50 protein-coding genes are annotated in these 57,020 nt (G+C 64.6%); 16 read left to right on the top strand and 34 right to left on the bottom strand.

Annotated elements, in window-relative coordinates:
- Positions 1 to 258: 258 nt before the first annotated feature.
- The 11 genes from ACWGS9_RS13040 to ACWGS9_RS12990 all read right to left on the bottom strand — a co-directional run bounded on the left by ACWGS9_RS13040 (position 259) and on the right by ACWGS9_RS12990 (position 10,981).
- Positions 259 to 573: a hypothetical protein gene (locus ACWGS9_RS13040; protein WP_454505635.1), complete on the bottom strand. Its 315-nt coding sequence runs from the start codon at positions 571 to 573 to the stop codon at positions 259 to 261.
- Between the two features lie 43 nt (positions 574 to 616).
- Positions 617 to 979, bottom strand: coding sequence for a nuclear transport factor 2 family protein (locus tag ACWGS9_RS13035; protein ID WP_320308772.1), 363 nt, complete (start codon positions 977 to 979; stop codon positions 617 to 619).
- 80 nt (positions 980 to 1,059) lie between these two features.
- The gene (locus ACWGS9_RS13030; RefSeq protein WP_454505634.1) at positions 1,060 to 1,533 is read right to left on the bottom strand and encodes a carboxymuconolactone decarboxylase family protein; all 474 of its coding nucleotides are present in this window, start codon (positions 1,531 to 1,533) and stop codon (positions 1,060 to 1,062) included.
- Positions 1,534 to 1,641: 108 nt separating this feature from the next.
- Positions 1,642 to 3,195: an alpha/beta fold hydrolase gene (locus tag ACWGS9_RS13025; protein WP_454505633.1), complete on the bottom strand. Its 1,554-nt coding sequence runs from the start codon at positions 3,193 to 3,195 to the stop codon at positions 1,642 to 1,644.
- Between the two features lie 125 nt (positions 3,196 to 3,320).
- Positions 3,321 to 3,635, bottom strand: a complete 315-nt coding sequence (locus tag ACWGS9_RS13020; protein WP_454505632.1) for a formate dehydrogenase subunit delta — start codon at positions 3,633 to 3,635, stop codon at positions 3,321 to 3,323.
- On the bottom strand, positions 3,625 to 4,455 hold the full coding sequence (fdhD, locus tag ACWGS9_RS13015) for a formate dehydrogenase accessory sulfurtransferase FdhD (RefSeq protein WP_454505631.1): 831 nt from the start codon (positions 4,453 to 4,455) through the stop codon (positions 3,625 to 3,627). The genes ACWGS9_RS13020 and fdhD overlap by 11 nt, the downstream gene beginning before the upstream one ends.
- Before the next feature lie 2 nt (positions 4,456 to 4,457).
- Complete coding sequence (gene fdhF / locus ACWGS9_RS13010; protein WP_454505630.1) at positions 4,458 to 7,370, bottom strand: formate dehydrogenase subunit alpha; 2,913 nt, start codon at positions 7,368 to 7,370, stop codon at positions 4,458 to 4,460.
- Between the two features lie 10 nt (positions 7,371 to 7,380).
- On the bottom strand, positions 7,381 to 8,937 hold the full coding sequence (locus ACWGS9_RS13005; RefSeq protein WP_454505629.1) for a formate dehydrogenase beta subunit: 1,557 nt from the start codon (positions 8,935 to 8,937) through the stop codon (positions 7,381 to 7,383).
- Entirely contained in the window at positions 8,934 to 9,413 is a 480-nt protein-coding gene (locus ACWGS9_RS13000) for a formate dehydrogenase subunit gamma (RefSeq protein WP_454505628.1), read from the bottom strand. Before ACWGS9_RS13000 ends, ACWGS9_RS13005 begins: the two co-directional genes overlap by 4 nt.
- 192 nt (positions 9,414 to 9,605) lie before the next feature.
- Positions 9,606 to 10,505 (bottom strand): LysR family transcriptional regulator, encoded by a 900-nt coding sequence (locus ACWGS9_RS12995; protein ID WP_320215100.1) that lies wholly within the window; start codon positions 10,503 to 10,505, stop codon positions 9,606 to 9,608.
- A gap of 98 nt (positions 10,506 to 10,603) precedes the next feature.
- On the bottom strand, positions 10,604 to 10,981 hold the full coding sequence (locus ACWGS9_RS12990) for a VOC family protein (RefSeq protein WP_454505627.1): 378 nt from the start codon (positions 10,979 to 10,981) through the stop codon (positions 10,604 to 10,606).
- A gap of 217 nt (positions 10,982 to 11,198) precedes the next feature.
- Here ACWGS9_RS12990 and ACWGS9_RS12985 point away from each other — a divergent pair, with 217 nt between their 5' ends.
- Entirely contained in the window at positions 11,199 to 12,374 is a 1,176-nt protein-coding gene (locus ACWGS9_RS12985) for an Mrp/NBP35 family ATP-binding protein (RefSeq protein ID WP_454505626.1), read from the top strand.
- 16 nt (positions 12,375 to 12,390) lie between these two features.
- On the opposite strand, the gene ACWGS9_RS12980 is transcribed toward ACWGS9_RS12985, so the two are convergent.
- Positions 12,391 to 12,840 carry an SRPBCC family protein gene (locus ACWGS9_RS12980; RefSeq protein ID WP_454505625.1) on the bottom strand — a complete coding sequence of 150 codons (450 nt, stop codon included), beginning with the start codon at positions 12,838 to 12,840 and terminating at the stop codon, positions 12,391 to 12,393.
- A 149-nt stretch (positions 12,841 to 12,989) separates the two neighbouring features.
- Here ACWGS9_RS12980 and ACWGS9_RS12975 point away from each other — a divergent pair, with 149 nt between their 5' ends.
- Together ACWGS9_RS12975 and ACWGS9_RS12970 are read left to right on the top strand one after the other, a co-directional pair.
- Complete coding sequence (locus ACWGS9_RS12975; RefSeq protein ID WP_454505624.1) at positions 12,990 to 14,795, top strand: IlvD/Edd family dehydratase; 1,806 nt, start codon at positions 12,990 to 12,992, stop codon at positions 14,793 to 14,795.
- Positions 14,796 to 14,925: 130 nt separating this feature from the next.
- Entirely contained in the window at positions 14,926 to 15,324 is a 399-nt protein-coding gene (locus tag ACWGS9_RS12970) for a hypothetical protein (protein WP_454505623.1), read from the top strand.
- A 4-nt stretch (positions 15,325 to 15,328) separates the two neighbouring features.
- Here the strand turns inward: ACWGS9_RS12970 and ACWGS9_RS12965 are convergent, their stop codons facing one another.
- Positions 15,329 to 16,918 (bottom strand): trimethylamine methyltransferase family protein, encoded by a 1,590-nt coding sequence (locus ACWGS9_RS12965; RefSeq protein WP_454505622.1) that lies wholly within the window; start codon positions 16,916 to 16,918, stop codon positions 15,329 to 15,331.
- 222 nt (positions 16,919 to 17,140) lie between these two features.
- On the bottom strand, positions 17,141 to 18,634 hold the full coding sequence (gene pdxR / locus ACWGS9_RS12960) for a MocR-like pyridoxine biosynthesis transcription factor PdxR (protein ID WP_140647084.1): 1,494 nt from the start codon (positions 18,632 to 18,634) through the stop codon (positions 17,141 to 17,143).
- Between the two features lie 600 nt (positions 18,635 to 19,234).
- Here pdxR and pgi point away from each other — a divergent pair.
- On the top strand, positions 19,235 to 20,878 hold the full coding sequence (gene pgi, locus ACWGS9_RS12955; RefSeq protein WP_454505621.1) for a glucose-6-phosphate isomerase: 1,644 nt from the start codon (positions 19,235 to 19,237) through the stop codon (positions 20,876 to 20,878).
- 5 nt (positions 20,879 to 20,883) lie between these two features.
- Positions 20,884 to 21,609, top strand: a complete 726-nt coding sequence (locus tag ACWGS9_RS12950) for an HAD family hydrolase (RefSeq protein WP_454505620.1) — start codon at positions 20,884 to 20,886, stop codon at positions 21,607 to 21,609.
- On the opposite strand, the gene ACWGS9_RS12945 is transcribed toward ACWGS9_RS12950, so the two are convergent.
- Together ACWGS9_RS12945 and ACWGS9_RS12940 are read right to left on the bottom strand one after the other, a co-directional pair.
- On the bottom strand, positions 21,606 to 22,238 hold the full coding sequence (locus ACWGS9_RS12945; protein WP_454505777.1) for a class I SAM-dependent methyltransferase: 633 nt from the start codon (positions 22,236 to 22,238) through the stop codon (positions 21,606 to 21,608). The genes ACWGS9_RS12950 and ACWGS9_RS12945 overlap by 4 nt on opposite strands.
- Before the next feature lie 76 nt (positions 22,239 to 22,314).
- Positions 22,315 to 24,267: a long-chain fatty acid--CoA ligase gene (locus ACWGS9_RS12940; protein WP_454505619.1), complete on the bottom strand. Its 1,953-nt coding sequence runs from the start codon at positions 24,265 to 24,267 to the stop codon at positions 22,315 to 22,317.
- 460 nt (positions 24,268 to 24,727) lie between these two features.
- Between ACWGS9_RS12940 and ACWGS9_RS12935 the strand changes: the two genes are divergently transcribed.
- Genes ACWGS9_RS12935 through ACWGS9_RS12915 form a run of 5 tightly spaced genes read left to right on the top strand, consistent with a single transcriptional unit; the run spans position 24,728 to position 29,968 of the window.
- A complete protein-coding gene (locus tag ACWGS9_RS12935; RefSeq protein ID WP_454505618.1) occupies positions 24,728 to 26,326 on the top strand; it encodes an ABC transporter substrate-binding protein in 1,599 nt (532 codons plus the stop codon).
- A gap of 50 nt (positions 26,327 to 26,376) precedes the next feature.
- Positions 26,377 to 27,384: an ABC transporter permease subunit gene (locus ACWGS9_RS12930; protein WP_320215118.1), complete on the top strand. Its 1,008-nt coding sequence runs from the start codon at positions 26,377 to 26,379 to the stop codon at positions 27,382 to 27,384.
- Positions 27,385 to 28,293 carry an ABC transporter permease subunit gene (locus ACWGS9_RS12925; RefSeq protein WP_454505617.1) on the top strand — a complete coding sequence of 303 codons (909 nt, stop codon included), beginning with the start codon at positions 27,385 to 27,387 and terminating at the stop codon, positions 28,291 to 28,293.
- A complete protein-coding gene (locus tag ACWGS9_RS12920; protein WP_454505616.1) occupies positions 28,293 to 29,144 on the top strand; it encodes an ABC transporter ATP-binding protein in 852 nt (283 codons plus the stop codon). The genes ACWGS9_RS12925 and ACWGS9_RS12920 overlap by 1 nt, the downstream gene beginning before the upstream one ends.
- Positions 29,141 to 29,968, top strand: a complete 828-nt coding sequence (locus tag ACWGS9_RS12915) for a dipeptide ABC transporter ATP-binding protein (RefSeq protein WP_454505615.1) — start codon at positions 29,141 to 29,143, stop codon at positions 29,966 to 29,968. The genes ACWGS9_RS12920 and ACWGS9_RS12915 overlap by 4 nt, the downstream gene beginning before the upstream one ends.
- 148 nt (positions 29,969 to 30,116) lie before the next feature.
- On the opposite strand, the gene ACWGS9_RS12910 is transcribed toward ACWGS9_RS12915, so the two are convergent.
- From ACWGS9_RS12910 to ACWGS9_RS12890, 5 genes are all read right to left on the bottom strand, one after another.
- Positions 30,117 to 31,406 (bottom strand): cysteine desulfurase-like protein, encoded by a 1,290-nt coding sequence (locus ACWGS9_RS12910; protein ID WP_454505614.1) that lies wholly within the window; start codon positions 31,404 to 31,406, stop codon positions 30,117 to 30,119.
- Between the two features lie 51 nt (positions 31,407 to 31,457).
- On the bottom strand, positions 31,458 to 32,132 hold the full coding sequence (locus ACWGS9_RS12905; protein WP_320217176.1) for an amino acid ABC transporter permease: 675 nt from the start codon (positions 32,130 to 32,132) through the stop codon (positions 31,458 to 31,460).
- A gap of 162 nt (positions 32,133 to 32,294) precedes the next feature.
- On the bottom strand, positions 32,295 to 33,092 hold the full coding sequence (locus ACWGS9_RS12900) for an ABC transporter substrate-binding protein (protein ID WP_454505613.1): 798 nt from the start codon (positions 33,090 to 33,092) through the stop codon (positions 32,295 to 32,297).
- A gap of 73 nt (positions 33,093 to 33,165) precedes the next feature.
- Positions 33,166 to 34,365: a pyridoxal phosphate-dependent aminotransferase gene (locus ACWGS9_RS12895; RefSeq protein WP_454505612.1), complete on the bottom strand. Its 1,200-nt coding sequence runs from the start codon at positions 34,363 to 34,365 to the stop codon at positions 33,166 to 33,168.
- A 166-nt stretch (positions 34,366 to 34,531) separates the two neighbouring features.
- Positions 34,532 to 35,293, bottom strand: coding sequence for an HpcH/HpaI aldolase family protein (locus ACWGS9_RS12890; protein WP_454505611.1), 762 nt, complete (start codon positions 35,291 to 35,293; stop codon positions 34,532 to 34,534).
- Positions 35,294 to 35,417: 124 nt separating this feature from the next.
- Between ACWGS9_RS12890 and ACWGS9_RS12885 the strand changes: the two genes are divergently transcribed.
- Positions 35,418 to 36,509 carry an LLM class flavin-dependent oxidoreductase gene (locus ACWGS9_RS12885; protein ID WP_454505610.1) on the top strand — a complete coding sequence of 364 codons (1,092 nt, stop codon included), beginning with the start codon at positions 35,418 to 35,420 and terminating at the stop codon, positions 36,507 to 36,509.
- An 8-nt stretch (positions 36,510 to 36,517) separates the two neighbouring features.
- Here ACWGS9_RS12885 and ACWGS9_RS12880 read toward each other — a convergent pair whose 3' ends face one another.
- From ACWGS9_RS12880 to ACWGS9_RS12825, 12 genes are all read right to left on the bottom strand, one after another.
- Positions 36,518 to 36,913 carry a RidA family protein gene (locus tag ACWGS9_RS12880; protein WP_454505609.1) on the bottom strand — a complete coding sequence of 132 codons (396 nt, stop codon included), beginning with the start codon at positions 36,911 to 36,913 and terminating at the stop codon, positions 36,518 to 36,520.
- Between the two features lie 46 nt (positions 36,914 to 36,959).
- The gene (locus ACWGS9_RS12875; RefSeq protein WP_454505608.1) at positions 36,960 to 38,108 is read right to left on the bottom strand and encodes an acyl-CoA dehydrogenase family protein; all 1,149 of its coding nucleotides are present in this window, start codon (positions 38,106 to 38,108) and stop codon (positions 36,960 to 36,962) included.
- 210 nt (positions 38,109 to 38,318) lie between these two features.
- Positions 38,319 to 39,131, bottom strand: coding sequence for an enoyl-CoA hydratase family protein (locus ACWGS9_RS12870; protein WP_454505607.1), 813 nt, complete (start codon positions 39,129 to 39,131; stop codon positions 38,319 to 38,321).
- Positions 39,128 to 39,592 (bottom strand): MarR family winged helix-turn-helix transcriptional regulator, encoded by a 465-nt coding sequence (locus ACWGS9_RS12865; protein ID WP_454505606.1) that lies wholly within the window; start codon positions 39,590 to 39,592, stop codon positions 39,128 to 39,130. Before ACWGS9_RS12865 ends, ACWGS9_RS12870 begins: the two co-directional genes overlap by 4 nt.
- On the bottom strand, positions 39,586 to 40,359 hold the full coding sequence (locus ACWGS9_RS12860; protein WP_454505605.1) for an SDR family NAD(P)-dependent oxidoreductase: 774 nt from the start codon (positions 40,357 to 40,359) through the stop codon (positions 39,586 to 39,588). Before ACWGS9_RS12860 ends, ACWGS9_RS12865 begins: the two co-directional genes overlap by 7 nt.
- The gene (locus ACWGS9_RS12855) at positions 40,356 to 42,650 is read right to left on the bottom strand and encodes a bifunctional salicylyl-CoA 5-hydroxylase/oxidoreductase (RefSeq protein WP_454505604.1); all 2,295 of its coding nucleotides are present in this window, start codon (positions 42,648 to 42,650) and stop codon (positions 40,356 to 40,358) included. Before ACWGS9_RS12855 ends, ACWGS9_RS12860 begins: the two co-directional genes overlap by 4 nt.
- A gap of 123 nt (positions 42,651 to 42,773) precedes the next feature.
- Entirely contained in the window at positions 42,774 to 43,610 is an 837-nt protein-coding gene (locus ACWGS9_RS12850) for an ATP-binding cassette domain-containing protein (RefSeq protein ID WP_454505603.1), read from the bottom strand.
- Positions 43,603 to 44,481 (bottom strand): ABC transporter ATP-binding protein, encoded by an 879-nt coding sequence (locus ACWGS9_RS12845; protein ID WP_454505602.1) that lies wholly within the window; start codon positions 44,479 to 44,481, stop codon positions 43,603 to 43,605. The genes ACWGS9_RS12850 and ACWGS9_RS12845 overlap by 8 nt, the downstream gene beginning before the upstream one ends.
- A complete protein-coding gene (locus ACWGS9_RS12840; protein ID WP_454505601.1) occupies positions 44,478 to 45,326 on the bottom strand; it encodes an ABC transporter permease in 849 nt (282 codons plus the stop codon). Before ACWGS9_RS12840 ends, ACWGS9_RS12845 begins: the two co-directional genes overlap by 4 nt.
- Entirely contained in the window at positions 45,319 to 46,326 is a 1,008-nt protein-coding gene (locus tag ACWGS9_RS12835) for an ABC transporter permease (protein ID WP_454505600.1), read from the bottom strand. Before ACWGS9_RS12835 ends, ACWGS9_RS12840 begins: the two co-directional genes overlap by 8 nt.
- Before the next feature lie 70 nt (positions 46,327 to 46,396).
- Complete coding sequence (locus tag ACWGS9_RS12830) at positions 46,397 to 47,923, bottom strand: ABC transporter substrate-binding protein (RefSeq protein ID WP_454505599.1); 1,527 nt, start codon at positions 47,921 to 47,923, stop codon at positions 46,397 to 46,399.
- Positions 47,924 to 48,007: 84 nt separating this feature from the next.
- Positions 48,008 to 49,582, bottom strand: coding sequence for a phytoene desaturase family protein (locus tag ACWGS9_RS12825; RefSeq protein WP_454505598.1), 1,575 nt, complete (start codon positions 49,580 to 49,582; stop codon positions 48,008 to 48,010).
- A gap of 121 nt (positions 49,583 to 49,703) precedes the next feature.
- On the opposite strand from ACWGS9_RS12825, the gene ACWGS9_RS12820 reads away from it, so the two are divergent.
- From ACWGS9_RS12820 to ACWGS9_RS12800, 5 genes are read left to right on the top strand one after another with little or no spacing between them, the layout of a single operon-like run.
- Positions 49,704 to 50,495 carry a cyclase family protein gene (locus ACWGS9_RS12820; protein ID WP_454505597.1) on the top strand — a complete coding sequence of 264 codons (792 nt, stop codon included), beginning with the start codon at positions 49,704 to 49,706 and terminating at the stop codon, positions 50,493 to 50,495.
- Positions 50,496 to 50,511: 16 nt separating this feature from the next.
- A complete protein-coding gene (locus ACWGS9_RS12815; RefSeq protein ID WP_454505596.1) occupies positions 50,512 to 52,083 on the top strand; it encodes a phytoene desaturase family protein in 1,572 nt (523 codons plus the stop codon).
- The gene (locus tag ACWGS9_RS12810) at positions 52,083 to 52,565 is read left to right on the top strand and encodes a MarR family winged helix-turn-helix transcriptional regulator (protein ID WP_320217158.1); all 483 of its coding nucleotides are present in this window, start codon (positions 52,083 to 52,085) and stop codon (positions 52,563 to 52,565) included. The genes ACWGS9_RS12815 and ACWGS9_RS12810 overlap by 1 nt, the downstream gene beginning before the upstream one ends.
- A gap of 54 nt (positions 52,566 to 52,619) precedes the next feature.
- A complete protein-coding gene (locus ACWGS9_RS12805) occupies positions 52,620 to 54,773 on the top strand; it encodes a thiamine pyrophosphate-dependent enzyme (protein WP_454505595.1) in 2,154 nt (717 codons plus the stop codon).
- On the top strand, positions 54,766 to 56,352 hold the full coding sequence (locus ACWGS9_RS12800) for an indolepyruvate oxidoreductase subunit beta family protein (protein WP_454505594.1): 1,587 nt from the start codon (positions 54,766 to 54,768) through the stop codon (positions 56,350 to 56,352). The genes ACWGS9_RS12805 and ACWGS9_RS12800 overlap by 8 nt, the downstream gene beginning before the upstream one ends.
- Positions 56,353 to 56,378: 26 nt before the next feature.
- Here the strand turns inward: ACWGS9_RS12800 and ACWGS9_RS12795 are convergent, their stop codons facing one another.
- The gene (locus ACWGS9_RS12795) at positions 56,379 to 56,825 is read right to left on the bottom strand and encodes a pyridoxamine 5'-phosphate oxidase family protein (protein WP_454505593.1); all 447 of its coding nucleotides are present in this window, start codon (positions 56,823 to 56,825) and stop codon (positions 56,379 to 56,381) included.
- Between the last annotated feature and the right edge of the window lie 195 nt (positions 56,826 to 57,020).

Below are 57,020 nucleotides of genomic sequence, written 5' to 3'. Positions count from 1 at the left end.
AGGCGGGTGCGTTGGATGGTGCAGGAAGAGCACATTGCACCAATCCGATCCTTGCCGCTTCGCCCGAAAGGACCAGCGAGGCATGGCCCAGGAGAGCCATGCCGCGGCAGCCAGGGCGGCCGCCGGGACAGGCCGTACCGGGTGTTCGGTCCCTGGCCTTGGGTCGATCGGGTGATGACGAGCGGCCGCCCGGGTCGCGGCCACTCGTGCCTTTCGTGTTCGCCGCCGCCTCTCGGCCCCGACTCTTCGACGATGCAGCTATTCCACGATCCGGAAGATCTGCCAGAGGCTGGTGCCCGACACCACATAGGGCTCCAATTCCTTGCCCCATTTGGCATGCGCGTCGATCTTGGCGATCTTGGCGAAGAGTTCCTCCAACTGGGCCAGGCTCTCGACCTCGTGATGGGACTCGATCGTCGCTTCGCGTGCGCCGATCGAGCCCGTCATGAGCCGGAATTTCAAGTCGGCGAGCCCGACCTGCGAGCCGATCTCGCGCTCCCATTTCCGCATCAGCTCAAGTGCGGTCTGCTTGTGCCCAAACTTGGCGTCGATCTGCCATCTGGCGCTGAACATGTCGGTTCTCCCTCACGATTGTGTTGATTTGTCCGTGGCTGATCTATTCGTCCCAGGCCTGCACCACGGTTTGCCGCGCGATGAGGCCGTTCTTCAACTCCAGCATCGCCGCGCACACCACCTTCGTGCCGTCCGGATAGGCGCAGGCTTGCATGAAGGCGAGGTTGTCGCCCTCGGCGATCGTGGTATCGACCTTGTGGGTCATCGCCCGGCTGCAGATGTCGTCCCAGAACGTGCTGATCGCCGCGCGGCCGCGGATCTCGCGCGGCTTGCTCGGCGGGTTGTTACGGTCGACGACGCGCACGAGCGCATCGTCGGTGTAGAAGCTCGACAGCAGCTTGCCGTCACGACCCTCGATCGCCTTCTTGATCGCCGCGCCGTCCACTGTCTTTGTCTTGGTCAACATTTCTTCTCTCCATGGCCCGTCTGACCGGGCGTTCGACTGCTGGGAACGCAGCACGGCACGATCGCCGGGCTGCGGGTTTTTCACTGCGACTTGGCCTTGACTGCCGCGAACAGGTCGTCGGTCTGCTTCTTGAAGGTGGCAAGGTCGACCTGGCTGCCGTTGAGCATCGTCGACCAGTGGCGCACGATCGCCGCCATCGCGATGGTCTCCTTGATCTCCTCGTCGCTCGCGCCGTTCGCCTTGGCCGCCAGCGTGTGGAAATAGATGCAGTACTGGCAGGGGATCTGCGAGGCGACCGCGAGCCCCAGCAACTCCTTGGTCTTGCCGTTGAGAGCGGTGTTCGGATTGAGCTGCACGCCTTTGATTTCGGCCCAGGCGCCGGCGACCGCGACGTCCGGCAGCGTCTTGAACATGTCGGGCACTGTGCCGAGCGTGGCTTGGATGTCCTTGTAGGCGGCGACGGCCGAAGCGTCTTCGGCCCGCGCGGCGGTGATGGCCAGCAATGTGCCCGCGGCAAATGCCAGCAATCCGATCTTGCTAGTCAGTTTCAGCATTTCATCCTCCATTCGCAGTGCCTTCGTGGCTGCATCGCGTGGCCTGCATGGGGAGAATTGATACCTCCTACGGCGCCCCGACCGCTTCGCCCGAAAGCGCCATGGCTCTCATGGCCCGTCCGGGCCAGCGTGTCTGGCCGAGAATGCCGCTGCCGCCGCCCGCGACGGAAGGTCGAGCTTGAGCAATATGTTGGCGACATGGCGCTTGACGGTGTGCTCGCTGAGGCTGAGTTCGGCGGCGATCGCGGCATTGCTCTTGCCGTCGGCGATCAGGCTCACCACCTCGCTTTCGCGAGCCGTCAGTGCTGTCGGCTCGGCCGGCTTAGGCTTGGGGCGGCAGGCCGGCTCAAGATGCTGTTCGGCCGTCACCTGCACCAGCGCCAGCGGCTCGTCCAGTTCGTCGAGGCTGATGCGCCCGGCGTCGGTGAAATGCAGCCCGGAACCCGCAGCCAGGTCGGCGACCAGCCGTGAGCAGAGGATGTGGCCACGTTCGGCATGGGCGGCAAGCTGCATTGTCACACGCGCCGTCAGCCCCGTCGGCGGCCCGCGCACTTCGACCTCGCCGACATGCGTCCCTTGCGCGCTTGCCACACCGATTTCCTGGGCCGCCTCGCGCAGCAGCGCCGCGCAGCGCACGGCGCGGGCCGGGCCGTCGAAGCGCGAGATCATCAGTTCGCCATGCGTTCCGGCGACACGCCCGCCATGGCGACCGACCAGCAATCGCCAGTTCTCCTGGAAGCGCAGGCTGCGTTCGCTCCACAAGCGATCGCCAAGCCTCGTGGTGTCATAGATGCGTGTCACCAGCAGCGCGGCGAGCACCCGTTCTACATCGGCTACCGCTGGCTCTCCGGTCAGGAATTCCTCGATCAGATCGGCCACGCGGTCGACGTCGCCGGTCCAGATCGGGTGGTCGCGACCCGAAATCTCGACCAGGCGGGCGCCGGCGATCTTCCTGGCCAGGAAGCGGCTGGCGTCGGGGTCGACGCGGGCGTCGTTACGGCGATGGATCAGGAATGTCGGCACGCTGATCGTCCCGAGTATATTGCGGACGTCGATATCGGCGTTCATGCGTGCAAGTGCTGCCGCGGCCGTCGGGCTGGCCGACAGCCGCTCGAAGCGGGCCCACCATTGCAAAAAATGCGTATCGTCGACCCGGCCCGGAGCGAAATTGGGCAAAGTGGCGCCGGTACCCCAGGATGTTTCCGCCGTCTCGATGAACGCTTCCAGCCGTTCCGGCGGCATTACCCATTTGTGGAAGTTCGCGTAGCCACCATAGAGCACGAGCGCCCGCGTCCGCTCCGGATAGGCGGCGGCGAACAGCATCGCCATCGGCGCGCCTTCCGAGGCGCCGAGGATCGCCGCGCGGCCGCTGCCGGCGGCGTCCATCACCGCGCGCACGTCGTCCATGCGCGTTTCGAGGCTGGGCAGGTGGTGGGCGTCGACGCGGTCCGAGAGACCTGTGCCGCGCTTGTCGAACAGGATGAGCCGCGAGAAGGCGGACAGCCGCTTCAAGAGGCGGCTGTAGCCCTCGTCTTCCCAGTGCAGGTCGAGATTGGAGATGAAGCCCGGCACGAAGACCAGATCGAACGAGCCCTGGCCGACCACCTGATAGGCGATCCGCACATCCCCGCTGCGGGCGTATCTGGTCTCGATCGGCCTCACGCAAACTACCCCGCCGGCCAGACGATTTCCTGTCGCCGACCATAGCAGAGGCTGGCCGTTTGCGGCAGCCAAACTTTAGGGAGCGGAAATGTAAGACCTTTGGTGGCCGAAAACCGCCTGCCGGGCTACTTCTGCGGAGCGGCGTTCTCGGCCTGCACAGGTCTGGTGTAGCCGATGCTCGTGTCGGCTTGTTCCGGTGTCGGCGGCCGCTTGATCTTGGCCGAGGCGGCGATCACCAGCTCGTCGAAATTCTCGGTGCCGGCGTCCAGCATCTCGAAGAACTGGCGCCGCATCCGCGGCTCCCAGAACTTGTTGATATGCTCGGCAATGCCGGCAATGCCTTCCTCGCGCGGCTTCGAATGGAAGAAGGTCGCGATCTGGTTGGCCATGCGCACCAGCTTTTCCCTGGTGCTGGTGATGTGGTCTTCGTCATGCGACATGCTTGGCAACTCCGGAAGCCACCCGATCGGGGTGGGTGAAAATATCGAAATCGTCGCCGCGCACCAGTGCCACCAGCGTCATGCCGGCGGTCTCTGCCGTGCGGATGGCAAGCGCGGTCGGCGCCGAAACCGCCATGATGATCGCGGCACCGATGGCAGCCGTCTTCTGCACCATCTCGACCGAAACGCGCGAGGTCACGACCACCGCGCCGCTCGAACCGTCGACGCCGGCCTTGGCCAGCGCGCCGGCGAGCTTGTCCAGCGCGTTGTGGCGGCCGACATCCTCACGCGCCATCACGATGCCCTTGCCGGGAACATAGAAGCCGGCCGCGTGCACCGCGCCGGTCGCCGCGTGCAGCTTTTGCACCTTCGACAGCAGGCGGACGGCACTTGCAATATCCTCCGCCTGAAGCGTAAGCCGTGACGCACTAACCGCGTCGACCGAGCGCATTGCCTCCTCGATGGATTCGATGCCGCACAGACCGCAGCCGACCGGCCCGGCCAGCCTGCGCCGCCGCGCCTGGAAACGCGTGTTGGCCTTGTCCTTCAGCCGGATCTGGATATCGATGCCGGCGCCGAGATCCTCGACTTCGATCGCCTCGATCTCGTTTGCGTCGGCGATAATGCCTTCGGTCAGCGAGAAGCCGAGCGCGAAATCCTCGAAATCGGCGGGGCTCGCCATCATCACCGCATGCGTGGTGCCGGCAAAGGAGAACGCCACCGGCGTCTCTTCCGGCACCATCCGGCTCGCGGCGGCGGTGCCACCGGCGCGATGCGCCAGCCGCGAGATTTGCGTCGTGGCTTTGCGCCGCGCGGTCAAGACTACTCCGCCGCCGCCAGCGGAGCGATACGACGGCTCTGCTGCGCCTGCTCGTTATAGTCCTTCTGCCAGTCGGTCGGGCCGTTGGACGGCGCCACCTGCACGGCGGTGACCTTGTATTCCGGACAGTTGGTCGCCCAGTCCGAGAAGTCGGTGGTGATCACGTTGGCCTGCGTGTCCGGGTGGTGGAAGGTCGTATAGACGACGCCCGGCGAGACGCGGTCGGTGATCAGCGCACGCAGCGTGGTTTCGCCCGAACGGCTCGCCAGCCGCACCCAGTCGCCTTCGCGGACGCCACGGACTTCGGCGTCGTGCGGATGGATCTCCAGCCGGTCCTCGGCATGCCACATGACGTTCTCGGTGCGCCTGGTTTGCGCGCCGACATTGTACTGCGACAGAATCCGGCCGGTGGTGAGCAGCAGCGGGAAGCGCGGCCCGGTCCGCTCGTCGGTCGCCACATATTCGGTGCGGATGAACTTGCCTTTGCCGCGCACGAAGCCGTCGACATGCATGATCGGCGTGCCGAGCGGCGCCTTTTCGTTGCACGGCCATTGCACCGATCCGACACGGTCGAGCAGATCGAAGGAGACATTGGCGAAGCTCGGCGTGGTCTTGGCGATCTCGTCCATGATCTGCGACGGATGCGTATAGTTCCAGTCGAGCCCGATGGCGCGGGCAAGCTCCTGCGTCGCTTCCCAGTCGGCGTAGCGCGCCTTCGGCTCAATGACCTTGCGCACCATGTTGATGCGGCGCTCGGCATTGGTGAAGGTGCCGTCCTTCTCTAGAAAGGTCGAACCCGGCAGGAAGACATGCGCGTAGTTCGCCGTCTCGTTGAGGAAGAGGTCGTGCACGACCACGCATTCCATCGCGGCGAGGCCGCCGGCGACATGCTTGGTGTCGGGATCGGACTGCAGAATGTCCTCGCCCTGGATGTAGATGCCCTTGAACGAGCCGTCGACGGCGGCATCCAGCATGTTGGGGATGCGCAGGCCCGGCTCATCGTCCAGCTTCACGCCCCACAGGCTCTCATAGATGTCGCGCACCGCTTCGCCCGAGATATGGCGATAGCCCGGCAGCTCATGCGGGAAGGAGCCCATGTCGCAGGAGCCCTGCACATTGTTCTGGCCGCGCAGCGGGTTCACGCCGACGCCTTGCCGGCCGATATTGCCGGTGGCCATGGCAAGGTTGGCGATCGCGATCACCGTGGTCGAGCCCTGGCTGTGCTCGGTGACGCCGAGACCGTAATAGATCGCGCCATTGCCGCCCTTGGCGTACATGCGCGCAGCACCCCGGATCAGCTCGGGATCGACGCCGGACAGCTTGCCGACAACCTCCGGGCTGTTTTCCTGCAGGGCGACAAAGGACGCCCAGTCCTGGAATTCCGCCCAGTCACAGCGTTCGCGGATGAAAGCTTCGTCGAACAGGCCCTCGGTGACGATGACATGCGCCAGCGCCGTCAGCACGGCAACGTTTGTACCGGGCTTCAGCGGCAGGTGATAGTCGGCTTCGACATGCGCCGACTTGACCATCTCGGTGCGGCGCGGATCGAGCACGATCAGCTTGGCGCCCTGGCGCAGCCGCTTCTTCAGCCGCGAGGCGAACACCGGGTGGGCCGAAGCCGGATTGGCGCCGATGATGACGGCAACGTCGGTGAACTCGACCGAATCGAAATCCTGCGTGCCGGCTGAAGTGCCGTAGGTCTGGCCGAGCCCGTAGCCGGTCGGCGAATGGCAGACGCGGGCGCATGTATCGACATTGTTGTTGCGGAAGCCCTGCCGCACCAGCTTCTGGACGAGGTAGGTCTCCTCGTTCGTGCAGCGCGAGGAGGTGATGCCGCCGATCGCGGTGCGTCCGTACTGGTACTGGATGCGGCGGAATTCCTTCGCCGTATGGGCGATCGCCTCTTCCCAGGTCACTTCGCGCCACGGATCGGTGATCTTCTCGCGAACCATCGGCGACAGGATGCGGTCCTTGTGCGTGGCGTAGCCATAGGCGAACCTGCCCTTGACGCAGGAATGGCCATGGTTAGCCATGCCATCCTTGTAGGGCATCATGCGGATGACTTCGTCATCCTTCACCTCGGCCTTGAACGAGCAGCCGACGCCGCAATAGGCGCAGGTGGTGACGGCCGAGCGCTCCGGCATGCCCTTTTCGAGCACGGTCTTCTCGCGCAGCGCATCGGTCGGGCAGGCCTGCACGCAGGCGCCGCAGGACACGCATTCGGAAGCGATGAAATCCTCGTGCATGCCGGCCACCATGCGCGACTCGAAGCCGCGGCCCTCGATGGTCAAGGCGAAGGTGCCCTGTACTTCCTCGCAGGCACGCACGCAGCGCGAGCAGACGATGCACTGCGCCGGGTCGTAGGTGAAATAGGGGTTCGATTCGTCGCGGGCGATATAGTCGACGGCCAGCGAGCCATGGCCGGGCGCGACACCGCCTTGTTCCTTGACGTGGTTGCGGCCTTCGACGCCGTAACGGTTTTCGGAGAGACCGACCGACCTCGCCACCACGTCGAACTCGCTGGCGCCGGTTCCGGCCTTCTCGTGCCAGCCGGTCGGATGGTCGGAGACGTAAAGCTCCATGACGCCGCGGCGGATGGCGTCAAGCCGCTCGGACTGCGTGCGCACCACCATGCCTTCGCCGACCGGCGTCGTGCAGGAGGCCGGCGTGCCGCCACGCCCTTCGATCTCGACCAGGCAGACGCGGCAGGAGCCGAAGGAGTCCAGCATGTCGGTCGCGCAGAGTTTCGGGATCTCGACCCCGCCTTCCATCGCCGCGCGCATGATCGACGTGCCTTCCGGCACGGTGATGCTCTGCCCGTCGACGGTCAGCGTGACCTGCTTTGTCGCTTTCGACTCCGGCGTTCCGTAGTCGATCTCTTCGATGAGTGTCGGGAAGTCGGCCTTGATGTTCATCTGCCAGCTCCTATTCAGCCGCCACGCGCGCCGGCGCGGGCTTGAAGTCGTCGGGGAAATGCGTGATCGAACTCATCACCGGGTAGGGCGTGAAGCCGCCCAGCGCGCACAGCGATCCGAACTTCATGGTGTTGCAGAGGTCGCCCACCAGCGCGAGGTTCTTTTCCACCTCGATGCCTGCGGCGACCTTGTCGAGAACCTCCATGCCGCGCGTCGAGCCGATGCGGCAGGGCGTGCACTTCCCGCAGCTTTCGATGGCGCAGAACTCCATTGCAAAACGCGCCTGCTTCAGCATGTCGGCAGTGTCGTCGAACACTGTGATGCCGGCATGGCCGATCAATCCATCACGCTTGGCGAATTCTTCATAGTCGAAGGGCGTGTCGAACAAGGCGCGCGGGAAATAGGCGCCGAGCGGGCCGCCGACCTGCACCGCCTTCACCGGACGCCCCGAAGCCGTGCCGCCGCCGATGTCGTCGACGATTTCGCCGAGCGTCAGGCCGAAGGCCGTCTCGAACAGGCCGCCATTCCTGACGTTGCCGGCGATCTGGATCGGGATCGTGCCGCGCGAGCGGCCCATGCCGAAATCCTTGTAGTAGGCGGCGCCCTTGTCCATGATGATCGGCACCGAGGCCAGGCTGATCACATTGTTGATCACCGTCGGCTTGCCGAACAGGCCTTGGATGGCCGGCAGCGGCGGCTTGGCGCGCACCACGCCGCGCTTGCCCTCGAGGCTGTTCAAGAGCGAGGTTTCCTCGCCGCAGACATAGGCGCCGGCGCCGACGCGGATTTCCATGTCGAAGGCGTTGGGTGAGCCCAGCACGTTGACGCCGAGCACGCCCGCCTTGCGCGCGATCGCGACGGCCTTGTTCATCGTCGCCACCGCATGCGGGTATTCCGAGCGGACATAGACGAAACCCTTGGTCGCGCCGGTCGCGATGCCGGCTATCGCCATGCCTTCGATCAGCACGAAGGGATCGCCTTCCATGATCATCCGGTCTGCGAAAGTGGCGCTATCGCCCTCGTCGGCATTGCAGACGATGTATTTCTGCTCGGAAGTCGTATCCAGCACCGTCTTCCACTTGATGCCGGTCGGGAAGCCGGCGCCGCCGCGGCCGCGCAGGCCGGATTCGGTAACTTGGCTGACGACATCGGCCGGCGCCATCGCAACCGCGTTCTGCAGGCCGCGCAAGCCGCCGTGAGCCTTGTAGGCATCGAGCGACAGCGGGTCGTTGATGCCGCAGCGCGCGAAGGTCAGTCGCGTCTGTTTGGCGAAGAAGGGGATCTTGTCGGGGGCGCCCAGCCAGCGCTTGTGATGACCGCCGGTGAGGAAGCCGCTGTCGAACAGGCTCTTGACGTCGGACGGCTTCACCGGCCCGTAGGCGACGCGGCCCTCGGCCGTCGCCACCTCGACCATCGGCTCGAGGAAATAGGCGCCGCGCGAGCCGTTGCGCACGATCTTGGCCTCGACGCCGCGCTCCCTGAGCTCCGCCTCGATCGCCCTGGCGACCTTCTCGGCGCCGAGCGCCAGCGCGCCGGAGTCTGCCGGAATGTAGATGCGCGGGATCATGAACGCACCTCCGCAACGATCTCTTCGATCTTTTCGTCATCGAGCCGGCCGATCACTTCGCCGTCGAGCATCGCCGACGGCGAGCAGGCGCAAAGCCCGAGGCAGTAGACAGGCTCCAGTGTAACCGATCCGTCGCGGGTGGTCTCGTGGAAATCGATGCCGAGCAGTTGCTTGACCTTGGCCGCGACGGCATCCGAACCCATCGACTGGCAGGCTTCAGCCTGGCAGAGCTTGAGCACATGCCGGCCGGCGGGCTTGGCGCGGAAATCGTGATAGAAGCTGACCACGCCGTGCACCTCGGACCGCGAGAGGTTCAGCCCATCGGCGATCACCGGCAGCGCGTCCTTCGGAACGTGCCCAAACTCTTCCTGTATGCTGTGCAGGATCGGCAGCAGCGGGCCTTCGAGGCCCTTCATCTCGTCAATGATCGCCGCCGTGCGCGACATGATCTCGGTACTTGCGGCCTGCATGGTCACGCAGCGCCCTCCCTTGGTCGTGGCATCCAATCATATGTCGCCCAATTCTGTAGCGGTTTTGGGGCAACGACATGCATAGACGCAATATCGCTAAGTCCTTACGAAATCAGAGGAAACCTCCGAAATCAATAAAGCGCTTCCGTTGCTTGATAGAAATTTTCTATCGAAACTCGGCAACTCGCAGTGTCTAGCCTAGCGATGGGCGCGGAAATCGTCCGCCAGCGCCATCGCCTCGTCCAGCAGCGCCTGCACCAAAGGCGTGTGCGGCTCGCGTGGCGCCGCCACCAGCCCGACGGTGTGGCTGGCATCCGGCTCGACGATCGGGATCGCCCGGATCGGTTCGGAAAAGCCGAACGTTTCCGCAAGGTTGAGCGGCATGATCGACGACCATTTGCCGGTCCTTATATGCGAGAACAGGACGATCATCGAATTGGATTCCAGTGTCGGGCGCACCTGCACTCCGGCTTCCGCCAGATGCTGGTCGATGATGCGACGGTTCTGCATGTCCGGCGTCAGCAGGCAGAGCGGCAACTGGCTGATCTCGGCCCATGTCACTTTGTCGCGGTCGGAATAGGGGTTCCCGACCGCCGTGATCAGCTGGTAGCGCTCGTCATAGAGCGGCACGCTGGTGACGCGCCCGAGCGGCTCGTTGTCGAGATAGGTGATGCCGGCATCGACATCGAAATTGCCGAGCAGCGACAGCACCTCGATCGAGGTCCGCGACAGGACCGAAAAGGTGACGCCCGGATGCTTTTCGCGGAACGGCGTCGTCAGCCGCGCCACCATGGCAAGGGCGGTCGGGACGGCGGCGATGCGGATGCGGCCGGCAAGGCCGTGGCGCGCCGCCCGCATCTCCTCGCGCATCGTCCTTGTGTCGCCGACGATGCGGCGCGCCCAGCCCAGCACCTGCTTGCCTTCCGGCGTCAGGCCCTGGAAGCGGGAGCCGCGCAACACCAGCATGACGCCGAGCTGCTCCTCGAGCTGCTTGATACCGGCCGAAAGCGTCGGCTGGGTGACCCCGCACACCTCCGCGGCCCGGCCGAAATGCTCCTCCTTGGCGAGTGCGATGAAGAACTCCAGCTTGTCGATCATCGGCGCAAGCTATCCAGCGCAGGACGGCTGCGCCAGATGGTGCTGGCCCAACAGGACCGTAATCTCGCCGCCGGCCCGGAAAAAATCTTGGTCGAAGCCTATTTGCCCGCGAGGTTCAGGATATTGCCGTCGGGATCCTTGAACCATGCGACCTTCATGCCGGAACCGACGTGAATATCGCCCTCGAGCGACAGGCCGGGCATATCGTAATGCTCGAAGGTGACGCCCTTGGATTTCAGCGCCTTGACGATCGGCCCGATCTGGTCTCCCACCGCCCAGGTTACAGCCGTGGCCTTGTTGGTGCCGGCGAACCGTGAATGATAGACGTTGATGACCGTGTCGCCGCTCTTGTAGACGATCAGTTCGCCGCCCATGTCGTCCACTTGCTCGAGGCCGAGCGTTTTCTCATAGAAGGCCTTTGCCTTCTCCAGGTCCTTCACCGCGAGATTGGCTGCCGCATTGCTGTTTTCGAGCATGACCGTCTCCTTCTCCGGTTGTCGTGCTTGCGTTTGATGGCAATCGAAATAGCGCGGGCGGCCTGTTTGGCCATGGCCGAACTCGAACACCAGTTCAGGTTGCGGCAAATCCGACACCATCGGTCGCTTTCCGGGGCACGCCGGGCGAGCTATTGCGCCACGGCTTGGTTCTGCCGGGAAACTGCACTATCTCCAACGCCAAGCCCGAGGAAAGATCATGACCGTTACCAAGGAATCCGTCGTCGACCGCCTGAAGACGGTGAACGGACCGGACTTCACCGGCAACATCGTCGACCTGGGCATGGTTTCCGAGATTTTCATCGCCGATTCCAAAGTGTTCTTCTCGATCACTGTTCCCGCCGCCCGTGCCCAGGAACTGGAGCCGTTGCGCGCCGCGGCCGAGCGCGCGGTGAAGGCCATCCCTGGCGTCGCCAGCGCCGTCGTCGCGCTCACGGCGGAGAAGAAGGGCGGCGGCATGGAAGCGCCGGTTCCGCCGCGCCCGGCCGCGCCGCGGCCGGTCGCTCCGCAGCCGGCGCCGCAGCGTCCCGCGCCGCACGCGCCCGCATCGCAGAGCCATGGCAAGCGCGGCGTCCCCGGCATCGATGCCATCATCGCGGTGGCTTCCGGCAAGGGCGGCGTCGGCAAGTCGACCACAGCGGTCAACCTGGCGCTCGGCCTCGCCGCCAACGGACTGAAGGTCGGCGTGCTCGATGCCGACATCTACGGCCCCTCGATGCCGCGGCTGCTCAACATCCATGGCCGGCCGCAGACCGTCGATGGCAAAATCCTCAAGCCGATGCAGAATTACGGCCTCAAGGTGATGTCGATGGGCTTCCTCGTCGATGAGGAGACGCCGATGATCTGGCGCGGCCCGATGGTGATGTCGGCGCTCACCCAGATGCTGCGCGAGGTCGAGTGGGGTCCGCTCGATGTGCTGGTGGTCGACATGCCGCCCGGCACCGGCGACGCTCAGCTCACAATGGCGCAGCAGGTACCGCTCGCCGGCGCCGTCATCGTCTCGACGCCGCAGGACCTGGCGCTGATCGACGCCCGCAAGGGCCTCAACATGTTCAAGAAGGTCGACGTGCCGCTGCTCGGCATCGTCGAGAACATGAGCTACTTCCTCGCGCCCGACACCGGCAAGCGCTACGACATCTTCGGCCATGGCGGCGCGCGTCGCGAGGCCGAGCGCCTGGGCGTCACCTTCCTTGGCGAGGTGCCGCTGGAGATGGGTATTCGCGAAAGCTCGGACGTCGGCGCCCCGGTCGTCGCCTCCAAGCCGGAGAGCGCCGAGGCGAAGATTTATCGCGACATCGCAAGCAAGGTCTGGAATCGGGTCCAGGAAGAGCGCGGCGCGGCCGAAGCGGCGGTGCCCAGCATAGTGTTCGAATAACCCTCGAGGGGAGGGGTCAGGCGCCGACCTTCTCGCCAAACGTCGAGAAGAACTGCCCCGCAAGCTTCTTCGATGTCGACTCGATCAGCCGGCTGCCGAGCTGAGCGATCTTGCCTCCGACCTCGGCCTTGGCGGCGTATTTGAGCACTGTGGCGTCCGGTCCGTCGGCGGTAAGCGTGACGTCGGCGCCGCCCTTGGCGAAGCCGGCAATGCCGCCCTTGCCTTCGCCCTGGATGGTGTAGGAATGCGGCGGCTTGAGATTCTTCAGCGTCACCGCGCCGTTGAAGGTCGCCTTGATCGGCCCGATCTTCAGCACCACGGTCGCGGCCATCTCGGTGTCCGAAGCCTTTTCCAGGCTCTGGCAGCCGGGAATCGCCCCTTTCAGGATCTCCGGGTCGTTGAGGGCTTCCCACACTTTCTCAACGGGTGCGGCGATCCGCTCCTCGCCTTCGATCACCAATGCCATCAAGACCTCCCGGATTGCTGATGCTGATTGGTCGTAGCGCGCGGCCTCAAACAAGTCTATCGCACCAAAGTCCGGGTCGCGGCGCGCCTGCCTCTTGCCTGCATGAACGCATTGTCTTATCGATTTGTCATACAAATACGGAGACCACCATGGCAGGCGCCCCCACCAAGAAGAAGAAATTTCGCTCGCAGGAGTGGTTCGACAATCCCGACAATCCGGGCATGACGGCGCTCTACCTCGAGCGTTATCTGAACTACGGCCTGACACGCGCCGAGCTGATGTCCGGCAAGCCGCTGATCGGCATCGCGCAGACCGGTTCCGACCTTTCGCCCTGCAACCGGCACCATCTCGAGCTTGCCAAGCGCGTGCGCGAAGGCATCGTCTCGATGGGCGGCATCCCGTTCGAGTTCCCATGCCATCCGATCCAGGAGACCGGCAAGCGCCCCACCGCGGCGCTCGACCGCAACCTCGCCTATCTCAGCCTCGTCGAGGTGCTCTACGGCTATCCGCTCGACGGTGTCGTGCTCACCATCGGCTGCGACAAGACCACGCCGGCGCTGCTGATGGCGGCCGCCACCGTCAACATTCCGGCCATCGCGCTGTCGGTCGGCCCGATGCTCAACGGCTGGCACAAGGGCAAGCGCACCGGCTCCGGCACCATCGTCTGGGAATCGCGCCAGCGCCTGTCGGCCGGCGAGATCAACTATGACGAGTTCATGGACATCGTCGCCTCCTCGGCGCCGTCGACCGGCTACTGCAACACCATGGGCACCGCCACCACCATGAATTCGCTGGCCGAGGCGCTCGGCATGCAGCTGCCGGGCTCGGCCGCCATTCCGGCGCCCTATCGCGAGCGCGGCCAGATCGCCTACGAGACGGGCAAGCGCATCGTCGACATGGTGCATGAGGACCTGAAGCCGTCCGACATCATGACCCGCAAGGCCTTCGAGAACGCCATCGTCGTCAATTCGGCCATCGGCGGCTCGACCAACGCGCCGATCCATCTCAACGCCATCGCCCGCCATCTCGGCGTGCCGCTCGACAATGACGACTGGCAGAAGATCGGCCTCAACGTGCCGCTGCTCGTCAACCTGCAGCCGATCGGCGAGTATCTCGGCGAGGACTATCACCATGCCGGCGGCGTGCCGGCGGTGGTGGCCGAACTGATGAAGGGCGGCCTGTTGCCGCATCCCGATGCGATCACCGCCAACGGCAAGACCATGGGCGACAATTGCAGGGATGCCGTCACCGAGGATCACGATGTCATCCGCAGCGCCGCCAAGCCACTCAAGGCCAATGCCGGCTTCATCAACCTCAAGGGCAATCTGTTCGATTCCGCCATCATGAAGACCAGCGGCATCTCGCCGGAATTCCGCGAGCGCTACCTTTCCAACCCGAACGATCCGGAAGCCTTCGAGGGCAACGCCATGGTCTTCGACGGGCCGGAGGATTACCACGCCCGCATCGACGATCCGGCGCAGGGCATCGACGAGCATACGATCCTGTTCATGCGCGGCGCCGGTCCGGTCGGCTACCCGGGCGGTGCCGAGGTGGTCAACATGCAGCCGCCGGCCTATCTCATCAAGAAGGGCATCCATTCGCTGGCCTGCATCGGCGACGGCCGCCAGTCCGGCACCTCCGGCTCGCCGTCGATCCTCAATGCCTCGCCGGAAGCAGCGATCGGCGGTGGCCTTGCGCTGCTCAAGACCGGCGACCGCGTGCGCATCGACCTGAAGAAGGGCACGGCCGATATCCTCGTCAGCGACGAGGAGATCGCCAAAAGGCGGGCGGCGCTGCAGGGCAATGGCGGCTATCACTATCCCAAGCACCAGACGCCGTGGCAGGAGATCCAGCGCGGCATGGTCGACCAGTTCTCGGCCGGCATGGTGCTGAAGCCGGCGGTGAAATACCAGGATGTCGCGCATACCAGCGGCGTGCCGCGCGACAACCACTGAATTTGTATTCGGCTGGAATCAAGAGGGCGGCTTGCCGACGGGCGGGCCGCCTTTTTTCATGCCCTTGCTTCAGTTCCGCGGAACCCACAGATAAGCTCGACCTCGGCCGTATTGCGAAGGAGAGACCATCGTGGCGAAACGGCGTTCTTCCCTTGGCTTTCTCGGCATGTTCGGCCGCTCCGGCGATCTGCGGCAGCTCGACGACGCCTTGCGCAAGGCCGATCTGCATCCGGCCCTGGTGCCGGAGGGCGTGAAACTCACCATCGTCAATCTGATGAACGAGCGCTGGCCGGATGAGCCGCCGGCGGACGCCTATGCTTCCGTCGCGCAACTCTGCGGCTATTGCGTTGCCGGACCGGAAGTGTTCGAGCAGGCCAATGGGCGGGAGCCGACATTGGAGGTCGAGCGCCGCATCGAGGCGGCGCTGGAGGCCGGCGACAGTTTCGACGCGCAGATCGTGCTGATGACGCTGCATGCCAAGCTGATCAACGCCGAGGTCGTCGAGCGCTACGGGCTGAGCGCCGAGTAGGGTCTTAGCCGCCCATGCCGCTGCGCGGCAGCTTGATCATCTCGCCGAAGCGGGCGCGCAATTTGTCGTCGAGAAGGCGCGGCACATGGCGCGGGAAACGCTCCGCGAGCACGCGCTTCTTCTCGGCGATCGCCCTTTGCAGGATGTCGGGCCGGCCCTTCTCGTTCCATTCCTTCGGCGAGAAACGGTCGCCGACGGCAGGATAGAAATACTCGGTCTGCATCAGCTTCAACGTCTGATCGTTGCCGAGATAGTGCCCGGGACCCTTGATGCAGACATCGGTTATCGTATCGATCGACAGCGCCTCGTCGGTCACCTCGATGCCGCGCACGCAGCGCAGGCAATGTCCGAGCATGTCGTTGTCGATGATCAGGCTTTCGAGGCAGAAGCCGAGCAGCGAGGCATGCATGCCGGCCGATTCATAGACGAGATTGAGCCCGGCAAGCCCGGCCATCACATCGGTGATGCCTTTCTCGTAGCCGGACTGGATGTCGGGCAGTTTCGAGTCCGTCATGCCGGCGGCCGAGCCACCCGGCAGGTCGTAATATTGCGCCATCTGCGCGCAGGCCGCGGTCAGCACCGCCTGCTCGGCCGAGCCGCCGGACATGGCGCCGGTCCGGAGGTCGGAAACGAACGGCCAGGTGCCGAAGATCGCGGGATGCCCGGGCTTGATGGCATTGACATAGACCAGGCCCATCAGCACTTCCGCCACCGCCTGCACGACGGCGCCGGCTATCGCGGCCGGCGCTGTGGCGCCGGCCTGGCCGGCCGAGAGCAGCAGGATCGGAATGCCGCCTTCGACGCAGGCCTCCAGCACGCCGCAGGCGTCCTCGGCGAACTTCATCGGCGGCACCACGAAGCAGTTCGAGTTCGACACGAACGGCCGCGCCCGGAAATTCTCCTCGCCGCCGGCGATGGCATAGAGCATCTCCAGCGCCGGCTTGACGTTCTCGCGCACGGTGAACGAGGTGCCGACATGCTTCGAAGTCCCCATCACGCAGGCATAGAGCGTGTTGAAATCCATATCGAGCGGGTCGGGAATGTCGCGCGGCACCATGGTGCGCTGGAAGAAATGGATGTTGTCCAGCCCATCGACGAGACGGGCGGCGTCGTAGAGATCCTGCAGCAGCGATTCGCGGTATTCGCGCTTCTCGACATCGACCAGATGCACCGCAGCACCGGCCGTGCCGTAATGCACACGTTTGCCCTGGATCAGCATGTCGTGCTTCGGATCCTGGCCGTGGAGGGTGAAGTTGCGCGCCGCTTGTCTGATCGTGTCGAGCACCAGCGCGCGCGGCAGCCGGATGCGACCGTCGTCGCCATAAGTGCCGCCGACCCGGGTCAGCGCCTCGATGCAGGACGGGATGGCGTTGGCGAAACCGACCGTCTCAAGCAGCGTCAGCACCGCTTCGTGGATGCGTTCGCGGTCGTTCTGGCTCAATGGGCCATAGCTGCCGCCTTCAAGCCCTGCCCGCACCGGACGAATGTCGTCGGCTAAAGGCGCCGCCCGCATCGCGCGGCGGGCTTCGCGCCCGCCGGAACGCCGCGAACGCTGGTCCGACGACGCTTCCTGCTTCTCCAGAGCCACTGACATGGAAGCACTCCACCTTTTTGTCTTTATCTGCGAGGCGGGCGCGGCGGTTGGTCCACCATCGGCCTGCCTCATCCCCTTCTGGCTCCGACTATGCCGCTGGCATTGGTACAGCCTATGGGCCAACCGATCCCGTCGAATATGCCAGAATGCTAAAGCGATAAGGGTGCGCCCAAACAAAAAGAGCCGGCGCAGCGCCGGCTCTTTTTGGGAAGTCCGTGACGATCAGGCGGCCGCGGGCCTGCGCCCGGCGGCCGTGGCGAGTTCGCGGATGCCCGGCTCGATATGCTGCAGCGAGATCGAGGAGATACCCAAGCGCATGAAACGAGAGGGCTTTTCGCTGCGGTCGAAGAACCGGTCGCCGGGTTCGATGATGACGCTGCGCGAAGCGGCGGCTTCGGCCAGACCGCGTGAATCGGTGCCGCGCGGCCCTTCCAGCCAGAGCGATGTGCCGCCCGCCGAGTCGGTCGAGCGCCATTCTGGCAGGAAAGCGGAAATCGCATGGACCAGACGCTTGCGCCGCTCGTCGAAGGCAGTGGAAAGCCTGCGCACCAGCGCCTCGTGGTGGCCGAGCGACAGGAACAGCGCCACGGCGCGCTGGTTGTTCGCCGGCGGATGCCTGAGCATGAAGCGGCGCAGCGCGCGAAGCTCGGCGATCAGCCCGGCGGAGGCCACGATGTAGCCAAGCCTGAGGCCCGGAGCCAGCGTTTTCGACATCGAGCCGACATAGATGACGCGGCCGGAGCGGTCGAGGCTCTTCAGCGCCTGCTGCGGCGCCTCGTCGAGGAGCTGGCTGTCATAACCGTCCTCGATGATGATCTGGTTGTTGCGGTTGGCGCGCGCCAGAAGGTCCTGCCGCCGCTCCGCCGACAGCGGCACCATGGTCGGGCAGTGGTGGCTGGGCGTGACGAAGACGAAGCCGGAATCGCTGGGAATAGAGGACGTTACGATACCCGACTGATCGACCGGAACCGGCTGGATATCGGCGCCGGCAAGCCGGAAGATCGACCGGGCATCGGGATAGCCCGGGTCTTCCATCGCCACCTTCGATCCCTTGGTCATCAGCAGCGTGGCCAGCATATAGAGCGCGTTCTGCGCGCCCAGCGTCACGATGATCTCGTCCGGATTGGCGAAGATGCCGCGGCGCGGCAGAAGCCTGGCCTGGATCTGCTCGATCAGCAGCGGATCGTCGCGATCCACCATGTCGGATGCCCAGTTGCGGATCTCCAGCACGGCCAGCGCCATGCGGTTGCACTCGCGCCATTCCGCGGTCGGGAACAGCGCCGGATCGAACTGGCCGTAGACGAACGGATAGGAGGACTTGATCCAGTTGTCGTGCTTGGCCGGCGGCGGCATGTCGCTTGCGGCGATCTGCCGGCGCGCCTTCCAGTCGATCTCGTTCTGCTGGTCGGGCGCCTTCTGGTGCGGCTTGGCGGGGGTGGCCAGCACGTCGGGATTGACGAAATGGCCGCGCCGCTCGCGCGCCACCAGGAAACCCTGGTCGACCAGCTGCTGGAAGGCGAGCACTACCGTACCGCGGGCAACCCCTAGTTTTTCCGCGAGAATTCGGCAGGACGGCAACGGCATCGAGGCAGCGATCTGTCGGTCGAGAATGGCCGCGACGATCGCCTGGCGGATCTGCGCCTGGAGGGTTTGGCCGGATTCAGCCGAAATCCGGAACAGGCCGGACCATATGGCCGTGTCATTGCGCTGTGGCATGGGAAATCTTCCTCGGATGGCCAGCTGTTTTCACTTGGCTGGACCAGTGGAGTGTATGGGTGGCATAAGGGGTTGCGCCAATCAATTTTTCTGATCGCTGGGATTTATGCCAGTGATCTATCAAGGGCGACGCGCAGCGTCGTCGCCCCGCGTTTAAAGCGCGATGCGAAGCATCCAAGCGCGACGCGCAGCGTCGTCGCCCCGCGTTTAAAGCGCGATGCGAAGCATCCAAGCGCGATGCGAAGCATCGTCGCGGCACCGCCCAAGCGCGATGCGAAGCATCGTCGCGGCACCGCCCAAGCGCGATGCGAAGCATCGTCGCGGCACCGCCTAAGCGCGATGCGCAGCATCGTCGCTGCAGCGCGCAGCCTCATCACAGCGCCACAAAAGCGCGATGCGGAGCATCGTCGCCCATGGCGCGCAGTCGCGCTGAAATTCTCTCATCCTCACCGTCCAATATCGCGCCTCATCAAAGCGTGATGCGGTGCGGCAAAGCCGCGCTTGAATGAAATGGAAATCGGCTAGATAGAGTGTTGCGCGACACGCGCCGGAAACATCCGGCCTGTTAAAACGGTCTAAAAAACCGCCAGGAGCCCGCCAGTGGACCAGTCATCTTTCGACAAGCAACTTGCCGCCTTGCGAGATCAACGCGCGGCGGCCAAAGGCTCGATGCGCGACGCCTTCGCCGCCGATCCCAAGCGCTTCGAGACATTCTCCGCCACGGACGGCGACCTTCTGCTCGACTGGTCGAAATGCGCGGTCGACGCAAATACGATGACGATGCTGGAGAAGCTCGCCGGCGCCGCCGATCTCGAAGGCCGCCGCGCCGCCATGTTCGAAGGCAGGAAGATCAACATCACCGAGAACCGTGCCGTGCTGCACACCGCGCTGCGCAACCTGACCGGCAAGAGCGTCGTCGTCGATGGCCAGGATACCAAGGCGGATGTGATTGCCGTGCTCGACGCCATGGGCGCCTTCGCCGACGCCATCCGCTCCGGCAAGGCGGCCGGCGCTACCGGCAGGAAGATCACCGACATCGTCAACATCGGCATCGGCGGCTCGGATCTCGGCCCGGCGATGGTGACGCTTGCGCTCGCGCCCTATCATGACGGGCCGCGCGCGCATTATGTCTCCAATGTCGACGGTGCCCATATCCACGACACGCTGAAGGGCCTGTCTCCCGAAACGACCTTGTTCATCATCGCCTCCAAGACCTTCACCACGGTCGAGACGATGACCAATGCGCAGACGGCGCGCGATTGGGTTCAGAAGGCGCTCGGCAAGGAAGCGGTCGGCAAGCATTTCGCCGCCGTTTCGACCGCCCTCGACCTCGTGGCGAAGTTCGGCATCGAACACGACCGCGTCTTCGGTTTCTGGGACTGGGTCGGCGGACGCTACTCGGTCTGGAGCGCCATCGGCCTGCCGGTGATGATTTCCGTCGGTCCGCGCAACTTCCGCGCCTTCCTCGACGGCGCGCATGAGATGGACGAGCATTTCCGCACCGCGCCGATGCGGAAGAATCTGCCGGTGTTGCTGGGGCTGATCGGCTGGTGGCACCGCGTCGTCTGCGAATATCCGGCCCGCGCCGTCATCCCTTACGACCAGCGCCTTTCGCGCCTGCCGGCCTATCTGCAGCAGCTCGACATGGAATCGAACGGCAAGAGCGTCACGCTGGACGGCACCGCGGTCACCACGCCGACCGGCCCGCTGGTCTGGGGCGAACCCGGCACCAACGGCCAGCATGCTTTCTTCCAGCTCCTGCACCAGGGCACCGACTTCATCCCGGTCGAGTTCCTCGCCGCCGCTGTCGGCCATGAGCCGGAACTCAAACACCAGCACGACCTCTTGCTTGCCAACTGCCTGGCGCAGTCGGAAGCCTTCATGAAGGGCCGCACGCTGGAAGAAGCGCGCGCGCAGATGCTGGCCAAGGGCATGAAGCCGGCCGACGTCGACAGGATCGCGCCGCACCGCGTCTTTTCGGGCAATCGTCCCTCGCTGACTATCCTTTACCGCAAGCTCGATCCGCGCATGTTGGGCCGGCTTATCGCGCTTTATGAACATCGCGTCTTCGTCGAGGGCACGCTGTTCAACATCAATTCCTTCGACCAATGGGGCGTCGAACTCGGCAAGGAATTGGCGACGGGTCTGCTGCCTGTCGTTGAGGGCAAGGAGACTGCCGCAAAACGCGACGCCTCGACTGCCGGACTGGTGGCTCATATCCACCAATTGCGCGGCGAGGAGTAAAACGGTTGGCGGATATCAGGGGAATACTGTTCGACAAAGACGGCACGCTTGTCGACTTCAATGCAACCTGGCTTGGTGTCGCCGACTTCATGGCGATGGATGCCGCCGAAGGCGATCGCTGGAAGGCCGATCGCCTGCTCGCCGCCGCCGGCTTCGATTTCGTCAGCAAGCGTTTCAAGCCCGATTCGATCTTTGCCTCGGGCTCGAACATGGATGTCGTCGAACTCTGGTTTCCGCGCCTGTCCAACGAGGATCAACTGCTGGCTGTTTCCCGCTTCAACGAGATCACCTCGGCGCAGGGGTCGGCCATGGCGGTCGCGCTGCCGGGCGTTGTCGACTCGCTGCGGACATTGCACAAACGATCCTATCGCATGGGCGTCGCCACCAACGATTCGACCAGCGGCGCCGAAAGGACGCTCGCCACGCTCGGCATCGCGCAGCTCTTCGATGCCGCCTTCGGCTATGACGCCGTTGCCAATTCCAAGCCGGCGCCCGACACCGTGGTCGCTTTTTGCGATCTGACCGGGTTGAAGCCGGGCGAGATCGCCATGGTCGGCGACAACCGCCATGACCTCGAAATGGCGCGCGCCGGCGGCTGCGGTCTGGCGGTGGGCGTCCTTTCCGGCACCGGCACGCGCGACTCGCTGGCGCCGATGGCGGATATCGTTCTGGACTCGGTCGCCGACCTGCCTGACTTTCTCGCCGCGCGGGTGAACGTGCCGGCAGGTTAGCCGGGTTCCGCCACAAGCGCGAAGACGGCGCTGGGCTTTGGGTTGCCGCCGTTTCCGCCGACATCCGGCACCTGGTATTCGCTAAGCAGGCAAAGCCGTGGCCTGGGCAGCCAGGCGCGGCCGGGATCGCCGACCAGGACATCGATGCCGGCGGCGAGGCAGCGATCGAGGAACGGCATCATCCGCTGCGCTACGTCCTGCGCATAGAAGACGTCGCCCGCAAGCACCAGGTCGACCGCCGGCGGCGGACCGGCGGTGATGTCCTCATCGCGTATCTGGATGGCGACGCCGTTGGCTTCCGCGTTGAGGCGAAGCGCCACGACGCCGTTACGGTCAGTCTCCGCCGCGATCACCTCGCGCGCTCCGGCTGTTGCAGCCGCGATACCGACCAGCCCCGAACCGGCGCCTAGATCGAGCACCCGCTTGCCGGCGACGATCGACGGACGGTCCAGCACATAGCGGGCCAGCACCGCACCACCGGCCCAGGCATAGGCCCAGTAAGGCGGCTGTGGCTCAGGCCGGCTTTCGCCATTGTCGTCGTCAGGTTCGAGCAGGCGCCGCAGGCCGCTGCCGGGATGCGCCAGATAGAGGCAGATCTCCGGCAGCGAGGGTACCGGCGCCAGCCGCATGTTCGCCTTGATGAATTGCGCCGGATCGAGCGGCTTCACCCGCTCTCCCCCAGGCTGGCCGTGGGATCGCTCAAGCCTATTCCCGCAGCGCGCGCCGCAGGATCTTGCCGACCGGCGTCTTCGGCAGCTCGGTGCGGAACTCGACGTATCTCGGCCGCTTGTAGCCGGTCAGGTTCTCGCGGCAATAGGCCATCAATGTCTCGACGGTAAGTGCCGGATCCTTCTTGACCACGAACAGCTTCGGCACTTCGCCGGAATGCTCGTCCGGCACGCCGATCGCCGCCACTTCCAGCACGCCGGGGTGGTGCGCCACCACTTCTTCCAGTTCGTTCGGATAGACGTTGAAGCCGGACACCAGGATCATGTCCTTCTTGCGGTCGACGATCTTGGTGTAGCCGCGCTCGTCCATGAATCCCATGTCGCCGGATTTGAAGAAGCCGTCCTTGGTCATCACCTTGGCGGTCTCGTCGGGGCGGTTCCAGTAGCCGGCCATCACCTGCGGGCCGCGGATGCAGATCTCGCCCACTTCGCCGAGCGGCACGTTGTTGCCGTCGTCGTCCCGGATGGCGATTTCCGTCGAAGGCAGCGGCAGGCCGATGGTGCCGGTGAAGTCGCTGGAGCTGAACTTGTTGGCGGTCGCCACCGGCGAGGTTTCGGAGAGCCCGTAGCCTTCGCTGACCGGGCAGCCGGTCAGCGCCTTCCAGCGTTCGGCGACGCCCTTCTGCACCGCCATGCCACCGCCCAGCGTCAGGATCAGCGGCTTGAAGTCGAGCTTGCGGAATTCCTCATTGTTGAGCAGCGCGTTGAACAGCGTGTTGAGGCCGGGGAAGATGTGCATCGGGTATTTCGCCAGTTCCTTGACGAAGCCCGGAATGTCGCGCGGGTTGGGGATCAGCACGTTCTGCGCACCCTGCTGCATGCCCATCAGCGCGTTCACCGTCAGCGCGAAGATGTGATAGAGCGGCAGCGCGCAGATGAAGTTGAGATGCGCCGGCTTCGGCTTGACCGCGTAGGCGTCCTCCACCCAAAGCGAATTCTGCGCGACATTCGAAAGCACGTTGCGATGCAGCAGCGTCGCGCCCTTCGAGATGCCGGTGGTGCCGCCCGTATATTGCAAGAAGGCGATGTCGTCACCGGAGACCGTGGGCGGCTTGAAGGCGATGGTCGCGCCGGTTTTGAGCACGGCGTTGAACTTGACATGGCCGGGCAGCGACCATGCCGGAACCATCTTCTTCACCCGCCGCACGACAAGGTTGACGATGGCGCCCTTGAGGCCGCCCAGCATGTCGCCCATCGCGGCGACGATGACGTGCTTCACCGACGTCCTGGCGATCACCGCCTGCAGCGTGCCGGCGAAGTTTTCGAGGATGACGATCGCCTGCGCGCCGGAGTCCTTCAACTGGTGCTCCAGTTCGCGCGGTGTGTAGAGCGGGTTGACGTTCACCACGGTGTAGCCGGCGCGCAGTATGCCCATCATCGCCACCGGATATTGCAGCACGTTCGGCATCATCAGCGCCACGCGCGCACCCTTCTCCAGACCTCTCGCCTGCAGATAGGCGCCGAACGCGGCCGAGAGCCGTTCGAGCTCGCCATAGGTGATCGACTTGCCCATGCACACGAAGGCCGGCTGTCCGGTGAATCGCTTGCAGGCGCCGACAAGGAAGTCGCCGATGGACTTGTAGGGCAGGGCGCCGATCTCCGCCGGCATGTTCTTCGGATAGCTTTTCAGCCACGGCTTTTCCGGCAGGCCGACGGTGAGCTCGGTGATCGCCTTCGGCAGGCTCTTCGAGGCAGGCTTCGCGGCCGCTGCTTTTGCGGTTGCCGGCTTGTCAACTTTCGCGGCTGCAGCCTTGGCCTTTGCCGTTGCCGGCTTGGCAGTGGCCGGCTTTGCGGCCGACCTGGCGGGCACTGCCTTTGCGGTCGTCTTGGCCTTCGGCGCGGCGGCCCTGGCGGCCTTGGGCGCGTTGCTTTCGGCGGCGGCCTTGGCCTTTGCTTTCGCCGGGGCTGTCGTCTTGGCTGCTTTTGCCACCTGTCTCTCCCTGTCGCCTTCGATCTGGGGCGCCCGCTTCCAAGGAAGCGTCCTCCACGCCGGTCACGGATTTCCGGGAAATCCCACCCGCCATCTATGTATTGCCTCTATCGGCGGCCGTGCAAGCCTTGCCCCAGCGGCAAGGCGGGGAAAGATTTGCCGTCGAAATCCCATGCTTCGAGGGCCTCTCGCATCGTGCCTGGGCGACCGCCGACCTTCGGCGGTGATGCCTCGCGCGCCTATTTCGAAAGGTGGCCGATCAATAAAAAAATGCCGTCGTTAATAATGTCGTGAGCAGAAAAAACTACTCATTTTTTCTGCTGTTGGGGCAAAGTCTAGATTCTTCTCCTGCTTCCCGTGGGGTAGGCAAACGGGGTGTTCCAAAGGCGAAGAAACGGTGCTTATATGCGCCCTTCACCAGCCTGCTAGAGGGGCCTGGGAGAACATCAGGGAGTGCTCAATGAAAAAGACAATGACTTTTGCAGCCGCGTTGCTGGCTGCAAGCGTCCTCAGCGGCATGGCCAGTGCTAAGACGCTTGTATATTGCTCGGAGGCGTCGCCGGCCAATTTCGATCCCGGTACCACGACCGGCGGCAACGACTTCGACGCTTCGTCGCGTACGGTCTATTCGCGGCTGGTTGAGTTCAAGCACGGCGGCACCGAAGTCGAGCCGGGTCTTGCCGACAAGTGGGAAATTTCCGACGATGGCCTGGTCTATACTTTCCACCTGCATCCGGGCGTGAAGTTCCAGACCACCGACTTTTTCAAGCCGACGCGCGACCTCAACGCCGATGACGTCGTCTTCTCCTTCGATCGCCAGTTCAACAAACAGAATCCGTGGAACGGCGACAAGTATCTGCCGAACCTCACCTGGGACTATTACACCGGCATGGACATGCCGAAATATGTCGCCAAGTGGGAGAAGGTCGACGACCTCACCGTCAAGCTGACGCTGACCGAGCCGAACGCGCCGATGCTGGCCAATCTCGGCATGGACTTCGCCTCGATCGTGTCGAAGGAATATGCCGACCAGCTCCAGAAGCACGGCAAGATGGCCGACTTCTCGACCAAGCCGATCGGCACCGGTCCGTTCCAGTTCGTCGACTACCAGCTGGATTCGGTCATCCGCTATGCGGCCAACCCCGACTACTTCAAGGGCAAGGAAAAGATCGACGATCTCGTCTTCGCCATCACGCCTGACGCCACCGCCCGCATCCAGAAGGTGCTGGCCGGCGAATGCGACATCGCGCCCTATCCGAACCCTGCCGACATCGGCACCATCAAGGCCAACAAGGACGTGACCCTGATGGATCAGGCCGGCCTGAACATCGGCTATATGAGCTACAACACCACGATCCCGCCGCTCGACAAGCCGGAAGTGCGCCACGCGCTCAACCAGGCGATCGACCGGGAAGCTCTGATCAAGTCGCTGTTCCAGGATGCCGGCGCCACGCCTGCCGAGAACCTCATCCCGCCGACCATGTGGTCGTGGGACAAGGACGTGAAGGCCGACGCCTATAATCCGGATGCGGCCAAGAAGGTGCTGGCCGGTGCCGGTCTCAAGGAAATCCAGCTCTGGGCTTCCGACCGCGTTCGTCCGTACAACCCGAACTTCCAGCGCGCCGCGGAACTGATCCAGGCCGACTGGGCCAAGGTCGGCGTCAAGGCCGAAATCGTCAACTACGAGTGGACCAAGTATCGCTCGGAAGGCAAGAAGAAGGACCGTCCCGGCGCCTTCCAGATCGGCTGGACTGGCGACAATGGCGATCCGGACAATTTCTTCGCCACCCTGTTCGCCTGCTCGGCCATCGGCGTCTCGAACTATTCCAGCTGGTGCGACAAGGACTTCGAGGACCTGATCCAGAAGGCCAAGAAGACCAGCGACCAGGCCGAGCGCACCAAGCTCTATCAGCAGGCGCAGGTGATCTTCGCCAAGGAAGCTCCGGCTTTCCTGCTCGCCCACAGCCAGGTTTACGCGGTCGTTCGTAATAATGTCAGCGGCTTCAAGATGGACCCGCTCGGCATTCATCGCTTCGACGGCGTTGACAAGGCCGAATAATATTGCGAACGGGGCGGCGCAACTTTAGCGCCGCCCCGTTCAATTCGACGATGCTCCGATATCTTCTCAACAAAATCGCCCTCCTGATCCCGACCCTGGTCGGCATCACCATCTGCGCCTTCGCCTTCGTCCGGCTGCTGCCCGGCGATCCGATCCTCGCCATGGCTGGCGAGCATGGCGTCGCCCCCGCCCGCTACGAAGAGTTGAAGCAACAGTTCGGCTTTGATCTGCCGATATGGGAGCAGTATGCGCGCTATGTCGGTGAGGTCGCCACCGGCGATTTCGGCGTCTCCATTTCGTCCAAGCGCCCGGTTCTCGAGGAGTTCAAGACGCTCTTCCCGGCGACGCTGGAACTGTCCTTCTTCGCCATGATCTTCGCCATGGTGATCGGCATACCCGCCGGCATCGTCGCTGCCGTCAAGCGCGGCTCATGGTTCGATCAATCGCTGATGGGCACCGCCCTTGTCGGCTATTCCATGCCGATCTTCTGGTGGGGCCTGCTGCTCATCATCTTCTTTTCCGGCTATCTCGGCTGGACGCCGGTCTCGGGCCGCATCGGCCTTCAGTTCTTCTTCAAGCCGATCACCGGCTTCATGACGATCGACACCTTGCTGTACGGCAAATGGGATGCTTTCCGCTCGGCGCTCAGTCATCTCGTCCTTCCCGCGATCGTGCTCGGCACCATCCCGCTGGCGGTGATCGCGCGCCAGACGCGCTCGGCCATGCTCGAGGTGCTCGGCGAGGACTATGTCCGCACCGCGCGCGCCAAGGGCCTTTCGGCGGGCCGCGTCATCGGCGTGCATGCGCTTCGCAACGCCCTGATCCCGGTCGTCACCACCATCGGCCTCCAGGTCGGCACGCTGCTTGCCGGCGCCATCCTCACCGAGACCATCTTCGCCTGGCCGGGCATCGGCAAGTGGATGGTCGATTCCATCTTCAAGCGCGACTACGTCGTCGTGCAGTCGGGTCTGCTTTTGATCGCGCTCATCGTCATGGCGGTGAACCTCATCGTCGATGTGCTCTATGCCGTCATCAACCCACGCATCAGGGCAGCATAGATGAGCCAGACCGAAATCGCCCCGATGGCCGCGGGCAGCCCGGATCGCCTCACCGGGCTGAAAACCTTCTGGCACTATTTCTCGGTGAACCGCGGCGCCGTCATCGGCCTGTTCGTCTTCATCCTTTTGGTGTTGGCCGCGCTCTCCGCGCCGCTGCTCGCGCCCTATGCGCCGGATGTGCAGGACAAGACCGCGTTCCTGCGGCCTCCGGCCTGGCAGGCCGGCGGCTCGACGCAATATCTGCTCGGCACCGATCCGGTCGGCCGCGACATTCTCTCGCGCCTGCTCTATGGCGCGCGCTTCTCGCTGCTGATCGGCGCGGTCGTGGTCACGTTGGCCCTCACCGGCGGCATTACGCTTGGCCTCCTGGCCGGCTATTTCCGCGGCTGGGTCGACGTCGCGATCATGCGCGTCATGGACCTGATCCTGGCCTTTCCGTCGCTGCTGCTCGCGCTGGTTCTGGTCACCATCCTCGGCCCGGGCCTGTTCAACGCCATGCTGGCGATCGCGCTGGTGCTGCAGCCGCATTTCGCCCGCCTGGTGCGCGCGGCGGTGATGGCCGAGAAAAGCCGCGAGTATGTCGTGGCGGCGAAGGTCGCCGGCGCCGGTCACATCAGGCTGATGCTTGCCACCATCCTGCCCAACTGCCTGGCGCCTTTGATCGTCCAGGGCACGCTGTCCTTCTCCAACGCCATCCTGGAAGCCGCGGCACTCGGCTTCCTCGGCCTCGGCGCCCAGCCGCCGACGCCGGAATGGGGCACGATGCTTGCCTCGGCACGTGAATTCATCCTGCGCGCCTGGTGGGTGGTCACCTTCCCGGGTCTCGCCATCCTCATCACCGTGCTTGCCATCAACCTGGTCGGCGACGGCCTGCGCGACGCGCTCGATCCCAAGCTCAGGAGGTCGTGATGGCGCTGCTCGACATCCAGAATCTCGTCGTCGAATTCCAGACCGCGTCCGGCCCGTTCCGCGCCGTCGACGGCGTCTCGCTCCATGTCGACGAGCGCGAGGTGCTCGCCATCGTCGGCGAATCCGGCTCCGGCAAGTCGGTGTCGATGCTGGCAGTGATGGGCCTCTTGCCATGGACGGCCAGGGTGACCGCCGACCGGATGGACTTCGCCGGTCGCGATCTGCTGAAGCTGGGTTCTGCCGAGCGGCGCAAGATCGTCGGCAAGGATATGTCGATGATCTTCCAGGAACCGATGGCAAGCCTCAATCCCTGCTTCACCATCGGTTTCCAGATCGAGGAGGTGCTGCGCTTCCATATGGGCATGGACAAAGCCCAGCGGCGCGCGCGCGCCATTGAACTCCTGAAACAGGTCGGCATTCCGGAGCCCGCCGAGCGGCTGAATTCCTTCCCGCACCAGATGTCGGGCGGTCAGTGCCAGCGCGTCATGATCGCCATCGCCATTGCCTGCAATCCGAAGCTGCTGATCGCCGACGAGCCGACCACCGCGCTCGACGTCACCATCCAGAAGCAGATCCTCGATCTCTTGGTCTCGCTGCAGGTCAAATACGGCATGGGCCTGATCATGATCACCCACAATATGGGCGTGGTGGCCGAGACCGCCGACCGCGTCATCGTCCAGTACAAGGGCCGCAAGATGGAAGAGGCCGACGTGCTGTCGCTGTTTGAATCGCCGAAGAGCAACTACACGCGCGCGCTGCTTTCGGCGCTGCCGGAAAACGCCGTCGGCGACCGGCTGCCGACCGTCTCCGAAATGCTGTTCGAGCCGGCGCCTTCCGGAGCCGGCGCATGACCAAGGTTGTCGAAGGCAAGAACATCAAGCGCGACTACCATGTCGGCGGCGGACTGTTCCGCGGCGCGCGCACCGTGCATGCGGTGAAGGGCGTTTCCTTCAGCGTCGAGAAGGGCAAGACGCTGGCCATCGTCGGTGAGTCCGGCTGCGGCAAGTCCACGCTCGCCCGCATTATCACGCTGATCGATCCGGCGACCTCCGGCGGGCTGTTCATCGATGGCAACAAGGTCGATATCGCCAGGGACGGGCTCTCCAAGGAGATGCGCCGCAAGGTGCAGATCGTCTTCCAGAACCCTTATGGCTCGCTCAACCCGCGCCAGAAGATCGGCGACGTACTCGGCGAGCCGCTGCTCATCAACACCGACAAGCCGGCCGAAGAGCGCCGCGATCTTGCGATGAAGATGCTGAAGAAGGTCGGCCTCGGACCGGAGCATTACAACCGCTATCCGCACATGTTCTCGGGCGGCCAGCGCCAGCGCATCGCCATTGCCCGCGCGCTGATGCTGAACCCGAGCCTTTTGGTGCTGGACGAACCGGTCTCGGCGCTCGACCTCTCGGTGCAGGCGCAGGTGCTCAACCTGCTTGCCGACCTGCAGGACGAGTTCAAGCTGACCTACGTTTTCATCAGCCATGACCTCTCGGTGGTGCGATACATCGCCGACGACGTGATGGTCATGTATTTCGGCGAAGCGGTCGAATACGGTCCGCGCGACGAGGTCTTCTCCAACCCCAAGCACGCCTACACCAGGACGCTGTTTGCCGCGACGCCGCGCGCCGACGTGGCAAGCATCAAGGCGCGGTTGGCGAAGAAGAAGGCGGCCTGACGTCTGCTTCGTCGAGCGCGGGCAAGAGCTGCGCCTTTGGGACAGGGCGACAAAGAAGGTGCTGTAGCGCCGCGTTCCTTCACACCCCCCTCTGTCCGGCAGGACAGAGGGGGGTGCTGTCCCGCCGACATCTCGCGAAGACATCAAATCAAGACAGCTTCGCGATGATCGCCCGCAACGCCTCACCAAACCGGTGCACCTCATCGACCGTGTTGTAATGCACCAGCGAGGCGCGGACCGCGCCGCTATCCATCGACAGGTTGAGCCGCTTCATCAGCCGCGGCGCATACATATGGCCGTCGCGGATGCCTATCTGCAGGGCGGCCATTTCCTCGACGATCCGCTGCGGCGACAGCATGCCGATGTTGAAGCAGAAGGTCGGCACGCGCTCATGGATGCGTGCCTCGTCGCCGACGCCATAGATGGTCGCGCTGCAATCCTTCAGCACCTTCAGCATCTCGCGCGCCAGCATCAGCTCGTAGTCGCGGATGGCGTTCATGCCGGCGACGATGTTGTCGCGGCGCGAGCGGTTGTTTTCGGGCAGAAAGTTGCGGCCGATCGATTCCAGGTAGCGCACGGCCGCATCCATGCCGGAGACATTCTCGTAGATGAAGGTGCCGGCCTCGACCTTGTAGGGCGGCTCGTCCGGAATGAAATCCTCGCGGAAGGTCGGCAGCCGCTTCAGCGTTTCGAAGCGGCCCCACAGGAATCCCATATGCGGCGAGAAGTTCTTGTAGCCGGAGCAGACCAGATAGTCGCAGTCCCAGGCTTGCACGTCGATCAATCCGTGCGGTCCGTAATGCACGCCGTCGAGGAACACTTCGGCGCCGGCCGCATGGGCGATCCTGGCCACCGAAGCGACGTCGACGATCGAGCCGATCGAATGCGCCGTCACCGTGCAGGCGACGAGGCGGGTGCGCTCCGACACCAGCGGCTTGAGGTCGTCGACATGCAGATTGCCGTCCTCGCGCATGCGCCACCATTTGAACTTGGCGCCGGCGGATTCCAGCGCCAGCCAGGTGGCGATGTTGGCGTCGTGGTCCATGTCGGTGATGACGATCTCGTCGCGCCCGCCATCTGGGTCTTTGGCAAGCATCTGGCCGATGCCGAGGCTGACCAGCCGGATGAACGAGGTGGCGTTCATGCCGAAGCAGATTTCGGACGGGCTGCAGGCGTTGATCAAGAGCGCGACGCTTGTCCGCGCTTCGGCGACCGACTGGTCGACAGTGACGCTGCGGCCATAGCGGCCGCCGCGTTGCACATTGTGCGCCACCAGATGGTTGGTCACCGCGTCGAGCACGCTTTGCGGGATCTGCGCGCCTGCAGCATTGTCCATGAAGATGAAGTCGCCGGCCCGCTGCAAAGCGGGAAACATGGCGCGGATCTTTTCGACCGGGAACGCGGCGGTGTTGGTGTCGTCGGTCTGATGCTTGTTCACGGGGTACGCTCCTGCGCAGGGACTTGGACGGGTGGGGATCGGTTGGTGAGCTCAGCGCGCCTTCTCGTCCTTGAAGCGGCGCTCAAGCAGGCTGACGAGGCGGACCATCGGCCAGAGGAAGATGAGATAGACAAGGGCGGCGCCGATCAACGGCGAGGGGTTGGCATAAAGCGACTGCGCATTGGTAGCTTCTTTCAAGAGTTCCGGCAGCGCCACGGTCGAGGCGAGCGAGGTGTCCTTGAACATCGAGACGCAGTTGCTGGTCATCGGCGGGATGACCACGCGGATCGCTTGCGGCAGCACGACCTTGCGCAGGGTCAGCAAGAACGGCAGGCCAAGCGCCTGCGCCGCCTCGAACTGGCCGCGTGGAATGCTTTCGATGCCGGAGCGGAACACCTCGGCTGAATAGGCCGACATGATGATGGCGAAAGCCGTCACGGCGGACGCCCAGGACGACAGGCGTATGCCGAGGAAGGGCAGCGCGTAGTAGATCAGGATCAGCACCACCAGCACCGGCAGGGCGCGGAAAATGTCGGTATAGCCGATGGCGAGCCAGCGCAGCGGCTTCGGTGCGTAGAGCCGCACGAGGCTGATCGCCAGCCCTGCCGCAATGCCGATGACGATGCTCATCACCCCAAGCAGCAGCGTATTGAGGAAGCCGCGCAGCAGCGCCGGCAGGCTGGACGCAATAACTTCGGGATTGAAGAAGGTGTCGATCAGCGACATGGGAGCATTCCCCAACCGTGTTGCGTCTTGCGACGCCTAGAGCCAGATCCAGGACACATTGATCGGCCTGGCCGAACAGACGACAGTCCCGGGAAGGTCATGCGTGAAAACGGGACGTGCCGGCCCTTCGAGCCGGCACGTCGCTTGGTTGCCGGGTGCCGCTCAGGCCTTGGGCAGCGGCATTTCTTTGACGGTCGAGGAGTCCACCGGAGCATCGCTGTCGAACCACTTCTTGTGGATCGCGGCCAGTGTCCCGTCCTTCTTCATCGCGGTGATCGCGTCGTTCAGCTTGCCGAGCAGCGGGTGGTCCTTGGTCATCATCAAGCCGTATTGCTCGCCGGTCTTGATGCGCTGCTTGACGACGAGGTCCTTCATTTTCTTGAAGGAGTACTGCATGCCGGGGATATCGCTGACGGCGGCGTCGACGCGGCCGGCGCTGAGGTCGAGCAAAAGATTCTGCTGCGTGTCGTAACCCTTTACGTCGCTGAAGCCGTCGGCCTGCTGATGGTCCTTGACCCACGTTTCGCCGGTCGAGCCGGACAGCACGCCGACGATCTTGCCCTTGAGGTCTGCCTCGGCGCTGATCGGGCTGTCGGTCTTGGTGGCAATGCCCATGTCGGAATCGTAGTAGGGCTGCGTGAAGGACTGCGACTTCAGCCGCTCCTTCGTGATGGTGATCGAGGAGATGGCGACATCGATGCGCTTGGAGGTGGTGGCGGCGAACAGCGCCTGGAAGCCGAGATCGGCGATATCGGTTGTCATGCCGATGCGCTTGGCCGCCTCGTTGACGATGTCGACCTCAAAACCCTCGAAGGTGCCGCTCTCGTTCTTGTATTCGAAAGGCGGGTTGGTCGGATAGGCGCCGACATTGAGCACGTCCGCGGCGCGAGCCGTGGCGGGGCCGGCGGCGATGCCGATGGCGGCGGCCATGAGAAGCAGGTTGCGACGAGTAAAGCTCATTTTTGTTCCCTCTGTGGTTGGACGGGCGGGTTTGCCCCGCACGGCTTTTTGCCGCCCCGCTTCCGGCAGGGCGTCAATTCATTGCGGCTGTCATGCGTTGAAGCGCCGTTTCTATCTGGCTGCTGTCGCGGCATACGCACATGCGCAGGAACGCTGCCGCTGAATTTCCAAACAGGTGACCGGGCGCAAGCCCGACGCGCGCCGTCTCCAAAATGCGGGCGCAGGCGCGCCGGGCATCGTTCTCGCCCTCCAGGGCGAAGAACGCATACATGCCGCCGCGCGGCTTGGTCGGCAGGATGACGCCCGGGATTTGCGCCAGCCTGTCATAGGCGAGGTCGAGGCCGGTCCTGATCCGCTGCCTGATCTCCTCGACCAGCGGCTCGCCCTGGCGGATCGCGGCGACCGCACCGGCCTGGATCGGAGCGGCGGTGCCGCTGTTGATGTATTGGGTCATGGCGCCGAGCTGGTCGGCCACGCCCGACGGATGCGTCAGCCAGCCGATGCGCCAGCCGGTCATCGCCCAGGCCTTCGAGAAGCTGTTGACCGACAGCACCCGGTCGCCGTCCTCGGCGATCTGCAAAATGGAAGGGGCGACGTCGCCGTCGAAATAGAGCCGGCCATAGACCTCGTCGGAAATGATCCAGATGCCGGTGCGCCGGCTGAAGTCGAGCAGCGCCTGCATTTCCTCGCGCGACGCGGTCCAGCCGGTCGGGTTGGACGGCGTCGACAGGAAGATCGCTCGGGTGCGCGCGTCGCAGGTCGCGAACAACCGGTCGAGATCGAGCCGCCAGTCATCCTTGAAGTCGAGCGAGAATGGACGCGGCTCGCCGCCGATGAGGTGGATGGCGTTGTGGATGTTGGGCCATTGTGGCGCGACATAGACGACATTGGTGCCGGTATCGACCAGCAGTTCCAGCGCCAGATAAAGGGCCTGCATGCCGCCCGGCGTTACCGTGGTGCGTGCGATGGGGATCGGGCGGCCATGGATGCGCGTCTGGTATTCCGACAGCGCCTCGTTCAACGGGCCGTGCCCGCGCATGTTGGGAACGTAGAAGGTCAGCCCTTCATCGAAGGCCGCCTTTGCAGCGTCTCGGATGAAAGCGGGCGTCACCATGTCGCCTTCGCCGTACCAGAGCGCGATGACATCGCCGAGCTCCCGCGCGCGGACCGCGAGGTTGGCGATGTTTTCCGTGTGCAGGTCACGAATCTGGGCGCGCACGCCATCGAAAGCGTAGCGCGCGCTGGACGACGACTGGGGCAACACAAACGACAAGGACTGAACCCCTCCCACCAATGATGGACTGACCGGAAAGCCCCTCCGCCACGGCAGTCGCCATCTGGGATGCTATCCAAAGCGCGGCGCTTTTCAAGGCAAAAGTTTTAAGCTTAAAAAGTTTCGCTCGGCTGTTGCTGCGCCGATACGCCTCTTCAGCTGCGTCTTAGGATAGTTCGGCGCGCGCAGCCGTACAGTTGGCTGCGGCGCCGGCGCCAAGAAACATCGTGTCGCTGGCTAGCACGAAGAAACTCGCGCCGAGGCTCGCCCATCGACTGACTGCCTGCGGGCTGGCGCAGAATATGCCGGCAGTCCTGCCATGTGCGGTCGTCGCGCCGATGATTGTCCCGATCGCCTTGGAGAGCTTGTCCGCGCCTGCCGGGCCGACCGCATCGATAGACACCGAAAGATCGCCGGGGCCGACGAAGATCACGTCGACGCCGTCGACGGCCGCGATCGCTTCGATGTTGGCCAGCCCTTCCGATGTCTCGACCTGGACCGCGACGACGATCCGGTCGTTGGCGGCGGCAAGATATTCGGGAATGCGATAGCCATAGCCGGCGGCGCGGCCGGGGCCGACACCGCGCTCGCCTTGTGGCGGATAGCGTGAGGCCTTCACCGCCATCGCTGCCTGTTCTGCGGTCGAGACGCGAGGCATGAGCACGCCTTGCGCGCCACTGTCCAGCGCCGCCTGGATTGCCTCAGGCGCGTGACCGGGAACGCGCACCATCACCGGTACGCGATGCACGTCGGCCGCCCGCACCATGGCCTCGACCGTGTCGCGCGAGATCTGCGCGTGCTCCCAATCGATGCAGAGGAAATCGAGGCCGGAGAGTGCCATCACCTCGAGGGCGACCGGATGGGGAATGGCGGCAAAGGACCCGATGAGGTTCGTCTTGCCGATGCTTTTCTGGCGGAACTCGCTCATGCACATCCCCATTTGGTCTCCTCGAAAATCTATATCTGCAAACGGCTGTCATACGAAGCTATTTCAGGCTTGAAATATTTTTAGCCGGGCCTAGCGTGTGGCCTCCTGCCCAAGAGTTCCCGACATGATCAAAACGCATCCCCTGCATGGCTCCAACAAATTGAAGCTTGGCGTCTTCTCCACCAACGCGGATGGCGGCCTTGCCATCACCGATGTCCCGGAGCGCTGGACGGCAAGCTGGCAGGACAATCTGACCGCAGCTCAGATCGCGGACCGCGCGGGCCTCGAATTCATGCTGCCGATCGCGCGCTGGCGCGGTTTCGGCGGCCGCAACAAGGTTCGCGAATTCTCGTTCGAGACTTTTACCTGGGCCGCCGCCCTTGCCGCAGCCACCGAGCAGATCGGCCTGTTCATGACCGTGCACGTGCCGCTGGTGCATCCGCTCTACGCCGCCAAGGCGCTGGCGACGGTCGACCATATCAGCCAGGGCCGGGCCGGCTTGAACATCGTCTGCGGCTGGAACCCGAAGGAATTCGGCATGTTCGGCACGCCCCTGGTCGAGAAGGGGTACGACCAGGCAGCCGAGTGGATCGAAATCCTTGAGCGGCTTTATGCCTCGAGCGAGCCGCTCGATTACGAGGGCACTTACTATCGGCTGAAGGAGGCGGTGAGCCGGCCGGCCAGTCTGCAGCTTCCACGCCCGGTGACCATGAACGCCGCTTTCGGTGGCCCGGGTCGGGATTTCGCCGCCGCCAGGTGCGACTATCTGTTCACGACCTTCTCCGAGATGAGCGATGCCGGCAAGCACGTCGCCGACATCGGCGAGCGCGCCGACAAGATTGGCCGTGATGTCGGCGTCTATACGGTGGCCCATGTCGTGTGCCGCCCGACGATGGAAGAAGCACAGGCCTACTACACCCGCTACGCCGTCACGACGGCCGATCACGAAGCGGTCGATGCTCACATGGCCGGCAAGAAGGAATTCTCCCAGTCGCACGACCCGCATGCCTATGACCGCTACCGCCAGCGTTTCGCCGGCGGCGCCGGCACTTATCCGTTGATCGGAACTCCGGAATCAATCGCCGCCGACATGGCGGCGATTGCCGGGCATGGCTACCGGGGCATTGCACTGTCCTTCGTCAACTACACGCAGGAACTGCCCTATTTCTGCGACCACGTTCTGCCGCTGCTCAGGCAAGCGGGGCTTCGCCAGTAAGACGCGGCCTATTCCGGAATGACAGCCGTAGCCTGGATCTCGACCTTGGCGCGGTCCTCGACCAGCGCCACCACCTGCATGGCCGCCATCGCCGGAAAATGCCGGCCGATCACGTCGCGATAGGCCTCGCCGATGCCTTTGAGATTGCCGACATACTCGGCCTTGTCGGTGAAGTACCAAGTCATCGAGGTGATGTGCCGCGGCTCGCCACCCGCTTCGGCGAGCACGGCGACGACATTGGCCAGCGTCTGGCGCACCTGGCCGACGAAATCGTCGGTCTCGAATTGGCACTCGGCATTCCAGCCGACCTGGCCGCCGACGAACACCAACTGTCCGCGCGCCGCGACGCCATTGGCATAGCCGACCGGTTTGGCCCAGCCCTCCGGCTGCAGAATGGTGTGCATGTCTAGCCTCCCCCTAATTCAAACGCGGTTCTCATGCCGTCCCGTCTCATGCCGTCCCGATAACATGCCTGGCGATCACGACCTTCTGCACATCGGAAGCCCCCTCATAGATGCGCAGCGCCCGGATCTCGCGATAGAGGCTCTCGACGATATGGCCCTTGCGCACGCCGTCGCCGCCATGCAGTTGCACCGCCTTGTCGATCACCTCTTGCGCCTTGTCGGTGGCGAAAAGCTTGGCCATGGCCGCTTCGCGTGTCACCCGCGCGGCCCCCATGTCCTTGGTCCACGCTGCGCGATAGATGAGCAGCGCCGCGGCGTCGACATCCAGCGCCATGTCGGCGATATGGCCTTGCACCATCTGCAGATCCGCCATCGGCGCGCCGAACAGTTTGCGCTCGACTGCGCGCTTGACGCTCTCGTCCAGCGCGCGCCGCGCGAAGCCCAGGGCGGCTGCGCCCACGGTCGAACGGAAGACGTCGAGCACCGACATGGCGATGCGGAAGCCGTCGCCGGGTTTGCCGATACGCGCGGAAGCCGGGACACGGACATTGTCGAAAGAGAGCCGCGCCAGCGGGTGAGGGGCGATCACCTCGAGCCGTTCGGCGATGCCAAGTCCCTTCGCGTCGCCGGCCACGATGAAAGCGGAAATCCCCTTGGCGCCGGGCGCCTCGCCGGTTCGGGCGAAGACGATGTAGAGGTCGGCGATGCCGCCATTGGAAATCCAGGTCTTTTCGCCCGAAAGCAGATAGTCGTCGCCATCGCGGACAGCCGTCATTTCCATGTTGGCGACGTCCGATCCCGAGCGCGGCTCCGACAGCGCAAAGGCTGAGATCGCTTGACCGGCCCGCGTCTTTTCCAGCCAGCGCTGCTGGTCCGGCGTTCCGAACAGCGTGATGGCGCCGGTGCCAAGGCCTTGCATGGCGAAGGCGAAGTCGGCGAGCCCGTCATGGCGGGCGAGCGTCTCGCGTGTGATGCAGAGCGTGCGTACGTCGAGCGGTCCCGGGTTGGCCGGGTCCAGCGCCGTCGGCTTCAGCAAGCCGTCACGGCCAAGCATGGAGACGAGGTCGCGGCAGGCGGCGTCGACATCGTGGTGATCGACGGGGAGGTTCTTTGCGCACCAGGCGTCGAGGCGTTCGGCGACTTCGCGGTGGCGGTCTTCGAAGAAGGGCCAGTTGAGGAAGGAACGGTCAGGCATGGATTCTTCCTTCCACGCCCCGATCCTTCACACCCCCCTCTGTCCTGCCGGACATCTCCCCCGCAAGGGGGGAGATTGGCAGCTGCGATCTCGCCGCCCATCCTGAGACCTCGGTGATTGACGAAATCAGTGCAGTCGGCTGATCTCCCCCCTTGCGGGGGAGATGGCCGGCAGGCCAGAGGGGGGTGCCTGGGCGAAAACCGATCATCGCTAATTCCCCTCGAACACCGGCTTTTCCTTAGCCACGAATGCCTTATACGCCCGCTCGAAATCGCCGGTCTGCATGCAGATCGCCTGCGCCTGCGCTTCCGCCTCGATCGCCTGGTCGAGGCCCATCGACCATTCCTGGTTGAGCTGCGTCTTGGTGATGCTATGCGCGAAGGTCGGGCCGGAAACGATGCGCTTCGCCATGTCGAGTGCGTCGGCTTCGAGCGCGGCAGGCTCGACGAGGCGGTTGTAGAACCCCCAGCGCTCACCCTCGGCGGCGCTCATGGTGCGGCCGGTGTAAAGCAGCTCGGCCGCGCGGCCCTGGCCGATGATGCGCGGCAGGATCGCGCAGGCCCCCATGTCGCAGCCGGCGAGGCCGACGCGGGTGAACAGGAAGGCGGTCTTCGCGTCCGGCGTGGCGATGCGGATGTCGGAGGCCATGGCGATGATGGCGCCGGCGCCGACGGCCACGCCGTCGACTGCCGAAATGATCGGCTTGCCGCAGTTGAGCATCGCCTTGACGAAGTCGCCGGTCATGCGCGTGAAGGCGAGCAGCGCCTTCATGTCCATCTTGACCAGCGGCCCGATGATGTCGTGGACATCGCCGCCCGAGCAGAAATTGCCGCCATTGGGCAGGAACACGACGGCATCGACGTCGTCGGCATAGACGAGATCGCGGAACGTGTCGCGCAGCTCCGCATAGCTGTCGAAGGTCAGCGGGTTCTTGCGCTCCGGCCGGTCGAGCCGGATTTTCGCGATCCGGCCCTCGACCTGCCAGAGGAAGTGCTTCGGCTTGAGCTTGGCCATGGCGCTCATTCGCGTCCCTCCCAATTGCTGCGGAACGATTTCAGCATGCCGGTCAGCCGCCGCGCCTCGTCCTCGCTGACATTGCCGAGCAATTCGCCGACCCAGCCCTCATGCGCGGCGGCGATCGCGGCGAAAGATTTCGAGCCTTCCTCTGTCAGCCGCACCATCGAGGTGCGGCGGTCGCCGTTGCGGCGCGCCCGCGTCACCAGCCCTTCGGAAACCAGCCGGTCGACGATGCCTGTGACGTTGCCGTTCGACACCAGAAGGAAGCGCGACAGGTCGCTCATCAGCATTCCTTCCGGCGAGCGGTAGAGCGCCGCCATCACGTCGAAGCGCGGCAGCGTGGTGTCGAACTCCTTCTTCAGCCGCTCGCGCAGCTCGGCCTCGATGGTGCGCGAAGCGCGCAGCAACCTGATCCAAAGCCGCAGCCGGTCCTTGCCAGGTCCGGCGGAGGTCGGTCCCGCTACCATGTCTCACCTCCCGAGACCGAGATCGCCTGCCCGGTGATCGATCGTGCGGCATCGCTGCACAGCCACAGCACCGCGGACGCGACCTCCTCGGGCTGGATGAAACGTCCTTGCGGATTCGTCGTCGAAAGACTTGCGCGTGCCTCATCGACGGAGCGTCCGGTCTTCTCGACGATGCGCGCGATAGACTCCTCAAGCATGTCTGTTTCGACAAAGCCGGGGCAGACGGCGTTGACCGTGACACCTGACTTTGCGGTTTCAGCGGCCAGCGCCCGCATCAGCCCAACGACGCCATGCTTGGCGGCCACATAGGGCGCGACATAGGCGTAGCCCTTGAGGCCGGCGGTCGAGGCGACGAAAATGATGCGACCTGTTTTCCGCGCGAGCATGCCGGCCAGCGCCGGCTTCACCGTCACGAAGGCGCCTGTGAGGTTTACGTCGAGCGTGCGCTGCCAATCGGCCAGCGAGGTCTTGTGCGCCGGCGCGCTGCCCGCCATGCCGGCATTGGCGACGACGATGTCGAACGGTCCGCGCGCGGCTTCCGCCTTCTCGTGGAGGGCCGCCATCTCGGTTTCATTCGTAACATCCGCCGCGATGGAGAAGATCCGGTCGCTTTCCTTCGCGACCTCCGCAAGGGCAGCTTCGCGCCGTCCGCAGATGGTCACGTTCACACCTGCTTCCGCCAGTATCAGAGCGATGGCTTTGCCAACGCCGGAACCGCCGCCGGTGACCAGCGCATGCTTGCCGGTGATTTCCCGCGCGGCGCTCATACTTTGAGCCCCGCTGCCGCTTCGCGTTCGGCCAGCCGGTAGATCTGGTCGCGGCCGGGCAGGTAGGGATCGGGCCATTTGACGCCGCGGTCGCCGAGCGTGACTGCCGCATGCAGCGTCCAGTACGGATCGGCAAGATGCGGCCGCGCCAGCGCCACCAGATCGGCGCGGCCGGCCATCAGGATCGAGTTGGCATGGTCGGGCTCGTAGATGTTGCCGACCGCCATCGTCGCCATGCCGACCTCATTGCGGATGCGGTCGGAAAACGGCGTCTGGAACATGCGGCCATAGACCGGCTTGGCGGCGATCGAGGTCTGCCCGGCCGACACGTCGCAGAGGTCGACGCCGGCCTCATGCAGCATCTTCGCGATCTCGACCGCGTCCGAAGGCGTCACACCCTCGATACCCACCCAGTCATTTGCCGAGATGCGCATCGAGATCGGCTTTTCGGCCGGCCACACCGCGCGCACCGCATGGAAGATCTCCAGCGGATAGCGCATGCGGTTTTCCAGCGAGCCGCCATACTCGTCGGTGCGGCGGTTGGTCAGCGGCGTGATGAAGGCGGAAAGCAGATAGCCATGCGCGGCATGAATCTCCAGCATATCGAAGCCGCAACGTTCGGCCATCTCGGCCGAGGCGACGAACTGGTCGCGAACCAGATCCATGTCGGCGCGGTCCATCGCCTTCGGCACCTGGTTCTTCGGCGACCATGCAACGGCCGAAGGCGCCATCACCGGCCAGTTGTCGGAGGTGAGCGGCACGTCCGTTCCTTCCCAGCCGACCCGGGTCGAACCCTTGGCGCCGGAATGGCCGATCTGGGCGCAAATTTTTGCCTCGGTCTCGGCATGGACGAAATCGACCAGCCGCTTCCAGGCGATCTCGTGCTCCGGCTTGTAGAAGCCGGGGCACCCAGGCGTGATGCGGCCCTCGGGGCTGACGCAGGTCATCTCGATGTAGAGAAGGCCAGCGCCGCCCTTGGCGCGCTCGGCGTAGTGGGAAAAATGCCAGTCGGTCGGACAGCCGTCGACCGCCTTGTACTGCGCCATCGGCGAAACGACGATGCGGTTGTTGAGCGTCATGTCGCGCAGCTTGAACGGCGCGAACATCGGTGCGCGCCGTAAGCTGTTGCCGCCGGCGCCGGCTTTGCGCTGGAACCACTCCTCGGCGCCCGCCAGCCATTCGGCATCGCGCAGACGAAGGTTCTCATGGCTGATGCGCTGCGAGCGGGTGAGCAGCGAATAGTTGAACTGAACTGGATCAAGGCCGAGATATCGTTCGACTTCCTCGAACCATTCGAGCGAGTTGCGCGCCGCCGACTGCAGTTTGAGCACCTCGGTGCGCCGCGCATCCTCATATTTGCGGAAGGCGGCCTCGAGATCGGGCTGGGACTCGACATAATCGGCAAGCGCCACCGCGCTTTCCAGCGCCAGCTTGGTGCCGGAGCCGATCGAAAAATGCGCGCTCGCCGCCGCGTCGCCCATCAGCGCCAGGTTCTTGTACGACCAGCGCTCGCACAGCACGCGCGGGAAATTGATCCAGGCTGAACCGCGAATGTGGTTGGCGTTGGTCATCAGCGGATGGCCGCCGAGATGCTTTTCGAAGATGCGCTCGCAGACCGCGATCGATTCTTGCTGCGTCATCTGGCCGAAGCCGAAAGCCTCCCAGGTCTGCCCGCTGCATTCGACGATGAACGTCGCGGTCTCGTTGTCGAACTGGTAGGCATGCGCCCACACCCAGCCATGCTCCGTCTTCTCGAAGATGAAGGTGAAGGCGTCGTCGAATTTCTGCGTCGTGCCGAGCCACACGAACTTGCATTTGCGGGTGTCGATGTCCGGCTTGAAGACATCGGCAAAGGTGGCGCGGGATTTCGAGTTCAGTCCATCCGCCGCGACAACCAGGTCGTGCGTTTCCATGAAGGGTCGCGGATCGGCAATATCGGTCTCGAATGCCAGCTTGATGCCGAGCTCGCGCGCCCGCCGCTGCAGCAGGATCAGCAGCCGCTTGCGCCCGATGCCGCAGAAGCCATGGCCGGAAGACACCGTGCGCACACCGTCATGGATGACGGCGATATCGTCCCAATAGGCGAAATGCTTCTTGATCCAGACGGCGCTGACCGGGTCGTTCCTGGTCAGGTTCTCCAGCGTCTCCGCCGACAGCACCACGCCCCAGCCGAATGTATCGTCGGGGCGGTTGCGCTCATAGACCGTCACCTCATGCGCGGCATCGCGCAGCTTGAGCGAGATGGCAAAGTAGAGTCCGGCCGGTCCGCCGCCGAGAACCGCAACCTTCATGTCTTGCGATCTCCTCTTCGCTTGCTGCGTCTTGAGTATTGCGCCGGAGGCAAGATATTTCAAGCTTAAAGTTTTATATCGAAATCATTGTACCGAGGCCCGCTCATCAGCGTGCGTATGCGCTCATGTCGGCGCCTTGCCGGCTGAAGGCATGTCCAGCCAGTCCGCGTCGATCTCCGGCAGCGGAATGGCCGCGAGCAGGTCGCGCGTGTAGGCCTCCTTCGGATTGTCGAACAGCGCGTCGGTGGCGCTGGCCTCGACGATCCTGCCCTCGCGCATGACGATGACCTGCTGGCAGAGCCGCCGGATCACCGATAGGTCGTGACTGATGAAGGCGACCGTCAGCCCCATCTCGGCCGCCAGCTTTTCCAGCAGCGTCAGGATCTGCGCCTGCGTCGAGACGTCGAGGCCGGATACGATCTCGTCGGCCAGTACGAATTTCGGCGACAGTGCCAGCGCCCTGGCGATGCCGACGCGCTGGCGCTGGCCGCCGGATAGCTCGTGGCGATAGCGGCTGGCGAAAGTCTGCGGCAGGCCGACGCGCTGCAGGGCCTGGGCGACGCGCTCCTTCAGCCTGTCGCCAAGCCTGTTCTGTCTCAAGGGTGCTGCGATGATGTTGAAGATCGTGTGCCGCGGGTTGAGCGAGGACATCGGATCCTGGAAGATCATCTGCAGGTCGCGCCGCAGTGGTCGAAGCTCCGCTTCCGAAAGATGGCTGATGTCGCGCCCCTCGAGGCTGATCGAGCCGGCGCTTGGCTCGAGCAGCCGCACCAGCGCGCGGCCGAGCGTCGACTTGCCGGAGCCGGACTCGCCGACGATGCCGGTCACCGATCCCTTGGGCAGGTCGAAGTCGAGCCCCTTGAGGATCTCGGCCAGTGGCGCGCGGCCGATCAGCGGCTTGCGCGTCATGTCGGGCAGCGCCACTTTCAACCCGCGCACCGAAAACATCGGCTCAGCCATGGCCGGGCCTCCATGCCTGGTCGGCCGCCGCGATCTCGGCAGCAAGCCCCGCGAGCACGGCTTCGTCCACCGGCTTCAGCGATGCGAAGGGATCGGTGTAGCGTGGCGTCGCCGCGATCAACGCCCGCGTATAGGGGTGCTGGGGCGCTGCGAAAAGCTCAGCGGTCTCGGCTTCCTCCACCACTTTGCCGGCATAGAGCACCGACACTTTCTGGCTGATCTTGGCGACGACGCCGAGGTCATGGGTGACGAACAGGATCGCCGTGCCGTGATCGCGCTGCAGTTGGGCGATCAGCCGCAGGATCTGCTTCTGCACCGTCACGTCCAGTGCCGTCGTCGGCTCGTCGGCGACGATCAGCCTGGGCTCCGCCGCGAAGGCCGCCGCGATCAGCACGCGCTGGCGCATGCCGCCGGACAATTCGTGCGGATAGCTTTTCAGCACCCGCTCCGGGTCGCGGATCTGCACCTCGTCGAGCAATTGGCGGATGCGCTTGTCGGCTCTCTCGCCGCTCCAGCCGAGGATGCGGATCAACCTGTCGGTCATCTGCGAGCCGATGCGGCGCGACGGGTTGAGCGCGGTCAGCGGATCCTGCGGGATCAGCGCCGTGCGCGCGCCGATCAGGTTCCGCCGCGCCTTTTCGTCGAGCCTGCCGAGATCCTCGCCCTCGATCAACATCTCGCCTTCGACGACGCGCACGCTTTTCGGCAGCACGCCGAGCACTGCCTTGCCGATCATCGTCTTGCCGGCGCCGCTCTCGCCGACCAGGGCGCGCACCTCGCCCGGCTGTACGCTGAGCGAGACCGAGCGCAGCACGCGCTGGCCGTTGGGCAGCACGGCGCTCAAGCGGCGGATGTCGAGGCACGCGCTCATCGCAGCACCGGATCGAAACGCGCCTTCAGCGCTTCGCCGAATTGGCTGAAGGAAAGCACGGTGAGGATCAGCGTGATGAGCGGAAACACCAGCACCCACCAGGCCTGGTGGATCGACAGCCGTCCCTCGGCGATGATGCTGCCCCAGGTCGGATCGTCGGTCGAGATCGACAGATTGACGAAGGAGAGGATCGCCTCAACGATGACCGCGATGCCCATTTCGAGTGATAGCAGCGCCACTACCGACGGCAGCACATTGGGCAGCACTTCGCGCAGCATGATGCCGATGCGGCCATAGCCGGCGATGCGCGCACTTTCGACATAGTCCATCCGCGCCTGGCTCATCGCCTCGGCACGGATCACCCGGCAGAAGCGCGTCCAGTCGATGATCGCGATGGCGAGGATGACGGAGCTCAGGCCCGTGCCGAGCACCGCCACCAGGAGGATCGCGAACAGCACCGGCGGAAAGGCCATCCAGACGTCGACGATGCGCGAGATGATCCGGTCGGCCCAGCCGCCGAAATAGCCGGCGATCAGCCCCAGTGCCGAACCGATGAGGCAGGCGGACGTCGCCGCCATGAAGGCGACGATGAAGGCGATGCGGCCGCCGAAGATCAGCCGCGAGAAAAGATCGCGTCCCAGGCTGTCGGTGCCCAGCCAATAGCCGGGCTCGGCGCCGTCAAGCCAGAAGGGCGGCAGGCGCTCCAGCATCAGGTCCTGCGCCAGCGGGTCCTGCGGCGCGACCAGCGGCGCGAAGATGGCAGCAAGCAGCGCCAGCAGAAGCCAGCCGCCGGCCAGCCACAACCGCGGGCTCAAGCTGCGTCGGACAGTGCGGGCGTCATCCATGGCGCAGCCTCGGATTGAGCAGCGCATACGTCATGTCGACGGCGAGGTTGATCAGCACGAACAGCAGCGCGAAGACCAGTACGATGCCCTGGATTAGCGGCAGGTCGCGATTGATGACGGCGTCGATCGCCATGTTGCCGAGGCCTTCATAGGAGAACAGCCGCTCGACGATGACGGTGCCGCCGATGAGGAAGGTGAACTGCACGCCGACCAGCGTCAGCGTCGGCAGCGCCGCGTTCTTCAGCGCTTCACGCAGGATGACCTGCGTCTCCGAAAAACCTTTGACACGCGCCAGCACCACATAATCGAGGTCGAGCACTTCCTTCAGCGACTGCTTCAGGAGCTGTGCGATGATCGCCGCCAGCGGCAGCGCCAAGGCCACGGCCGGCATCAGCATGTGTTTCAGCAGATCCCAGGTGAGGTCGAAGCGGAGCCTCAAGATGCTCTCGACGAGATAGAACTGGCTGACGAAGGGTAGGTCGAGCTGCGGCGACACGCGGCCTGAAATGTCGAAGACAGGCACCAGGACGCCGAACAGCAGGATCAGCACCAGGCCCCACAGGAAATCGGGAATGGAGAGCGTTGCGCCGCTGGCGATGTCGATGCCGGCTTCGACCGCCGTGCCGCGCGAGCGCGCGCCGAGGATAGCGGTCGTGCCGCCGATCGCGATCGCCATCAGCAGCGCCACGGTGGCAAGCTCCAGCGTCGCCGGCAGCCTGTTGAAAACCAGGGCGAGCACATCCTGGCGCAGCGAGATCGAGGTGCCGAAATCGCCGTGCAGGACGCCTCCGAGCCAGATGAAGAATTGCTGCACGATGCTTTTGTCGAGCCCATAGAGCGCGCGCAGGCGCGCTATATCGTCATTGCTGGCGCCGGGCGGCAGCATCATGGCGATCGGGTCGCCGGGCGCGACGCGGATGACGACGAAGACGACGATGGCCACGCCGAACAGCGTCACCAGCATCGTCACCAGACGAACGAGGAATCTCTGCAGCAGCATCTGCCAATACGCTCGGATGAAAATGCGCGCCGTCTTGCGGACGGCGCGCGCGGCAATTCAAGACCGATGGTCAGGCCGGGGTCATCAGTGCCGGCAGTAGCGCGCCGGAAATATGCTGCACGACTTTGACCCCCTTGGCATGCACGATCGGCTGAGCAAACTGCATCAGCGGCAGCACATAGGCTTGCTCGGCGATGTATTTGTCGACCGCCTTCCAGCCGGCGATGCGCTTGGCCTCGTCTTTCTCGCCCCATAGCGGACCGATCTTGGCATCGAGGTCGTCGGTCTTCCAGGACGAGTGTGGCGACGGTCCGAACATGGCAAAACCAGTCGAGGTGGTCGGATCGCCGATGGAATTGCCCCAGTTGTAGAACGCCGCCGGTGCCAGCTTGTGCGCGGCGCGTAGCTCATAATGCTTGGCGATTTCGTAGACCTCGATCGTCGCCTCGATGCCGACCTTGCGCCACATGCCGACGATCGCCTGCACCATTTCGTAGTCCTTGGGCTTGAAGCCCTTGGTCGTCTGGATGGTGATCTTGGCCGGCTTCTCCGGCGAGTAGCCGGAGGCCGCCAGCAACTCCTTGGCCTTCTTCGGATTGTGCTCGACCTTGATCGACGGGTCGAAGGCCGCGTATTCCGGCGTTTCCAGCGTGTCGATCGGCTGGCCGTAGCCGCGCAGCAACCGCTTGACCAGAAGCTCCTTGTCCACCGACATCACGGCCGCCTGGCGGACATTCTTGTCCAGCATCGCGTCCTTGTTGTTGAAGAAGATCATGCCGATGTCGGAAACGTTCTTGATCGAGCCGGCCAGCCCGTCCTTGGCGATCAGGCGGTCATATTCCTCGTAGGGAATTTCGAGCGTCACCTGCGAGGAGCCGGACTCGATCTCGGCAACGCGGCTCGCGGCGTCGGTGACGAACTTGATCGTCACGTTTTCGAAGGCGGGCTTCGTGCCCCAGTAGTGCGGGTTGGCCTTGAGCCGCAGGAAGGCGTTGCGCTCGAACTTGTCGACCATATAAGGCCCGGTGCCGATCGGCGCCTTCTCGAAACCTTCGGCGCCGACCTTCTCGTAATAGGCCTTCGGCATGATGTAGCCGGTCAGGAACGACATCCACTTGAAATAAACCGGATCGAACTGCACGACATCGCCGGTGATCTTGTTGCCGTCGATCTTGAAGTTGTTGACGTTCTTCCAGACGAACTGGATCGGGTTGCCGGTCTTCTCGTCGCCGGCGCGCTGCAGCGACCAGACAACGTCCTCGGCGGTGAAAGGCGAGCCGTCATGCCATTTCACGCCGTCGCGCACCGTCATCGTCACCTTGGTGCGGTCCTCGTTCCAGCCCCATTCGGTGAGCAGGCCGGGCGTGAAGGAGAGGTCCGGCTTCTGGCCTATGATCTGGTCGAACACCGATTGATAGAGGCCCTGGATGGTCGGGTTGACGGCCGAGGGTCCGGTCGTCGGATCCCAGGATGGCAGGTTGACGTTATAGGCGATGGTGAGCTCGTCCGCCGCCTTTGCCGCCCTCGGCAGTCCAAACGTGGCAGCACCCAGCGCCGCCGCGCCATATCCAAGCAAGTCGCGTCTGTTGATGGTCATGGTCGTTCCCCTTGTTGGTTGTCATTTGTCTGCGCGGCGTTTTCATTCGGTGGTGGGCAACCGCGCCTTGTCCATCCCGGAATTCTAGTTCCCTCCCAGCTGTTGGGCGAGCATGAAGCCGGAGCCTGCGCCCGTGCCGGCGCCGGGCCATGTCGCGGCGCCGGTGAGGAAGAGGTTCGAGACCGGCGTGTTCCAGCGCGCGAAGGATCGCGCTGGGCGGAAGAGAAAATTCTGCGCCAGATGGTGGCTGCCGCAGATCTGGTCGCCGCCGACAAGGTTCGGATTCTCGCGCTCGAGGTCGAGCGGCGAGAACACCGCGCGGCCGAGAATCTTGCTGCGCAATCCCGGCGCATAGCTCTCGATGATGTCGAGCGCGCGTTCCGCATAGGCGTCCTTGACCGCATCCCAGTGAGCAGGCGCGATCTTGCCGGCGGCGTCGCCAAGGATCTCCGCCGGCAGCATGCGCACCTGCACCCAGAGCACATGCTTGCCTTCCGGCGCTCGCGTGGGATCGACGGTCGTCGGCTGGCCGACCACGAGCACCGGCTGCTCGGGCAGCAGGCCGGCGATCGCCTGCTGGTAGACGCGCGACATGGCGTCGAGCGACGGCGCCAGATGCACATAGGCGAATTGGCGAAGCTCCACGCCGGCGCTCCAATCAGGCAGGCCCTCCAGCGCCAGATGGATCATCATCGTCCCCGGCGCATGGCGGAATTTCTTCATCGCCGCATCGAAGCCGGCATCGCCGGAGCCATTGGGCAGCAGCTTGCCCGGCAGCGCTTTCGGCGCGACGCCGGCAATGACGGCGTTGCGCGCGACATGGGTTTCGCCGGAAGCCAGCCGCACGCCGGTTGCCTTTCCGCCGGCGATCAGGATCTCGGCGACGTCCGCGCCGGTCGTGATCTGGCCGCCGGCCGCGGTCACCATGCCGGCCAGCGCGCGGATGATGGTGTCGGCGCCGCCATTGCCCAGCACCATGCCGAAGCTCTGGTTGGCCATCGATTCCAGGTAGGGGAACACAGCACCCCCGGCGATGTCGGGCGCGAAGTCGAGATGCATCCCCCAGGCGGCGAGCGTCGTGCGCACATGCGGCGTCTCGAAATTCTCTTCCAGCCAGGCGCGAGGTGAGGACAGAAGCAACCGTGCCGTGTCGAGCGCGCCGGAAAAACCCTTCTTGCGCCACAGGTTCCAGCCCGTGCCGGCCAGCGCCCGCGCGCTCATCGGCGATCCCAGCAGGCGGAACAGATGTTCGGCTTCGCCCGGAAAGGCGCCGACCAGCCGGCGCCATGTGGCGGCGTCCGCTGCCGAGAAGGCGGCCATCCGTGCGGCGGTCTTCTCCAGGTCGTTGCTGACGCCGAACCATTTCCCGTCCGGGAAGGCGCTGGCGAAGCAGTCGGTCACAGGTGCGAATTCCAGCCCGTGGCTTTTCAATTCATTTGCATATTTCCGATGGAAGGCCGAGCCGGCAAACAGGCTCAGATTCATCGCGCCGAAATCGTGCCGGAAACCGGGAAGCGTGTATTCGGCGGTGCGAACGGCGCCCCCGATTGCCTGGTTGCGCTCGAAAACCGCGATTTTCCAGCCTTTGAGCGCCAGATACGCGGCGCATGCCAGACTGTTGTGGCCCGCCCCGACAAAGATGGCGTCGAACTCGCTCACGCCCCGCCCCAAAATGCTTTATGCTTAAAGATAATTGCAGATGCATATGTTTTCGTCTAGTAGGTATATTAAGGGCCGCAACGAGCCTTGATGATCACCAGACAAGAGGGAACGAAAGACCATGGACACGCAAAAACTCCTCGGCGAGGTCGCCGGCCAGCTGCTCTCGGGCGCCATCAAGGTGGTCGATCTGTCGGCGCCGCTCGGCCCCGATACGCCGCTGATCAAGCTGCCGCCGGAACTCGCCGTCGATACGCCGAAGGTCGAGATCCACGCCATCTCCAAATATGACAAGAACGGCCCGTGGTGGGCCTGGAACTGGCTGAAGCTCGGCGAGCATTCGGGCACGCATTTCGACGCGCCGCAGCATTGGATCACCGGCAAGGACTATCCGGACGGCGCCACCGACACCATTCCGGCGCAGAATTTCGTCGGGCCGGTCAACGTCATCGACTGCTCGGCGGAAGCCGCCGCCGACCACGACTTCCTGCTCACCGTCGACCATATCAAGGCCTGGGAAGCCAAGCACGGCGCCATCAATCCCGGCGAGTGGGTGGTGATGCGCACCGACTGGTACAAGCGCAATGGCTCGGAAGCCGAGTTCCTCAACGCCAACGAGACCGGACCGCACACGCCCGGCCCGACGGCCGAAGCCATCCAGTTCCTGATCGGCAAGGACATCAAGGGCTGGGGCTCAGAGACGATCGGCACCGATGCCGGCAAGGCCGGCGGCATGGAGCCGCCATTCCCGGCGCACACGCTGATGCACAAGGCCAACCGCTACGGCCTCGCCAGCCTGTGCAATCTCGACCAGCTGCCGCCGAAGGGCGCGATCCTGATCGCAGCGCCCCTCAAGATCGAGCACGGCACCGGCAGCCCGATCCGCGCGCTGGCGCTGGTGCCGCGGGGTTAAAGCCAAGGCCACGACGATGAGCGACGTCGATCACATCATCGTCGGCAGCGGCATCAACGCCCTGGTCTGCGCGGCGATGCTCGGCGCCAAGGGCGCCAAGGTGCTCGTGCTCGAGCGCAACGACCGCATCGGCGGCTGCATGCGCACCGAGGAGATCACGGCGCCTGGCTTCGTCCATGACGTGATGGCGACGACCTTCGTGCTGTTCATCACCTCGCCGGCCTATGCCTCGCTTGGCAAGGACCTTGCGCGGCACGGGCTGGAGTTCTGCCATACCGCCACGCCGACAGGCGTGCTCACGCCGGACGGCAGGCATGCCGTGCTCACCACCGACCGCGCCGCCAACATCGCGGCGCTCAACCGGATCGCGCCCAGTGACGGCGACAGCCATGGCGCCGATGTCGGCGACATCGAGCGCAATGCCGGGCTGCTCTTCGGCCTGCTCGGCGGCGCGCTCTGGTCCTACCCCACGACCAAGCTCATGGCCGGCGAGGCCTGGCAGCGCGGGCCACGCAGCCTTGCCGGCTTCATGGGCGAGGCGCTGGTGCCGGCGCGAGGCTGGCTGGAAACGGCTTACACGTCCGACACGGTCCGCGCGCTCTGGGCGCCCTGGGTGTTGCATGCCGGGCTCGGACCGGAAGACGCTTTCTCGGGCCAGATCGCCAAGGTCATCGCCTTCGCGCTGGAGGCCGCCGGTGCGCCGATCGTCAAGGGTGGCGCCAGGAACCTGCTCGCCGCCTTCGAGGCGCTGATCAAGGAGCGCGGCGGCGAGATCCGCGTCAACGCCGACGTCGCCTCGATCGTCCAGGCCGGTGCCCGCGCCTCTGGCGTGAGCCTCGCTTCCGGCGAGACGCTGACCGCCACGAAGAGCGTGATCTGCTCGCTCACGCCGACGCAGCTCTACGGCCGCCTGCTCGGCGATGCGGCTCCAAAGCGCGACGTCGAAGCGACGCGCGTTTATCGCTACGGCAAAGGCAATTTCCAGATCCACTATGCCCTCGACAAGCCGCCGGCCTGGCGCGGCGCGAGCCTCGACAAGGTGGCGCTGCTGCATCTGACGCCGGGGTTGGATGGAGTGTCGAAAGCCTGCAACGAGGCGGTGCGCGGCCTGCTGCCGGAAGTGCCGACCATCTGCGTCGGCCAGCCACACGCGCTCGACCCATCGCGCTGCCCGGAAGGCAAGGCGATCCTGTGGCTGCAGCTTCCCGAGGCGCCGCGCCGCATCAAGGGCGATGCGGCCGGCAAGCTCGAGACCCCCGCCGACGGCCGCTGGACCGAAGCGCTGCGCGAGGCCTATGCCGACCGCGTCGAGGCGATCCTCGCCAACCACATCGACGGTTTCCACGACACCATCATCGCGCGCCGCGCCTACTCGCCGGCCGATCTCGAAGCGATGAACATCAACCTGGTCGGCGGCGATCCCTATGGCGGCTCGTCGACAATCGACCAGTCCTTTCTGTGGCGGCCGTTCAAGGCAAGCCGCAACCACGAGACCGGCATCAAGGGCCTCTACCACATCGGCGCTTCCACCCATCCGGGCGCCGGGCTCGGCGGCGGCTCCGGCTTCCTGCTCGCGGGGAAGCTCTGATGGAACAGAAGCTTCCCGAAAAGCGGCAACGCATCTCGACACTCGGCCAGATCGGCCTGCAGCAATTCGCGCCCTACCTGATGAACCGCATCATGGGCCGATACAACGCCACTTTGCGCGAGGATTTCCGCAAGCAGGGCCTGACCATTCCGCAGGTGCGGACCCTGGCGGTGCTCTCGGTCACCGACGGCGTCACCGTCAACGATCTGTCGGTCTACACGGTGATCGAGCAGTCGACCTTGAGCCGCACGCTCGACACGCTGGAAGGCCAGGGCCTGGTGCGGCGCGAGCAGGGCGTCACCGACAGCCGCTTCCGCCATGTGTTCCTGACCGATGACGGCCGCGCGCTGTTCACCCGCGCCTGGCCGGCCATGCATGACGCTTTCGAGGCGATGTTCGACGATGTCGACGATGCCGAATACGCGGCGCTGATCGCGACGCTGCAAAAAATGCTGAAGAACATCCGCAAGCACGAAATCTAGATGTACGCGCCGCCCCCGGCGGCAACGGGCAGGCGGCAACGGAAGGAGGCAGACATGGCCGAACGGTCTTTTGCCAAGGAAGTCGAAAAGCTGAGGCTCGGCGCCGGCGAGGAATTCGCCGGCGAGGGCATCCTCGCCATCACCAAGGCGCTCTTGCAATGCGGCGTCGGCTATGTCGGCGGCTACCAGGGCGCGCCGATCAGCCATCTGATGGATGTGCTGGCCGACGCGCAGGACATTCTGGGCGAGCTCGGCGTGCATTTCGAGGCGAGCGCCTCGGAAGCGACCGCCACCGCCATGCTCGCCGCATCCGTGCATTATCCGATCCGCGGTGCGGCCACCTTCAAGTCGACGGTCGGCACCAACGTCGCTTCCGATGCGCTGGCGAACCTGGCGTCCGGCGGCGTCACCGGCGGCGCGCTGATCATCGTCGGCGAGGATTATGGCGAGGGCTCCTCGATCATGCAGGAGCGCAGCCACGCCTTCGCCATGAAGAGCCAGGTCTGGCTGCTCGACCCGCGCCCGAACCTGCCCTCGATCGTCAAGGCGGTCGAGGACGGGTTCGAGCTGTCGGAAATCTCCAACACGCCGGTCATGCTGCAGGTGCGCATCCGCTGCTGCCATGTGCACGGCCACTTCATCGCCAAGGACAACAAGCGTCCGCCGATGTCGGTCGCCGATGCGCTGTCGGCGCCGCGGCGCGACACCGGCCGCATCGTGCTGCCGCCTGCCTCCTTCCTGCATGAGAAGGAGAAGGTCGCCAAACGCTGGCCGGCAGCGGTCGATTTCATCAAGAGCCGCAAGATCAACGAGATGTTCGGACCGGACCACGGCTCGGTCGGCATCGTCATGCAAGGCGGCATGTATAATTCCGTCATCCGCGCACTGCAGCGGCTCGGCCTTGCCGACACCTATGGCGACACCGACGTGCCGCTTTATGTGCTGAACGCCGTCTACCCGCTGGTGGACGATGAGTTCCTTTCGTTCTGCGAGGGCAAGCAGGCGGTGCTGGTCGTCGAGGAAGGTCAGCCCAATTATATCGAGCAGGCCTTTGCGTCGATGCTGCACAAGGCCGGGCGCGGCACCAGGCTGGTCGGCAAGGAGCATCTGCCAATGGCCGGCGAATATACCGGGCAGGTGATGCTCGACGGCATCGGCTCCTTCCTGCGCGCCAATGCTCCACATCTGCTGCCAGGCGAGGTGCGTGCGCCGAACAAGCTTGGCGAGGGTGTCGATACCGCCGATCTCATCAACGTCGTTCCCGGACGCCCGCCGGGCTTCTGCATAGGTTGCCCGGAGCGGCCGATCTTTGCCGCGACCAAGCTGGTCGAGCAGGAACTCGGCAAGCACCACATCGCCTCCGACATCGGCTGCCACCTGTTCTCGATCATGCCGCCCTTCGAGCTCGGCGCCACCACCATGGGCTACGGGCTCGGGCCGGCCTCGGCATCGGCCTTCAATTCGCCCGACGCCAAGCGCCGCTCCATCTCCTTCGTCGGCGACGGCGGCTTCTGGCACAATGGCCTCACCTCCTCGATCGGCAACGCCGTCTTCAACAAGAATGACGGCGTCATCGTCATCGTCGACAATTTCTATTCGGCCGCAACCGGCGGCCAGGACATCCTGTCCTCGCGCGCCTCGAACCGCACCAAGTCGACCAGGCATCCGATCGATGAAGCGGTGAAGGGCATGGGCGTCAAATGGCTGCGCCACATCGACCGCACCTATGATGTCGGCAAGATGCGCGCCGCGCTGCGCGAGGCGCTGACCACCGAGGAGAAGGGGCCGAAGGTCATCGTCGCCTCTTCCGAATGCATGCTGAACCGCCAGCGCCGCGAGAAGCCCCTGGTCGACAAGGCGATCAAGGGCGGGACAAGGGTGGTGAAGCCGAAATTCGGTGTCGACGAGGACATCTGCACCGGTGACCATGCCTGCATGCGGCTGTCCGGCTGTCCGTCGCTGTCGGTGAAGTCGCTTGACGATCCGCTGCGCGACGATCCGGTTGCCTCGATCGACCAGAATTGCGTCGGCTGCGGCAATTGCGGCGAGGTGGCCGATGCCGCCGTGCTCTGCCCGTCCTTCTACCGCGCCGATGTCGTGCACAATCCCGGCCGCTGGGACCGTTTCCTGGAAAGCGCGCGCCGCGCCGCAATCAGCCTGTTGCAGCGCCGCCGCGAACGACGCCGTTTGGTGTTTGCCGATGCTTGACCCCAGCGCAGCGCTGCGCCCGAAGACGGGCGCCCTAGACGACGAGCGCGTCATAAAACTCGCCGTGCTCGCGGTCGGCGGCCAGGGCGGCGGCGTGCTCGCCGACTGGATCACCGACGTCGCCGAGCGCAACGGCTATATCGCCCAATCGACTTCCGTGGCCGGCGTTGCCCAGCGTACCGGCGCCACGATCTACTACATCGAGATGGCCCGCGACACCGGCCGGCTGCCGGTCTTCGCGCTGTCGCCCTCGCAGGGCGACATCGACATCCTGATCGCCGCCGAGCTGATGGAAGCAGGCCGTGCCATCATCCGCGGCTTCGTCACGCCCGAGCGCACGACGCTGATTGCTTCCTCGCACCGCATCGCCGCCGTCTCGGAAAAGATCGAGCCCGGCGATGGCCGCGCCTCGTCGGAGAAGGTGCATGCTACGGCGCAGGCTGCCGCAAAGCGCTTCATTGCCTTCGACATGGAAAAGATCGCCGCCGAGAACGGCACCATGATTTCTGCCAGCCTTCTCGGCGCGCTGGCCGGCTCCGACGCGCTGCCCTTCACCCGCGAGAGCTATGAGCAGGCGATCGGCGCCGGCGGCCGTGGCGTCAAGGCGAGCCTTGCAGCCTTCGCCGCCGCCTGTGACCGCGCACGAGGGATCGCGGCAGCGCCGGCCGCCGAAAAGGCGGTGGCGAAACCTGCCGTTGCCGAACCCAGGTCAACGGCAAAGGTCAGCGGACCGGAAATCCTGCTGAAAGGCTGGCAGGAGCTTGCCGGACGCGTCGCGGCGCTGCCGGTGCCGGTGCGCGACATGGCCGAGCGCGGCCTGAAGAAAGTCGTCGACTACCAGGACATCGCCTATGGCGGCGAATATCTCAACCGGCTGGACAAGGCGGTTGCGCTGGACGATGCGGAGCGCGTCTACGCTTTGTCGATCGCGGCGGCGAAACATCTGGCCAACGCCATGTGCTATGACGACATGATCCGCGTCGCCGATCTGAAGACGCGTTCGACCCGCGACAGGCGGGTGCGCAAGGAGGTCGGCGTCAGGGAAGGTTCGGTCCTGCAGGTGACCGAATATTTCCATCCGCGCATCGAGGAATTCTGCGGCACGCTTCCGGCCGGTCTCGGCAGCTATATCGAGAACCGGCCGAAGCTCGCCGCCTTCCTCGACCGCCGCATCAATCGCGGCCGCCACATCCGCACCGACAGCTTTACCGGCTTCGCCGCGCTCTGGTTCATCGGCGGCCTGCGCCGCTGGCGCCGCCGCCTGCTGCGTCACAGGATAGAGGTGGAGCACCTGGAGCGCTGGTACGAACTGGCGCTCGCCCATGTGCGCGAAAACTATGCGCTTGCCACCGAAATCCTGAATTGCCGCCGGCTGATCAAAGGCTATAGCGACACCCATGCCCGAGCGCAGTCGAAATTCGACCGCGTGCTCTCGGCGCTCGCCATGCTCAAGGGCCGTGAAGACGCCGCCGACTGGATCCGCCGCCTGCGTGAGGCAGCGCTTAAAGACGAAAAGGGCGACATGCTCGACGGCGCGCTGAAGACGGTGGCGACGCTTGGCGACAGCCCGGCTTTGTAACGTTCGATTTCTGCCACGGACGCTGGCTATTCGGTTGCTTCCCGCCCCGAAACCTGCTCGACCAGGATCTGGAAAAAGACGTGCGGCAGGTCATCTGACAAGAGAGGCGTGACAGGCTTGAGCGCGCCGGGCTCCCACCAGTCCACGCGCTTGCTCAACACCGCCCATGCATGGTCGCGCTGGACCTTGTGGCCGACCCGATCCGGCAGTTCCTCATAGCGGCCGTCGACGATCACGCTTCGCCATCCGCGCCCCTGCGTGTGCTCTTGCACCTGGGCGCACACAAGGGGATTCTCCCGCATCCAGTCGATCTTCTTGCCCAGCAGGGAGAAGGCGTAGAGATGGCTATCGGCATAGGCATAGTTGAAGGGCACGACGTAGGGCTGTCCGTCCTTCGCGCATGCCAGATGGCCGGTGCGGTTGGCCGCCAGCAATTTCGTGCATTCCAAGGTGGAGAGCGTGCGGATCATCATCGGTATGATCTCCTGTTTCAGCGGGCTTCGGGCTTGACCGTTTCCGCCGATCGGTTCTCATCAACCTTAGTGCAGGGCGCATCCTGGCTTATTGATATGGATCAATTTGATACGGCGCCTAGAGCGGGATGAGATTAGTGTTGGTCATAGCCTGAGTTTTGGAAATAGTGTGAGCACTCTGTCGGTGTGACGCGG

The organism is Mesorhizobium sp. Arg314, from assembly GCF_053714275.1.
Note: the sequence above shows the minus strand (reverse complement) of the source record. Positions and strands in the feature narration are given on the sequence as shown.

What these genes read in the sequence shown, in the direction of transcription:
- ACWGS9_RS12995 (WP_320215100.1), bottom strand. Translation starts at nt 10,505, where the DNA reads ATGATCGACAAGCTGGAGTTCTTCATCGCACTCGCCAAGGAGGAGCAT.
- ACWGS9_RS13040 (WP_454505635.1), bottom strand. Translation starts at nt 573, where the DNA reads ATGTTCAGCGCCAGATGGCAGATCGACGCCAAGTTTGGGCACAAGCAG.
- ACWGS9_RS13020 (WP_454505632.1), bottom strand. Translation starts at nt 3,635, where the DNA reads ATGTCGCATGACGAAGACCACATCACCAGCACCAGGGAAAAGCTGGTG.
- ACWGS9_RS13030 (WP_454505634.1), bottom strand. Translation starts at nt 1,533, where the DNA reads ATGCTGAAACTGACTAGCAAGATCGGATTGCTGGCATTTGCCGCGGGC.
- ACWGS9_RS12875 (WP_454505608.1), bottom strand. Translation starts at nt 38,108, where the DNA reads ATGCCTGACCGTTCCTTCCTCAACTGGCCCTTCTTCGAAGACCGCCAC.
- ACWGS9_RS12845 (WP_454505602.1), bottom strand. Translation starts at nt 44,481, where the DNA reads ATGAGCGCGTGCCTCGACATCCGCCGCTTGAGCGCCGTGCTGCCCAAC.
- ACWGS9_RS12795 (WP_454505593.1), bottom strand. Translation starts at nt 56,825, where the DNA reads ATGATGATCCGCACGCTCTCCACCTTGGAATGCACGAAATTGCTGGCG.
- ACWGS9_RS12890 (WP_454505611.1), bottom strand. Translation starts at nt 35,293, where the DNA reads ATGAGCGAGTTCCGCCAGAAAAGCATCGGCAAGACGAACCTCATCGGG.
- ACWGS9_RS12805 (WP_454505595.1), top strand. Translation starts at nt 52,620, where the DNA reads ATGGCCGAACGGTCTTTTGCCAAGGAAGTCGAAAAGCTGAGGCTCGGC.
- ACWGS9_RS12935 (WP_454505618.1), top strand. Translation starts at nt 24,728, where the DNA reads ATGAAAAAGACAATGACTTTTGCAGCCGCGTTGCTGGCTGCAAGCGTC.
- ACWGS9_RS12840 (WP_454505601.1), bottom strand. Translation starts at nt 45,326, where the DNA reads ATGGATGACGCCCGCACTGTCCGACGCAGCTTGAGCCCGCGGTTGTGG.
- ACWGS9_RS12820 (WP_454505597.1), top strand. Translation starts at nt 49,704, where the DNA reads ATGGACACGCAAAAACTCCTCGGCGAGGTCGCCGGCCAGCTGCTCTCG.
- ACWGS9_RS12965 (WP_454505622.1), bottom strand. Translation starts at nt 16,918, where the DNA reads ATGTCAGTGGCTCTGGAGAAGCAGGAAGCGTCGTCGGACCAGCGTTCG.
- ACWGS9_RS12985 (WP_454505626.1), top strand. Translation starts at nt 11,199, where the DNA reads ATGACCGTTACCAAGGAATCCGTCGTCGACCGCCTGAAGACGGTGAAC.
- ACWGS9_RS12835 (WP_454505600.1), bottom strand. Translation starts at nt 46,326, where the DNA reads ATGCTGCTGCAGAGATTCCTCGTTCGTCTGGTGACGATGCTGGTGACG.
- ACWGS9_RS12880 (WP_454505609.1), bottom strand. Translation starts at nt 36,913, where the DNA reads ATGCACACCATTCTGCAGCCGGAGGGCTGGGCCAAACCGGTCGGCTAT.
- ACWGS9_RS12870 (WP_454505607.1), bottom strand. Translation starts at nt 39,131, where the DNA reads ATGAGCGCCATGGCCAAGCTCAAGCCGAAGCACTTCCTCTGGCAGGTC.
- ACWGS9_RS12930 (WP_320215118.1), top strand. Translation starts at nt 26,377, where the DNA reads ATGCTCCGATATCTTCTCAACAAAATCGCCCTCCTGATCCCGACCCTG.
- ACWGS9_RS12990 (WP_454505627.1), bottom strand. Translation starts at nt 10,981, where the DNA reads ATGCTCGAAAACAGCAATGCGGCAGCCAATCTCGCGGTGAAGGACCTG.
- ACWGS9_RS12865 (WP_454505606.1), bottom strand. Translation starts at nt 39,592, where the DNA reads ATGGTAGCGGGACCGACCTCCGCCGGACCTGGCAAGGACCGGCTGCGG.
- pdxR (WP_140647084.1), bottom strand. Translation starts at nt 18,634, where the DNA reads ATGCCACAGCGCAATGACACGGCCATATGGTCCGGCCTGTTCCGGATT.
- ACWGS9_RS12855 (WP_454505604.1), bottom strand. Translation starts at nt 42,650, where the DNA reads ATGAAGGTTGCGGTTCTCGGCGGCGGACCGGCCGGACTCTACTTTGCC.
- ACWGS9_RS12860 (WP_454505605.1), bottom strand. Translation starts at nt 40,359, where the DNA reads ATGAGCGCCGCGCGGGAAATCACCGGCAAGCATGCGCTGGTCACCGGC.
- ACWGS9_RS12830 (WP_454505599.1), bottom strand. Translation starts at nt 47,923, where the DNA reads ATGACCATCAACAGACGCGACTTGCTTGGATATGGCGCGGCGGCGCTG.
- ACWGS9_RS12905 (WP_320217176.1), bottom strand. Translation starts at nt 32,132, where the DNA reads ATGTCGCTGATCGACACCTTCTTCAATCCCGAAGTTATTGCGTCCAGC.
- ACWGS9_RS12810 (WP_320217158.1), top strand. Translation starts at nt 52,083, where the DNA reads ATGGAACAGAAGCTTCCCGAAAAGCGGCAACGCATCTCGACACTCGGC.
- ACWGS9_RS12975 (WP_454505624.1), top strand. Translation starts at nt 12,990, where the DNA reads ATGGCAGGCGCCCCCACCAAGAAGAAGAAATTTCGCTCGCAGGAGTGG.
- ACWGS9_RS12945 (WP_454505777.1), bottom strand. Translation starts at nt 22,238, where the DNA reads ATGCGGCTGGCGCCGGTACCCTCGCTGCCGGAGATCTGCCTCTATCTG.
- ACWGS9_RS13005 (WP_454505629.1), bottom strand. Translation starts at nt 8,937, where the DNA reads ATGATCCCGCGCATCTACATTCCGGCAGACTCCGGCGCGCTGGCGCTC.
- ACWGS9_RS12900 (WP_454505613.1), bottom strand. Translation starts at nt 33,092, where the DNA reads ATGAGCTTTACTCGTCGCAACCTGCTTCTCATGGCCGCCGCCATCGGC.
- ACWGS9_RS12815 (WP_454505596.1), top strand. Translation starts at nt 50,512, where the DNA reads ATGAGCGACGTCGATCACATCATCGTCGGCAGCGGCATCAACGCCCTG.
- fdhF (WP_454505630.1), bottom strand. Translation starts at nt 7,370, where the DNA reads ATGAACATCAAGGCCGACTTCCCGACACTCATCGAAGAGATCGACTAC.
- ACWGS9_RS12885 (WP_454505610.1), top strand. Translation starts at nt 35,418, where the DNA reads ATGATCAAAACGCATCCCCTGCATGGCTCCAACAAATTGAAGCTTGGC.
- ACWGS9_RS12850 (WP_454505603.1), bottom strand. Translation starts at nt 43,610, where the DNA reads ATGGCTGAGCCGATGTTTTCGGTGCGCGGGTTGAAAGTGGCGCTGCCC.
- ACWGS9_RS12980 (WP_454505625.1), bottom strand. Translation starts at nt 12,840, where the DNA reads ATGGCATTGGTGATCGAAGGCGAGGAGCGGATCGCCGCACCCGTTGAG.
- ACWGS9_RS12915 (WP_454505615.1), top strand. Translation starts at nt 29,141, where the DNA reads ATGACCAAGGTTGTCGAAGGCAAGAACATCAAGCGCGACTACCATGTC.
- ACWGS9_RS12920 (WP_454505616.1), top strand. Translation starts at nt 28,293, where the DNA reads ATGGCGCTGCTCGACATCCAGAATCTCGTCGTCGAATTCCAGACCGCG.
- ACWGS9_RS12925 (WP_454505617.1), top strand. Translation starts at nt 27,385, where the DNA reads ATGAGCCAGACCGAAATCGCCCCGATGGCCGCGGGCAGCCCGGATCGC.
- ACWGS9_RS13035 (WP_320308772.1), bottom strand. Translation starts at nt 979, where the DNA reads ATGTTGACCAAGACAAAGACAGTGGACGGCGCGGCGATCAAGAAGGCG.
- ACWGS9_RS12800 (WP_454505594.1), top strand. Translation starts at nt 54,766, where the DNA reads ATGCTTGACCCCAGCGCAGCGCTGCGCCCGAAGACGGGCGCCCTAGAC.